Origin of the sequence: Chryseobacterium sp. StRB126 (assembly GCF_000829375.1) — a bacterium.
Taxonomy (GTDB): Bacteria; Bacteroidota; Bacteroidia; order Flavobacteriales; family Weeksellaceae; genus Chryseobacterium.
In genome coordinates this window covers 4,956,008-5,013,678 of record NZ_AP014624.1, presented here as the reverse complement: position 1 = coordinate 5,013,678, position 57,671 = coordinate 4,956,008, and the positions used below count along the sequence as shown (strand labels likewise).

General features: G+C 35.6%; 61 protein-coding genes, 1 pseudogene and 1 riboswitch (2 of these 63 running past the window's edge). Of the genes and pseudogenes, 24 read left to right on the top strand and 38 right to left on the bottom strand.

Annotated elements, in window-relative coordinates; translation table 11 throughout:
- The 14 genes from CHSO_RS22695 to CHSO_RS22630 all read left to right on the top strand — a co-directional run.
- Positions 1-77, top strand: partial view of a hypothetical protein gene (locus CHSO_RS22695; protein ID WP_144429018.1) — the 3' portion only. 412 nt of this gene lie to the left of the window's left edge; 77 of the gene's 489 nt are visible here — the last part of the coding sequence; its start codon lies beyond the left edge, outside the window; its stop codon occupies positions 75-77.
- Positions 78-114: 37 nt separating this feature from the next.
- Positions 115-2,265, top strand: coding sequence for a TonB-dependent receptor (locus CHSO_RS22690; protein ID WP_045501101.1), 2,151 nt, complete (start codon positions 115-117; stop codon positions 2,263-2,265).
- A gap of 212 nt (positions 2,266-2,477) precedes the next feature.
- A complete protein-coding gene (locus tag CHSO_RS22685) occupies positions 2,478-3,125 on the top strand; it encodes a Crp/Fnr family transcriptional regulator (protein WP_045501100.1) in 648 nt (215 codons plus the stop codon).
- A gap of 127 nt (positions 3,126-3,252) precedes the next feature.
- Entirely contained in the window at positions 3,253-4,095 is an 843-nt protein-coding gene (locus CHSO_RS22680) for a DUF5777 family beta-barrel protein (RefSeq protein ID WP_045501099.1), read from the top strand.
- 1 nt (position 4,096) lies between these two features.
- Positions 4,097-4,444, top strand: coding sequence for a hypothetical protein (locus tag CHSO_RS22675; protein WP_045501098.1), 348 nt, complete (start codon positions 4,097-4,099; stop codon positions 4,442-4,444).
- A gap of 10 nt (positions 4,445-4,454) precedes the next feature.
- Positions 4,455-4,997, top strand: a complete 543-nt coding sequence (locus CHSO_RS22670; RefSeq protein ID WP_045501096.1) for a YceI family protein — start codon at positions 4,455-4,457, stop codon at positions 4,995-4,997.
- Positions 4,994-5,518, top strand: a complete 525-nt coding sequence (locus tag CHSO_RS22665) for an ankyrin repeat domain-containing protein (RefSeq protein ID WP_045501094.1) — start codon at positions 4,994-4,996, stop codon at positions 5,516-5,518. Before CHSO_RS22670 ends, CHSO_RS22665 begins: the two co-directional genes overlap by 4 nt.
- Before the next feature lies 1 nt (position 5,519).
- On the top strand, positions 5,520-6,284 hold the full coding sequence (locus tag CHSO_RS22660; RefSeq protein ID WP_045501092.1) for a T9SS type A sorting domain-containing protein: 765 nt from the start codon (positions 5,520-5,522) through the stop codon (positions 6,282-6,284).
- Positions 6,285-6,425: 141 nt separating this feature from the next.
- Complete coding sequence (locus CHSO_RS22655; RefSeq protein WP_045503221.1) at positions 6,426-7,028, top strand: GrpB family protein; 603 nt, start codon at positions 6,426-6,428, stop codon at positions 7,026-7,028.
- A gap of 11 nt (positions 7,029-7,039) precedes the next feature.
- The gene (locus CHSO_RS22650; RefSeq protein ID WP_045501091.1) at positions 7,040-7,435 is read left to right on the top strand and encodes a cytidine deaminase family protein; all 396 of its coding nucleotides are present in this window, start codon (positions 7,040-7,042) and stop codon (positions 7,433-7,435) included.
- Positions 7,436-7,466: 31 nt separating this feature from the next.
- Positions 7,467-8,303 (top strand): GNAT family N-acetyltransferase, encoded by an 837-nt coding sequence (locus CHSO_RS22645; protein WP_045501089.1) that lies wholly within the window; start codon positions 7,467-7,469, stop codon positions 8,301-8,303.
- A gap of 98 nt (positions 8,304-8,401) precedes the next feature.
- Positions 8,402-9,685, top strand: coding sequence for an ectonucleotide pyrophosphatase/phosphodiesterase (locus CHSO_RS22640; protein ID WP_045501087.1), 1,284 nt, complete (start codon positions 8,402-8,404; stop codon positions 9,683-9,685).
- Between the two features lie 320 nt (positions 9,686-10,005).
- Positions 10,006-10,287, top strand: a complete 282-nt coding sequence (locus CHSO_RS22635; protein ID WP_144429017.1) for a hypothetical protein — start codon at positions 10,006-10,008, stop codon at positions 10,285-10,287.
- Between the two features lie 7 nt (positions 10,288-10,294).
- Complete coding sequence (locus CHSO_RS22630; protein WP_052480696.1) at positions 10,295-14,032, top strand: sialidase family protein; 3,738 nt, start codon at positions 10,295-10,297, stop codon at positions 14,030-14,032.
- A gap of 143 nt (positions 14,033-14,175) precedes the next feature.
- Here CHSO_RS22630 and CHSO_RS22625 read toward each other — a convergent pair whose 3' ends face one another.
- Positions 14,176-15,054: an NAD(P)H-binding protein gene (locus CHSO_RS22625; protein WP_045501083.1), complete on the bottom strand. Its 879-nt coding sequence runs from the start codon at positions 15,052-15,054 to the stop codon at positions 14,176-14,178.
- 169 nt (positions 15,055-15,223) lie between these two features.
- Between CHSO_RS22625 and CHSO_RS22620 the strand changes: the two genes are divergently transcribed.
- Positions 15,224-15,652, top strand: a complete 429-nt coding sequence (locus CHSO_RS22620; protein WP_084221050.1) for a winged helix-turn-helix transcriptional regulator — start codon at positions 15,224-15,226, stop codon at positions 15,650-15,652.
- Between the two features lie 53 nt (positions 15,653-15,705).
- On the opposite strand, the gene CHSO_RS22615 is transcribed toward CHSO_RS22620, so the two are convergent.
- Both CHSO_RS22615 and CHSO_RS22610 read right to left on the bottom strand, forming a co-directional pair.
- Positions 15,706-16,758 (bottom strand): NAD(P)-dependent alcohol dehydrogenase, encoded by a 1,053-nt coding sequence (locus CHSO_RS22615; RefSeq protein ID WP_084221049.1) that lies wholly within the window; start codon positions 16,756-16,758, stop codon positions 15,706-15,708.
- Between the two features lie 36 nt (positions 16,759-16,794).
- Positions 16,795-17,199 carry a cupin domain-containing protein gene (locus CHSO_RS22610; RefSeq protein WP_045501080.1) on the bottom strand — a complete coding sequence of 135 codons (405 nt, stop codon included), beginning with the start codon at positions 17,197-17,199 and terminating at the stop codon, positions 16,795-16,797.
- A gap of 131 nt (positions 17,200-17,330) precedes the next feature.
- On the opposite strand from CHSO_RS22610, the gene CHSO_RS22605 reads away from it, so the two are divergent.
- The 3 genes from CHSO_RS22605 to CHSO_RS26080 all read left to right on the top strand — a co-directional run bounded on the left by CHSO_RS22605 (position 17,331) and on the right by CHSO_RS26080 (position 20,045).
- A complete protein-coding gene (locus CHSO_RS22605) occupies positions 17,331-18,233 on the top strand; it encodes a helix-turn-helix domain-containing protein (RefSeq protein WP_045501077.1) in 903 nt (300 codons plus the stop codon).
- A gap of 152 nt (positions 18,234-18,385) precedes the next feature.
- Entirely contained in the window at positions 18,386-19,729 is a 1,344-nt protein-coding gene (locus CHSO_RS22600) for a carboxylesterase family protein (protein ID WP_045501075.1), read from the top strand.
- Between the two features lie 148 nt (positions 19,730-19,877).
- The gene (locus tag CHSO_RS26080) at positions 19,878-20,045 is read left to right on the top strand and encodes a hypothetical protein (RefSeq protein ID WP_171817681.1); all 168 of its coding nucleotides are present in this window, start codon (positions 19,878-19,880) and stop codon (positions 20,043-20,045) included.
- Positions 20,046-20,193: 148 nt separating this feature from the next.
- Here the strand turns inward: CHSO_RS26080 and CHSO_RS22595 are convergent, their stop codons facing one another.
- The 6 genes from CHSO_RS22595 to lpxK form a co-directional block, all read right to left on the bottom strand.
- The gene (locus tag CHSO_RS22595; RefSeq protein WP_045501070.1) at positions 20,194-21,666 is read right to left on the bottom strand and encodes an alpha-amylase; all 1,473 of its coding nucleotides are present in this window, start codon (positions 21,664-21,666) and stop codon (positions 20,194-20,196) included.
- Positions 21,667-21,726: 60 nt separating this feature from the next.
- On the bottom strand, positions 21,727-22,809 hold the full coding sequence (dinB, locus tag CHSO_RS22590) for a DNA polymerase IV (RefSeq protein ID WP_045501068.1): 1,083 nt from the start codon (positions 22,807-22,809) through the stop codon (positions 21,727-21,729).
- 173 nt (positions 22,810-22,982) lie between these two features.
- Complete coding sequence (locus CHSO_RS22585) at positions 22,983-23,438, bottom strand: GNAT family N-acetyltransferase (protein ID WP_045501066.1); 456 nt, start codon at positions 23,436-23,438, stop codon at positions 22,983-22,985.
- A 78-nt stretch (positions 23,439-23,516) separates the two neighbouring features.
- Entirely contained in the window at positions 23,517-24,032 is a 516-nt protein-coding gene (locus tag CHSO_RS22580) for a TlpA family protein disulfide reductase (protein WP_045501064.1), read from the bottom strand.
- 92 nt (positions 24,033-24,124) lie between these two features.
- Positions 24,125-24,940, bottom strand: coding sequence for a purine-nucleoside phosphorylase (locus CHSO_RS22575; RefSeq protein WP_045501063.1), 816 nt, complete (start codon positions 24,938-24,940; stop codon positions 24,125-24,127).
- A complete protein-coding gene (gene lpxK, locus CHSO_RS22570) occupies positions 24,921-25,949 on the bottom strand; it encodes a tetraacyldisaccharide 4'-kinase (RefSeq protein WP_045501062.1) in 1,029 nt (342 codons plus the stop codon). Before lpxK ends, CHSO_RS22575 begins: the two co-directional genes overlap by 20 nt.
- A gap of 108 nt (positions 25,950-26,057) precedes the next feature.
- Here lpxK and truA point away from each other — a divergent pair.
- The 3 genes and pseudogenes from truA to CHSO_RS22555 all read left to right on the top strand — a co-directional run bounded on the left by truA (position 26,058) and on the right by CHSO_RS22555 (position 29,110).
- Positions 26,058-26,790 (top strand): annotated as a pseudogene (gene truA, locus CHSO_RS22565) (tRNA pseudouridine(38-40) synthase TruA).
- Between the two features lie 23 nt (positions 26,791-26,813).
- Positions 26,814-27,167: a hypothetical protein gene (locus CHSO_RS22560; RefSeq protein WP_045501060.1), complete on the top strand. Its 354-nt coding sequence runs from the start codon at positions 26,814-26,816 to the stop codon at positions 27,165-27,167.
- 182 nt (positions 27,168-27,349) lie between these two features.
- Positions 27,350-29,110, top strand: coding sequence for an ABC transporter ATP-binding protein (locus CHSO_RS22555; RefSeq protein WP_045501058.1), 1,761 nt, complete (start codon positions 27,350-27,352; stop codon positions 29,108-29,110).
- 61 nt (positions 29,111-29,171) lie between these two features.
- Here the strand turns inward: CHSO_RS22555 and CHSO_RS22550 are convergent, their stop codons facing one another.
- The 5 genes from CHSO_RS22550 to CHSO_RS22530 are packed head-to-tail and all read right to left on the bottom strand — an operon-like array spanning position 29,172 to position 33,528.
- Positions 29,172-30,953: a M43 family zinc metalloprotease gene (locus CHSO_RS22550; RefSeq protein WP_045501056.1), complete on the bottom strand. Its 1,782-nt coding sequence runs from the start codon at positions 30,951-30,953 to the stop codon at positions 29,172-29,174.
- Between the two features lie 59 nt (positions 30,954-31,012).
- On the bottom strand, positions 31,013-31,627 hold the full coding sequence (locus CHSO_RS22545) for a class I SAM-dependent methyltransferase (protein ID WP_045501054.1): 615 nt from the start codon (positions 31,625-31,627) through the stop codon (positions 31,013-31,015).
- A complete protein-coding gene (locus CHSO_RS22540) occupies positions 31,627-32,217 on the bottom strand; it encodes a hypothetical protein (RefSeq protein WP_045501052.1) in 591 nt (196 codons plus the stop codon). Before CHSO_RS22540 ends, CHSO_RS22545 begins: the two co-directional genes overlap by 1 nt.
- Positions 32,207-32,677: an RNA polymerase sigma factor gene (locus tag CHSO_RS22535; RefSeq protein ID WP_045501050.1), complete on the bottom strand. Its 471-nt coding sequence runs from the start codon at positions 32,675-32,677 to the stop codon at positions 32,207-32,209. The genes CHSO_RS22540 and CHSO_RS22535 overlap by 11 nt, the downstream gene beginning before the upstream one ends.
- Complete coding sequence (locus CHSO_RS22530; protein ID WP_045501048.1) at positions 32,677-33,528, bottom strand: alpha/beta fold hydrolase; 852 nt, start codon at positions 33,526-33,528, stop codon at positions 32,677-32,679. The genes CHSO_RS22535 and CHSO_RS22530 overlap by 1 nt, the downstream gene beginning before the upstream one ends.
- A gap of 439 nt (positions 33,529-33,967) precedes the next feature.
- On the opposite strand from CHSO_RS22530, the gene CHSO_RS22525 reads away from it, so the two are divergent.
- The gene (locus tag CHSO_RS22525) at positions 33,968-34,183 is read left to right on the top strand and encodes a hypothetical protein (RefSeq protein ID WP_045501046.1); all 216 of its coding nucleotides are present in this window, start codon (positions 33,968-33,970) and stop codon (positions 34,181-34,183) included.
- Between the two features lie 58 nt (positions 34,184-34,241).
- Here the strand turns inward: CHSO_RS22525 and CHSO_RS22520 are convergent, their stop codons facing one another.
- Together CHSO_RS22520 and CHSO_RS22515 are read right to left on the bottom strand one after the other, a co-directional pair.
- The gene (locus CHSO_RS22520; RefSeq protein ID WP_045501043.1) at positions 34,242-35,534 is read right to left on the bottom strand and encodes an MFS transporter; all 1,293 of its coding nucleotides are present in this window, start codon (positions 35,532-35,534) and stop codon (positions 34,242-34,244) included.
- A 21-nt stretch (positions 35,535-35,555) separates the two neighbouring features.
- A complete protein-coding gene (locus tag CHSO_RS22515) occupies positions 35,556-35,921 on the bottom strand; it encodes a hypothetical protein (protein WP_045501041.1) in 366 nt (121 codons plus the stop codon).
- A 113-nt stretch (positions 35,922-36,034) separates the two neighbouring features.
- Here CHSO_RS22515 and CHSO_RS22510 point away from each other — a divergent pair, with 113 nt between their 5' ends.
- The gene (locus CHSO_RS22510; RefSeq protein WP_045492434.1) at positions 36,035-36,952 is read left to right on the top strand and encodes an IS982 family transposase; all 918 of its coding nucleotides are present in this window, start codon (positions 36,035-36,037) and stop codon (positions 36,950-36,952) included.
- A gap of 12 nt (positions 36,953-36,964) precedes the next feature.
- Here CHSO_RS22510 and CHSO_RS22505 read toward each other — a convergent pair whose 3' ends face one another.
- The 4 genes from CHSO_RS22505 to CHSO_RS22490 form a co-directional block, all read right to left on the bottom strand.
- The gene (locus CHSO_RS22505; protein ID WP_144429016.1) at positions 36,965-38,005 is read right to left on the bottom strand and encodes a porin; all 1,041 of its coding nucleotides are present in this window, start codon (positions 38,003-38,005) and stop codon (positions 36,965-36,967) included.
- Between the two features lie 90 nt (positions 38,006-38,095).
- Entirely contained in the window at positions 38,096-39,376 is a 1,281-nt protein-coding gene (locus CHSO_RS22500) for a sensor histidine kinase (RefSeq protein WP_045501039.1), read from the bottom strand.
- The gene (locus CHSO_RS22495; RefSeq protein ID WP_045501037.1) at positions 39,373-40,050 is read right to left on the bottom strand and encodes a response regulator transcription factor; all 678 of its coding nucleotides are present in this window, start codon (positions 40,048-40,050) and stop codon (positions 39,373-39,375) included. Before CHSO_RS22495 ends, CHSO_RS22500 begins: the two co-directional genes overlap by 4 nt.
- 101 nt (positions 40,051-40,151) lie before the next feature.
- Positions 40,152-40,904 (bottom strand): DUF3575 domain-containing protein, encoded by a 753-nt coding sequence (locus CHSO_RS22490; protein WP_045501035.1) that lies wholly within the window; start codon positions 40,902-40,904, stop codon positions 40,152-40,154.
- 183 nt (positions 40,905-41,087) lie between these two features.
- Between CHSO_RS22490 and CHSO_RS22485 the strand changes: the two genes are divergently transcribed.
- Positions 41,088-43,172, top strand: a complete 2,085-nt coding sequence (locus CHSO_RS22485; protein WP_045501033.1) for an outer membrane beta-barrel protein — start codon at positions 41,088-41,090, stop codon at positions 43,170-43,172.
- A gap of 65 nt (positions 43,173-43,237) precedes the next feature.
- Here CHSO_RS22485 and CHSO_RS22480 read toward each other — a convergent pair whose 3' ends face one another.
- The 18 genes from CHSO_RS22480 to CHSO_RS22400 all read right to left on the bottom strand — a co-directional run.
- Complete coding sequence (locus tag CHSO_RS22480) at positions 43,238-44,236, bottom strand: T9SS type A sorting domain-containing protein (protein WP_045501031.1); 999 nt, start codon at positions 44,234-44,236, stop codon at positions 43,238-43,240.
- Positions 44,237-44,370: 134 nt separating this feature from the next.
- Positions 44,371-45,018 (bottom strand): 3,4-dihydroxy-2-butanone-4-phosphate synthase, encoded by a 648-nt coding sequence (gene ribB / locus CHSO_RS22475; protein ID WP_045501029.1) that lies wholly within the window; start codon positions 45,016-45,018, stop codon positions 44,371-44,373.
- Between the two features lie 92 nt (positions 45,019-45,110).
- Positions 45,111-45,236, bottom strand: a riboswitch (FMN riboswitch).
- Between the two features lie 202 nt (positions 45,237-45,438).
- Complete coding sequence (locus tag CHSO_RS22465; RefSeq protein ID WP_045501025.1) at positions 45,439-45,927, bottom strand: GDYXXLXY domain-containing protein; 489 nt, start codon at positions 45,925-45,927, stop codon at positions 45,439-45,441.
- Complete coding sequence (locus CHSO_RS22460) at positions 45,914-46,993, bottom strand: DUF4401 domain-containing protein (protein WP_045501023.1); 1,080 nt, start codon at positions 46,991-46,993, stop codon at positions 45,914-45,916. Before CHSO_RS22460 ends, CHSO_RS22465 begins: the two co-directional genes overlap by 14 nt.
- Positions 46,983-47,951 (bottom strand): DUF2157 domain-containing protein, encoded by a 969-nt coding sequence (locus tag CHSO_RS22455; RefSeq protein ID WP_045501021.1) that lies wholly within the window; start codon positions 47,949-47,951, stop codon positions 46,983-46,985. The genes CHSO_RS22460 and CHSO_RS22455 overlap by 11 nt, the downstream gene beginning before the upstream one ends.
- A 75-nt stretch (positions 47,952-48,026) precedes the next feature.
- The gene (locus CHSO_RS22450; RefSeq protein WP_052480694.1) at positions 48,027-48,665 is read right to left on the bottom strand and encodes a DUF4272 domain-containing protein; all 639 of its coding nucleotides are present in this window, start codon (positions 48,663-48,665) and stop codon (positions 48,027-48,029) included.
- A 62-nt stretch (positions 48,666-48,727) separates the two neighbouring features.
- Entirely contained in the window at positions 48,728-49,078 is a 351-nt protein-coding gene (locus tag CHSO_RS22445; protein ID WP_045501019.1) for a DUF2200 domain-containing protein, read from the bottom strand.
- Between the two features lie 16 nt (positions 49,079-49,094).
- Positions 49,095-49,874: an alpha/beta fold hydrolase gene (locus tag CHSO_RS22440; RefSeq protein ID WP_045501017.1), complete on the bottom strand. Its 780-nt coding sequence runs from the start codon at positions 49,872-49,874 to the stop codon at positions 49,095-49,097.
- Between the two features lie 111 nt (positions 49,875-49,985).
- Positions 49,986-50,741, bottom strand: coding sequence for a CHM family subclass B1 metallo-beta-lactamase (gene blaCHM / locus CHSO_RS22435; protein WP_316932459.1), 756 nt, complete (start codon positions 50,739-50,741; stop codon positions 49,986-49,988).
- Positions 50,742-50,992: 251 nt separating this feature from the next.
- On the bottom strand, positions 50,993-51,832 hold the full coding sequence (locus CHSO_RS22430) for a hypothetical protein (RefSeq protein WP_045501013.1): 840 nt from the start codon (positions 51,830-51,832) through the stop codon (positions 50,993-50,995).
- A 603-nt stretch (positions 51,833-52,435) separates the two neighbouring features.
- Positions 52,436-53,452: a DUF2268 domain-containing putative Zn-dependent protease gene (locus tag CHSO_RS22425; protein WP_232509116.1), complete on the bottom strand. Its 1,017-nt coding sequence runs from the start codon at positions 53,450-53,452 to the stop codon at positions 52,436-52,438.
- Positions 53,453-53,672: 220 nt separating this feature from the next.
- Positions 53,673-54,176 carry a DinB family protein gene (locus CHSO_RS22420; protein ID WP_045501011.1) on the bottom strand — a complete coding sequence of 168 codons (504 nt, stop codon included), beginning with the start codon at positions 54,174-54,176 and terminating at the stop codon, positions 53,673-53,675.
- Between the two features lie 32 nt (positions 54,177-54,208).
- Positions 54,209-54,592, bottom strand: a complete 384-nt coding sequence (locus CHSO_RS22415) for a 5-carboxymethyl-2-hydroxymuconate Delta-isomerase (RefSeq protein WP_045503204.1) — start codon at positions 54,590-54,592, stop codon at positions 54,209-54,211.
- Positions 54,593-54,746: 154 nt separating this feature from the next.
- A complete protein-coding gene (locus CHSO_RS22410; protein ID WP_144429015.1) occupies positions 54,747-55,310 on the bottom strand; it encodes a hypothetical protein in 564 nt (187 codons plus the stop codon).
- Positions 55,311-55,329: 19 nt separating this feature from the next.
- Positions 55,330-55,497 carry a hypothetical protein gene (locus tag CHSO_RS26075; protein WP_171817680.1) on the bottom strand — a complete coding sequence of 56 codons (168 nt, stop codon included), beginning with the start codon at positions 55,495-55,497 and terminating at the stop codon, positions 55,330-55,332.
- Positions 55,498-55,507: 10 nt separating this feature from the next.
- Positions 55,508-55,666 carry a hypothetical protein gene (locus tag CHSO_RS26070; protein WP_171817679.1) on the bottom strand — a complete coding sequence of 53 codons (159 nt, stop codon included), beginning with the start codon at positions 55,664-55,666 and terminating at the stop codon, positions 55,508-55,510.
- Positions 55,667-55,830: 164 nt separating this feature from the next.
- Positions 55,831-57,441 (bottom strand): serine hydrolase, encoded by a 1,611-nt coding sequence (locus tag CHSO_RS22405; protein WP_045501007.1) that lies wholly within the window; start codon positions 57,439-57,441, stop codon positions 55,831-55,833.
- Positions 57,442-57,507: 66 nt separating this feature from the next.
- Positions 57,508-57,671, bottom strand: partial view of a serine hydrolase gene (locus CHSO_RS22400; RefSeq protein ID WP_052480693.1) — the end only. Its footprint extends 1,222 nt past the window's final position; 164 of the gene's 1,386 nt are visible here — the last part of the coding sequence; the start codon falls outside the window, past its right edge; it ends in the stop codon at positions 57,508-57,510.

The following is a 57,671-nucleotide window of genomic DNA, read 5'->3' as shown; positions in this document are numbered from 1 at the left end:
ACAATCACTATCATCTATTAGAAAGTACTCATTATTTATCCATTAGTATTCCGCCTCCGGAGAATCACTTTGTTTAAAGTGAATATAATATTAATGATAACTAATTTTTAAATAATGAAAAAATATATATGCATAGCAGCAATGTTAGGTTGCGCTATCGCTCATGCTCAACAGGTGCAGGAAGGATCAATTGATGAAGTTAACATCCTTGGTAGAAAGAAAATAAAACAGGAACGTGCAGAATTCAAAAGACACGGACAATCTGTAGAAACGCTTTCCGAAGAAGATCTTAACAGGAATAATCCTGCAGCTATTGATCAAACATTGTCAACAATGCCCGGACTTCAGGTAGATAAACGAACCAATTTTGGTGGACAAAGACTAGTGCTTCGTGGATATGGAAACGATCAGAAGTTCAATAACTGGGGTGTGAAAGCCTACTGGAATAATATGCCGTTAACCAACGCTGAAGGGGTGACTGTTCTGGATGATGTTGACTTCGCCTATGTAACCAATGTAGAAGTTATCAAAGGTCCGGCAGCAACCATGTATGGTGGCGGAGTTGGAGGAGCAGTCCGTTTTTATACCCGTCCTGATTTTACAAAAGGAGCATCCATTTCTGAAAATGCTATGTTCGGAGCATTTAAAACATTCCAGTCCAGAACACAATTGAATGTTGCTGATGAGAATTACTCTGTAAGTGCAGCATACGGACACCTTGAAACGGATGGATACAGACCAAATGGTGGCGGACTGAAAAATTTCTTTAACGTGAATGGTACTGTTAAGCTTGGAAAAAAAGATCAGTTAAGTTTCTTTGCAAGCCAGGCTTATTCCTATGAACATACTTCAGGACAGATTTCATATGATGATTATTATGCAGGAATTGATAACGGGAATCCTGCCTATATCCGAAAAAACTCAGGAACGAAAATAAAATCAACAAGAGTAGGATTGAGTAATATGGTAAGTCTTACTTCTAATTTAAGAAACTATACCACCTTGTTTTATTATAATGCAAATACGGAAAGTGTTTCAGCGGGAGCCTATGGAGTTACAAGCTCTCCGAATGTAGGATTGCGTTCCACTTTTACATTAAAGAATGAGTTTAAGGATTTTGAAAACCGTTTAGATTTTGGAGCGGAAATACAAAATTCAGTATCTACGACTTCAAGCTATCGATTTACCGGTTCTGAAACTGAACCTTTACAGACAACAGGGATGAGTGGGGCTTCCTATTTTAAATATAATAACAATCAATCCACCTACTTTGTGATTGATTATCTTACTTATAAACCCTGGGGACTTACTTTATTGGCAGGGATAAGTGCTAATAGAACAAATTATGATAGAACAGATCTTTATGCATTGCCAGGTTTGATCGCCGGTCGTAAAGACCAGTCATTCAACAAGAAATATGACATGGCGTACACCCCTCACTTTGCTTTGCAGAAAGAATGGAAACATCAGATCTTTAATTTAAGCTATAGTGAAGGGTATAATTCTCCTACCGCAGCCTCTTCATTTATTACTGCTACAAACATGACGAATGATGATTTAAAACCTGAGCGCGCAAGAATGTTTGATTTCAGTGTACATGGGCTTTTACTCAATACAAAGTTAGATTATCGTATTTCTGCATTTAGAATCGACTATTCTGATAAACTTACACAACTGGTTATCCCTAATAGTCCCATTCCGGGGCAAACCTACTGGGCTAATACCGGAAGTCAGAAAAATACGGGACTTGAGTTTAGTATCGGATATCAGTACAGATCAGAGAATTCATTTATCGAAAGAGTAGTTCCGTTTGTAAACCTTTCTTATTACGATGCTAAATATAAATCTTTCACTACTATAGTAGGTGGGAAAGAAGATTCATACAACCACCAAAATGTAGTGGGAGTTCCGAGAAATAAATATGCATTAGGGTTAGATATCTATACCAAGCAGGGTTTTTATCTATTAAATACATATAACTATCTGGGACAGGTATATACTAACTTTAATAACAAAAATCTTGTAAAAGGATTTGGATTACTAAATGCAAAATTAGGATATAAAAAGACCTTTGGGAAGTTTGATGTAGATCTTTATGTGATGGGTAATAATCTTACCAACCAGATTAATTATACGTTCTTATTCCTTGGAAATAACATCAATGATTCAGATAAAGGAAGTAATTATTCAGTTCCTACAGATCTTAATCCGGGGCCTAATAAATCTTATTTCTTTTATGGAGCTAATCTGAAATACAGATTCTGATCTGAAATATAGACTTTTACAAAACTGTTTCATTTTTATGAAACAGTTTTTTTATTACAAATTGTTAATACAGTGAATTATTTTATGGTAAATATTTACATAAAGAAGTTTTTGAGTAGTATTTATGTATTAATAATTAAAGTTTTTTGTTTTTTATCAAATATTTGATCCTGTTTTATATATTTGTTTCAGAATATTGAAGGAAGAAGGATATGAATAATCAATTTATTATTCAGAAATTCGGGTTCTTAGGAAACGATTTTCTGGATGAGTTTCAGAAGCATGCTGTTTTAGCAGATATAAAATCAAAGACTGAAATAGTGAGGGAAGGGCAGAAAAATAAGTATGTCCCTTTTTTGACGAAAGGATCCATAAAAGTTTTCACACTTAACGATGGAAGAGAGCTTATCTATTATTATATTAGAGAAAATGATAGCTGCCTGATGACCTTTTCATCTATTTTTACAGATTATATAAGCAGGGTATATGCTGTTGCAGAGGAAGATTCCGAAGCATTGTTGGTTCCTGTTTCCATTATGCATGAATGGCTGGTGAGATTTCCTGAGATTAATAAATTGTTTTATCGTGAATACGACAGGCGATTTTCAGAAGTAATGAGTATGGTAAACGACGCTGTTTTTCACCGCCTGGACAAAAGAGTTCTTAATTATATCAAACAGCAAATTTCCGTCACTGGGTACAATCCCATAAAGATTACTCACAGGGAAATCGCCAATAATCTTGGAACCTCCAGAGAAGTGGTAAGCAGAGTTTTAAAGAAAATTGAAAGTGATGGAGATATTCTGCAAACAAAAGAAGGAATAAAAGTCGCTGTAAATGACAATGTTAGATTAGTCTAATTTATATTGTTTTAAATCTTTTAAATTTATGATTGATAAAAACTATTTTCTTGGTGACTTTTATCACATATTTTTGAATTGATAACACGATAGATTTGTTATATCATAATTTAATAGAAATTGTAATATGACGAAAGCTCTCTTATTTTTGTCGGTACTTTCATCAGTTTTTGCCTTTGCACAGGAAGATCTGCTGAAAGATATTGATACTGTACAAACCAATACAGATACTTCACAACCTGCATTCAAAGCCTTGCAGATTGTGACCGGACAATCCACTAAACTTGCCGCCAAAAAAGAATGGTATATGGTTGTTGCCCATCGGTTTGGCGATGTAAGCGCCGGTTTTAAAGATTTTTTCGGACTGGATAATGCTTCTACCAAACTGGGGGTGATCTACGGGGTTACAGATGCCATATCTTTAAGCCTGTCCCGGGAAACCAATATGAAAACTTTTGAAGGTGGCATTAAATATAGATTGGTAAAACAAAATGAGAACTTTCCCGTAGATGTTGTTGGCTATCATGTAATGGGTGCCAATACAGCCTTAGATAAAGATACATATCCGCATCTTAGATTCAGTGACAGACTGTCTTATCTTACACAGGCTCTTATTTCCAGAAGATTTAGCGATAAATTTTCATTACAGTTTACCCCTTCATATGTACATAAGAATCTTTATGAACCTACTGTAGAAGATAAAAACCAATTTCTTGCCGGCCTTGGCGGCCGCTATAAAATCTCAAAAAGAATTTCTGTAAATGCAGAATATTTTGTGAATTTCGACAATCACAGTTTTTATAAAAACCCCTTGTCATTAGGAGTGGATATAGAAACCGGGGGACATGTTTTTCAGCTTTTATTTACAAATTCCCAGATCAATTCAGATATCGGGTATCTTACGAATGCATCCGGAAATTGGGGAAAAGGACACATTTTCTTTGGGTTTAACCTTTACAGAGTTTTTTAATATGAGAAAAGGAATATACATACTGGCCATATCATTCGCAGCGATCCTTATTGCCTGTGAAAGCAGAACCTATGAGGAAATTTCAGATAACACCCCTATTATCTTACCTGTAAAATATACAGCAGATATAAAGCCGATTATGGACAATAACTGTATTGGTTGCCACTCTGCAGGAAGTTTTAAACCTTTAGCCACTTATGATCAGGTTAAGAATAATATAGACGGGATTTTAGACCGTATTCAGAGAGCAAATGGAGACCCACAGAAAATGCCTAAAGGCGGTTCGTTATCCGCCACTCAGATTAACACTTTCATTAAGTGGAAAGCTGATGGCTTAACCGAAAACTAAAATATTTGATATGAAAAAACTAACATTATTAAGCGTATTCCTGCTTTTTGGCGGTTACGCTTCAGCCCAGAAATACAGTTCCAAAACCGGTAAACTAACATTTGAAGCATCCGTACCCCTTTTTGAAGATATTTATGCCCAGGATGATGCCAATCTGGTTATTCTTAATGCTGATACCGGAGAAATGGCATCTGTTTCTGTTGTTAAAAATTTCCATTTTAAAACCAAATTAATGGAAGAGCATTTCAATGAAAGCTATGCTGAGTCCGCAAAATTTCCTAAAACTACATTTAAAGGAAAAATTGTAGGCTTCGACAAATCAAAACTTACTGCCAGCCCACAGAAATATACAGTTCAGGGTACCTTAAACTTTCATGGAGTAGATAAAGCGATAACCTCTGCAGCTTCAGTGTATGCAAAGGATGGAAAGATTTATATGCAGGGAAGCTTTGTGGCAAAACCGGCAGATTACAAAGTAACAATACCTAAAGTGGTTACTAAGAAAATTGCTGAAAATGTAAATGTTGAATATAATTATATACTGATAAAATGAGAAACCTGATTATAGCACTGAGTGTATTTCTGGGATCTTTTTTATTGGCCCAGGAGAAATCGAAATCAATATTTGATATTGCCAGAAGTGGAACGGTTTCCGAAGTAAAAGAACTGATGAAGCAGAATCCTGATATCATCAATCAATCCAATGAAAATGGTTTTTCTCCTCTTATTCTAGCTTGTTACAGAGGGAATGTAGAAGTAGCTGAATTTTTAATAGATCATGTAAAAGATGTAAACTATAAAAGCAGAGAAGGAACAGCATTGGCAGGCCTTTCCGTGAAATACAATAAAAAGTTGGTTGAAGATTTACTAAAGAAAAATGCAGATCCCAATATTGCAGATGATACAGGTTCTACACCGTTATTTTGGGCAGTAAAATTCGGGAATAAAGAACTCATTGAACTTCTGCTTAAATATAAAGCTGACAAATCAATAAAAGACTCAATGGGGATGACCCCCTTTGAATATGCCTTACAAACTCACAAGGAAGAAATTATTAACCTCTTAAAAAAATGATATGAAAAAAACTTTACTTACATTAGGATTGCTTATTGCAAATTTTGCATGGGCACAGTTTTCCTCGGGTACAGTAACCCTTGGCGGGACCGGAATGACAGTGAAATTGGAAACTTCACCTACTTTGGTAACTTTGACACTCACAGGAAGCAGTACTTCTTATCTTGCAATAGGAGCAGGAGATGTAGGAATGGCAGCCGGCGCTGATGGATTCATTTATAATACTAATTCTACTACTAATTCAAATCTTGATTACAGTTTTAATGGAATAGGACAGTTTCCAACCGTAGATGCTATTCAGGATTGGACAATTACTTCAAATACTGTAGTAGGGTCTACTCGTACTGTAATAGCTACAAGAAGTTTAGCGGGAAGTGCTGGAGATTATTCAATATCCAATTCAGCAGGGCCGCTGGATATTTTTTTTGCAAAAGGAAATAGCTTAGCAATTTCTCAGCACAGTTCTACAAATAGAGGGTATGCTACATTAACAATGGCAGCAAGTAGTCTGTCTACAAGTGAAATTGCAGCAGCAGAAAATAAGAAAATTGGTCTTTATCCTAATCCGGCTAAGACTATTGTGAATTTCAAAAATGTTGACAAGATCCATTCTCTTGAAATCTATGATGCAACAGGGAGAAAAGTGAAATCTGTAAAACCGGATGGAGAAAATATCAATGTTGAAGATCTTAAGCAGGGAACGTATTATTTTGAAATCAAATTAAAAGATGGGAACTTATCCTACGAAAAGTTAATCAAAGAATAAAAAAACATATCCAGATATTTTTAATAATACCTCTGATTTTTCAGGGGTATTGTTCTTTTATGTATTAATCATAGGTTTTAATAGCCTTTATTCAAGGGCGTTGCCTTATTTTTTTTATATTTGTGTAGTAAGCGGATGCCCATGAAAGTTACTTTTGAAAAATACAATCCATCCTGGAGCAACCAGTTTGAATCCATTAAAAATGAACTGGAGAAAAGTATAGGCTTTTTAGATCCCCAAATACAACATATTGGAAGCACTTCTGTAGAAGGATTATCAGCAAAACCTATTATAGATATTATGATTGGGGTAAAAGATGAATCCGAACTCAATAAATTTCCCCTATTATTACAAGGAAAGGATTATGTGTACTATGAAAAGTACAATAAAGATATGCCGTATCGCCGTTTTTTCATTAAGTTGACAGATAAGCCTCAGAACTTGGGATTTCCGGAAATTATTCATTCAGAAGATGAAATTCCAGAAGAACTTCACAATCATCATCTTCGGATAGCCCATATCCATACCTTCCCTGTTTCATCAGAACATTGGCTCCGTCACATTGCATTCCGGGACTATCTTCGCACTCATCCTGAAGTAAAGGAGGAGTATCAACGATTAAAAGAAAAACTCAGTATAATGGAATGGTTGGATGGCAATGATTATAACGATAGAAAAGATCTATTTATCAAAAGAGAAGAACAGAATGCTGTTCAATGGTATTTAAATAATCAGACAACTTAATACTTTGTCCAATGAGAAAAGATTTAAAGGAAATAGCCAGCCAATTTGCAAAATCCCAAATACTGAATGACTTTATAGAATATGGAGGAGTTGCTGCAGCTATTGAAACTGCTGCTGGAAATGTATATACAGGAATCAGTATAGACACAGCATGTTCTATGGGATTTTGTGCTGAACATAGTGCTGTCGCAGAAATGCTTAAGAATGGAGAATGGTATATCAAAGCTGTAGTGGCAGTGGGAAATGATGGAAATGCAGTTCCACCCTGTGGGCGTTGCAGAGAATTGATGAGTCAGCTGGCTAAAGAAAATCTCAATGCAGTAATAGAAGTGAAAAACGGAGTATTTGTAACCTTGAAAGAATTAATGCCTTACGACTGGAAAGAAGATCTTGACAGAGAATGGTAATTGTAGAATGATAATTTAAAAATAAAGATTCATGGAGTTTAAAACCTTAGCCAATGTTGAATTAGATGACCTTTTAGCAGTATTTAATCTTTCCTTTTCCGATTATATTGTTCCTTTTCATCTTACGAGAGAAATACTTGCAGCGAAAATTGTTGCTGAAAAATTAGATATGAATATTTCAGTAGGTGCTTTTGAAGAAGGAAAATTAGTGAGTTTTATCCTTCAGTCTGAAAAGTTGGAGAATGGCCAGAAAATTATTTACAATGGCGGAACTGGGGTAGTGCCCGAAAGCAGGGGAAAAGGTTTGGTAAGAAAAATGTATGATTTTATCATTCCTGCTTTAAAGGAAAGAGGTGCTACTATACTGTTGCTTGAAGTTATTGAGGGAAATACCGCAGCAATCAGGGCTTATGAAAATTTAGGCTTTAGCATTGTAAGAAAATTGCTTTGTTTTAGAGGGAATATCGATTCCGAAGTGAAAAAATCTACGATCACAATAAATGAAATGAAGGACTTTCAATGGGATAATCTCTGTTCTTTCTGGGATATTGAACCTTCATGGCAGGGGTCTGTTCATGTATTGAATCCTATGCCGGAAAATTATCAGACATTGGGAGCTTATTCAGATGAAAATTTAGTAGGATATATCATTTACAATCCTGGAGCAAGAAGGGTACTTCAGATTGCAGTACACAAAGATTATAGAAAGCAGGGAATTGGGTCGGGACTTTTTACAGCTATAGCCGATGGGCGGCCCATGGCTATCAATAATGTGGATGATACCTCTAAAGAAACAGAGAGATTCCTGGGTGAAAAAATAGGCCTTCAAAACTGGTTATCACAGTTCGAAATGACACGCAGTATTTAACCTGTTTTCCAAAAATAAAAGGTTTTTAATATACTTTTAACCTCTTAAACTTTTCAGGGAGCAGTAGAGAATGTAACTTTGCCGAAAATTTTTAAATAATGAAGCGAGGAATACATTTTTTACTGCTGTTTTTTTCCTTAACGGTTTTTGCTCAGCAAGGAATAATAGACACAGCTCAGGTAGTGGTGCCAGGCCGTCTGAATAGTATTGAAGCCCAGTCGAAACCTTATGTTATCATGATTTCTACCGATGGTTTTCGATATGATTATGCTAAAAAATACAATGCCGAAAACTTGCTGAAACTTTCTGGTAACGGAGTCAGAGCAGAAGCAATGATTCCAAGCTATCCGAGTATTACTTTTCCCAATCACTGGAGTCTTATCACTGGACTCTATCCTTCTCATCATGGTTTAATTGATAACTTTTTCTATGATTATAAGAGAAAGGAAACCTACGCGATGAGCAATAAAAAAAATGCAGAAGACGGAAGCTGGTACGGCGGAATTCCTCTTTGGGGATTAGCCGAGAAGCAGGGGATGGTATCTGCATCCTTAATGTGGGTTGGATCTGCCAGTGATGCAGGCGGAATGAGACCTACTTATTACTATCCTTATCATGAAAAATTTACACCATCCGAAAAAGTAGAAAAAGTAGTGAACTGGCTGAAGCTGCCGGAAGACCAAAGACCCCATTTTATAACATTATACTTCCCGGAAGTAGACGGAAGCGGACATCACTTTGGCCCGGATACCCAGGAAACAGAAACAGCTGTTCATCTGATTGATCAGGCCATTGGAGATCTTGTTCAGAAAGTGAATGATTTAGGATTAAAAAATGTCAATTTTGTTTTTGTTTCAGACCACGGAATGATTAAGGTTGATGGTGGAGCTCCTTTGGAAATTCCAGCGCTTCTTTTTGATAAAAATAGATTCGATTTTTATAATTCTCAGACCCTTTTAAGAGTGTATGTTAAAAATCCGGATGAGGTAAAAACTGTTTATAAAGAATTAAAGGCTCATCAAACAGAGGACTACGAAGTGTATTTAGATAAAAAATTACCAAGATACCTGCATTTTGCTGCAAGAGATGATAAATACAACAGAATAGGCCAGATTCTTCTCCTTCCGAAAGCTCCGAAAATATTTCTGGAAAAAGGAAAGAAATCCTCTGTTGGGAAACATGGATACAATCCAAGAACAGTTCCTGAAATGAAGGCGACTTTCTATGCATGGGGACCGGAATTTAAAAATAATATGGAGATCGGAGAATTTACCAATATCAATATTTATCCTTTGGTGGCTGAGGTTTTAGGGTTAAAGATTGACCAGCCAATTGATGGGAAACTAAAAGTTTTAAGTAAGATTTTAAAAGAAAAAAAATAAGTTTATAAAAAAAATCGCAATATCACAATGTATTGCGATTTTTTTTTATAAACTTTCAGATAAGTTTCGGCGCACCTTTGGTGCGCCGAAACTGTTTCTAATATAATAATTTCAAGATGTAAGCAGATAAATATTAATTAAACTAAATATAGATTATAGTATCGTTAGTTGCTATATCGTTTTTTTATAATTTACATATGAAATTTTCATATCTTTAAAAGTGAATTATTTCGAATTTTATGAAAATTTTTGCTAGTCTAGCAGTAATGTTTTTGATTTGCTGCAAATCCTCCGTTAAAACAGGTTATTTAAATAATGACATGGAAAATGAGTATTCTATAAATCTGAGTCCCAATCAGCAGTTTAGCTTGTTTTATAAATTCGAAGATAATCCTTTGGATCCGGGCAGATGGCTTAGCTATTATGTAACAGAGACCAAAACTAATATTCTCAAAAAAGAAAAAACAAAAATCCTCGCAGATTCCATTTATTGGAGATCGGATAATGTTCTTGTCATCATACCTTATCGTAAAATGATAGAAACCAATCTGGAAGTAGATAAAAAAGAGAATGATAATCAGATTTTAATACATATAAAATAACAACTACATGAAAAAAAACTACATTAGAAATGGGGCAATTGTAATAAGTGCTGTTTTTTTATTGAATGCCTGTCAGCATTTCAATACACAAGCAGACACCAGCCGCCCAGCGTCATCAAATGCTGATGGAATGCTAAAAAAGAAAGAATCAACGGAGCAGGATAAAATTAAAGTTTCAGACGATAAAAAAGCCTATGCTCAGGTACAGAAGGAACAAAGTCTGAAAAAGATGCTTGCTTCTAATGATCCAAAGTTTAACAAAGTTTTTGAAAACTTTGGTGATGGTGCTGAAGAAACTCAGCTTAGAAAGGAGTTGCTGATGAGTATGGCGAAAACTGGGGAAATGGTAATGGGGCACCGTGCGGATAAAAAATTAAGAGAACAGCAAGCAGGGGCCAAAGAGAAAAAAGGAATTGAAGAGATGGCAGAATATAGACGTCAGATAACAATGCCTATTGGTACCAACAAAATGCTCTATGAAGATGGAAATTTACTGAAAGAATATAATAAAGCACTTAACAGTGCTACTCTTAAGCAAGCTAAGCAGAAATCTTCCGTTGCTGCTAAAAATGGAGCTTATTCTATTAACAACGTTGTGTTTACAGAAAGAGGTCCTAATAATATTCCGGGGAGAGACAGAAGTATCGTAGTCTCACCTCAGAACCCTGATAAATGGTACGTAGGATCAGTAGGTGGTGGAGTCTGGATTACTGACAACGCCGGAACAACCTGGAAAAATACTACAGATTTTGCCGTTCCTAATCTGGCTACTTCTACGATTGCCATTTCTCCCCAAAACCCGAATGTTGTTTATGCAGGAACGGGAGAGCCATTTGGTAATTTAGATAAGATTACAGGAACGGGTCTTATAAAATCTACGGATGCAGGAGAGCATTGGACAAGATTACAGAATACTGCTGCTTTTGGTGATGTAGGAAGATTATTGGTAAACCCAGCCAATTCAAATAACCTATTGGCAGCTACTTCAAAAGGAATTTATGTAACCCAGGATGGTGGAACCACCTGGAATCAGACCTTTACAGGATCAACCGTAGCAGGGACTGCTTATGTTTCTACTCAGGATCTTGTTGCAACCAACGATTTCAGTGCCATATATGCTTCTGTTAATACCTTAGGGGTTCTTAAATCTACAGATGGAGGGGCAACCTGGACAAAAGTATTTGATGCACTGGCTCTTAATAAAGCAATAAAAAGAATTGAGATTGCTGTATCTCCGGTTAATCCAAGTAAAATTTATCTGAGCTGCCAGGAAGGCGCAACTACAGGGATATATATGTCTGCTAATGCAGGGACCAGCTTTCAGGCTTTAACTTATAAAACCGGAAACAGTAAGGAAATCCTTGGAGATCAGGGGTGGTATGATAATGCCGTTACGGCTCATCCGTTTAATGAAAATATTATTTATATAGGGGGTGTTTCGGTAGCAAAGGTTACAGTAGATACTACAGATAATTCATACAATGTACTTTCCATTGCAAGTGGTTATAATACAGCATATCTTAACACAGCGGTACATCCTGACCAGCATGGTATTGTTTGTCAGGTTAATCCTGCAAATCCTGCCCAGTTCAGATTATTGCTTACTAATGATGGAGGAGTATATTCTACACAATATAAAACAAACCCGGGGGAAACTCAGGGAGATTGGAGTAATCCTGTTACGGGGCTTAATACTACACAGTTCTACGGTGCAGACAAAAAGAATGGGGCAGATGCTTATGTCACAGGAGCCCAGGATAACGGATCATCAGCTACCATTACAGCTCCGTCATCAAGCACTTCAAACTACTTATCTTTATTGGGTGGAGACGGCTTTGAGGCTCTTTGGAACTATAATAAGCCTAATGAAATGATATTTGGTTCACAGTACAACAACTTTGTAAGAACAGAGCAGGGAGTAAGTACTACAGGCCGTTTTACAGCCAGAAATGCAGATTATGGATCGGCATCATCTCCATTCTATTCAAAATTAGCCAACGCTAATAATAACCCGGATGTTGTATTTACGGTGTCCTCTAAAGGGGTTTGGAAATCTCCGGATTTCGGGAGAACATGGGGGTTGACAACCTTTACAGCAGCCAACAACGGAACATGGAATGGAAATGCTTCATTTGCCACTGTTAAAGTGTCCGTAGCAAATCCTGATGTAGTTTGGGCTGGTTCTGCTGCTTCAGGAGGAACAGGAACAACGTATAAGATCAACGTTTCAAAAGACAATGGATCTACCTTTACTAAAACAACAGGTAATCTGCCAACAACAGGGAGCTACTATATCAGTGGAATTTCAGCATCCAATACAACGGAATCCAGAGCATATGTACTGTTCTCTGTAGCAGATCAGCCAAAGGTGGTTAAAACCAATGATTTTGGTGCAACATGGACAGATATTTCCGGATATAGCACAGGGTCTGTATCCACAGGTTTCCCGAATGTTCCGGTACATAGTTTAATTGAAATGCCATTTGATGACAAAATTCTTTGGGCTGGAACAGATATTGGAATATTTGAAACGGTAGATAGCGGTGTAACATGGTCTCTCGTAACTACTATGCCTCCGGTTTCTATCTGGAACATGAAAATTGTAAATGACCAGGTGGTTCTTGCCACCCATGGTAGGGGAGTATGGACGGCTACTATTCCTGAGTTAGCAACCTATGTGATGCCTGAATACGTAGCACGTCCAATTATAAAAAGTGCAAACCAGGTAGCTATTCATGATACAAAAGCCAAAGCCGTCTTTAATTATACAAATCCACAAATTACAAGTCTGAAGGTATATGTGGATAATACTTATGTATCAACAATTTCCAGTACTCAGCCCAATACCGATTATACATTTACTACTACATCCACTTTATCTGAAGGGGTTCACTCTATTTCAGTTACCGGAGTATATGCTAACGGAACTAAGGAAACAATCAAGGATACAAAATCTTTGGATATTATCAACTTTAACAGTGGAGCATCTGCTATTAATGTTCCTGCCTTTACTACCAATGATGTATATATTGGAGCTGGTAAATTTGTAGTAGATAATGTATCTAATAAATTTACTTATAATGTGTTAAATAATGTTGGGCATCCATATGCAAATTCCACGAATTACCAGACTTATATAAAAACTCCGGTAATTGTAGGACCTGCATCTGCAATGACAATGAGACATATGGCTCTTACAGAAGCACAATATGATTTTGCTTATGTAGAAGGATCTAAAGATCTTATTAATTGGACTACCATGGGGGTTTATGATGAAGCATCATTCAGTAACTGGACCAATGGTGGAGCTGCTCTTCCGGCAGCTAGTGTGAATGAAACTTTATTCCAGAACAGTTCTTTAAATTTAGGAGCATTTGCTCCTGGGGATGAAATTGCTGTGAGACTTCGTTTGGTAAGTGACCCGGAGGTTGCTTCTTATGGATGGCTTATTAAATCTATAGTTCCTACTTCTTCTCTTGGAGTAAAAGATATTGTGAAATCAGAAGAAGGAATTAGATTGGTGCCTAACCCGGCAGATAATGTTACAGGGATTATGCTTCCTGCCAGTAATAAAGGTGATGTGGATGTTTATGTGTACGATGCTTCAGGCAGACAGGTAATGTCTCTGAAGAAACAGAAAGGGCCAAAAATTGATATGGACGTAAAAGGTCTTACAAAAGGTCTTTATCTGGTGCTTGTAAAAACAGGTACAGAGAATAAAGCGCTGAAATTAATTAAAAACTAATTATTATCCTTAAGTTTTAAAACAGGTAGATTTTTAAAAATTTGCTTGTATTAAATAAAAAGACTCTCCTGATTAGAGAGTCTTTTGTTTTCTAATAATTTTATGAATCATAAAATTCCAGCTTATCTTTTCTAATTTCCAGCTTAAAACTGAGATGCAAATTCTTTAGCGAAATCTTCCAATTTAATATTTCCAGTAACAGGAGAATGATGTTCAATAAAATCTTTTTGTACGGTTCCTATCTTCATTCCCAGCCCCATTTCAACGTATAGTTCGGCCATGTCTTGTGGTAAACCGGCTTGCAGCATTCCATTTAAAGAATCTTCATCTGAGAATTCTACCCATGGAAGTGCTGGCTTTTCAATAGCAGTACCCAATACTCTGGCAAAATCAGAAGCTTTGCGGGAGTCGCTTACAATATATCGGATGTTTTTACCTGTTTCATTTTTTACCAATTCTTCCGCTGCTGCTTTAGCAATATCTATTGGATGCACTACAGGAATTTCCGTGTTTTCAGGATAATTACCACCAATAATTCCTGCATTTTTAATCAATGGAATATCATTGAAAAAATTAGTGTAAAAATAGCCTGCTCTTAGGAAAGTAAACGAGGTGTTTTCAAGTTCCTGATAAAGCTTTTCGATATGATGAAGCCCTTTAATAGGTCCATTTTCTACTGGAGATCCGGCTCCAACACTGCTTAGCATTACCGCTCTTTTTACTCCGGAATTCTTTAATGCTTCTGCATAATTTTTTCCGGCATTGATGGTATTCTGAACAATATTCTCAGCACTGATGGCAGGAGGTGTCATCACAAATACGGCATCTGCTCCATTAAATGTTTGGGTTAAGAAATCAACATCTGTGATAGACCCGATAGCAGGTTTTGCTCCTAAAGATTCAATGTCCTGTTTTCTTTCTTCATTGCTGCTGATAACGGTAATATCATGTCCTTGTTCTGCCAATTGCTTTGTTAAAGGTTTGGCAACGTTTCCTAATGATCCTGTGATTATAATTTTCATATGTAAATTTTTATTGTTGTTTAATGTTCTTTGTAACCGCTTAGTAATAAATGCTTTGTGTAAATTGATCAAACAATTGCGATTTCATGATAAATATTTTTTTATTTTCTGATACAAAGTTATATTTGTACTTACTTTTATACAAGTACTTACCCTAAAGTATGTAACTATGGCAGCAATCAAAGAAAGTTCAACCATTCAGGAGAATAAGAAGATCGTACAGGATTGTCCTGTAATGTATGTCATGGAAAGAATTGGCGGATTCTGGAAACCCATCATCCTGTTTAATCTTTCCACAGGAGAAAAAAGATACAGTGAATTGAAAAAAGCAATTCCTGCGGTAACGGAAAAAATGCTGATCCAACATCTTAAACAGTTGGAATCAGATGGTCTCATCATCAGAACCGCAAAACCTGTAGTGCCACCTCATGTTACCTATAAGCTGAGTGAAGCCGGCAATGAACTGGCCCCTGTTATTGATGCAATGGCAGCATGGGCTTTTCAAGACATGGAAAGGAATGATAACAAATGTGCTGATGGAAACAGATATAGGATAGATAAAAATCAGAATGGTTTTAGCCAAAATCTTAAACAATAAAAAAGAGGTTCTTCCAGCTGAAGAACCTCTTTTTATTATATCCTATAGAAAAATTATAATGACTGCATATCAATCACGAAACGGTATCTCACATCGCTTTTCAGCATTCTCTCATACGCTTCATTGATATCCTGCATCTTAATCATCTCAATTTCTGAAACAATATTATGTTCCCCACAGAAATCTAATAATTCCTGAGTTTCAGCAATACCACCGATCACTGATCCTGCCACTGATTTTCTTCCCAAAATCATCGGAACAGTATTCAAAATAGGCTCCAGACCACCTAGATATCCTACAAGAACATGCGTTCCGCTGATATTTAAAGTAGTTACATAAGGATTCACATCGTGCACATAAGGAACCGTGTCAATAATCACATCAAATTTTCCTTTTACAGACTTCATCTGTTCTTCATCTGTAGAAATAATAACATGATCGGCCCCTAATTGTTTAGCATCTTCAGTTTTTCCGGGAGTTCTTGAAAATAAAGTCACTTCAGCACCTAGGCCTTTTGCAAGCTTAATTGCCATGTGCCCTAAACCACCTAGACCTACAACGGCTACTTTTGAATTCGGGCCTACATTCCAGTGTCTCAAAGGTGACCATGTTGTAATTCCAGCACAAAGAAGAGGTGCTACAGCAGCTAGGTCAAGGTTTTTCGGAACTTTTAAAACATGATGAGAGTCTACCACTACCTTTTGGGAATACCCTCCAAAAGTATGACCTCCTGTATGCTTGTCTTTTCCATTATATGTCCCGGTAAATCCGTTTTCACAATATTGTTCAAGATCATGTTGGCAGCTGTTGCAGTGTCCGCAAGAATCTACGATACATCCTACACCTGCAAGATCACCTACTTTAAATTTGGAGACCTCACTTCCTACCTTTGTAATTCTTCCTACAATTTCATGTCCGGGAACAGCAGGGTAGATGGTTCCGCCCCAGTCGTTTCTTGCCGTATGAAGATCAGAATGACATACTCCGCAATATAGAATTTCAATTTCTACATCTTTGGATGTTACCTCTCTTCTTTCAATATTCATTTCTTTCAGGTCTGCTGTGATAGACTCAGCCCCATAAGCTTTTACTGTAAATGTGCTCATTTGATTATTTATTTTATTTAAATTAATAAGTTGGTGTTATAAATTGTTATACTCTTCATCCGTTACAGGTTCCAGCCACTCCACAATTCCGTTTTGTATATTGGGGTTAATGGCAATATGTACGAATTCACTGTCAGGAGCTGCACCATGCCAATGGATGACATTCGGAAGGATATTAACAATATCTCCGGGATGTAAGACCTGTGCAGGCTTTCCTTTTTCCTGATAATAACCAGTTCCTGAAGTTACGATTAAAATTTGTCCGCCTCCGTGGGAATGCCAGTTATTTCTGCATCCGGGTTCAAAGATTACATTTCCGATCTGACAGTTCAGCTGATCTTCATTAGGTTTGAGGATCTGAATCCAGGCTGTTCCTCCTGAAAAATAATCTGAAGGAGCCTTTTCGCCCCTTGGAAAAATATTGGTATTAAAAGTTTCCATAACGGTACAAAATTCGAAACTTTCCGGTAAACTGAACTTATACAGATTACCGAATTACTTACCAATTTTACATACACGATATCTGTTATGCCGGAAATTGGTAATTTTGAATGGTAAATAAAATATACTTCATGGAAAATCAGGAGGTTGAAATCTATAACAGCGTTTCGGAATATAATAAAATGGCCAATCATGAAACATTGCATCCGTTGGTCAATGTAATTGATTTTTCCAAATCAGATCCCATCTGCCAATACAGAAGAAAATTTGGTTTTTATACCGTTTTTCTGAAAGATGTGATGTGTGGAGACATGCAGTATGGAAAACACAGTTATGATTATCAGGAAGGGACATTGGTTTTCATTGCACCCGGGCAGACGTATGGGATTTACAATCAGGGAAAATCTGTTCAGCCGGCAGGTTTTGCATTGATTTTCCACCCCGATCTTTTAAAAGCAACCAATCTTGGGAAAAATATAAAAGATTATAATTTCTTTTCCTATGATGTACATGAAGCATTGCACCTTTCAGAAAAGGAGAGAGAAATTATTCTGGATTGTTTTAAAAATATAAAGCACGAGCTTGAGCAATCCATTGACAAGCACAGTAAGTCGTTAATTGTAAATAATATTGAACTGTTTCTGAATTACTGTATGCGTTTTTATGACCGACAGTTTATCACCAGGGATCATATCAACCAAGGTGTGATTGGGAAATTTGAGAATCTTGTTGATGCGTATTTAAAATCGGATAATCCTAAAAATATTGGTTTTCCTATGGTGAATTACTTTGCAGAAAAACTGAATCTCTCAGCGAATTATTTCGGAGACCTTATCAAAAAAGAATTAGGGATTTCCCCTCAGGAATTTATTCACAATAAACTCATCGATATCGCTAAAGAGCAGATCTTAGATCAAGGAAAATCAATTAGTGAGATTTCCTATGATCTGGGCTTTAAATATCCACAGCACTTTACAAGATTATTCAAAACCAAAGTAGGAGTTTCTCCAAGTGAATACAAAACTTTGAATTGAGTTTTAAACACAAATGTTTTTCAGAAGAAACCCCAATTTATTGGTGGAAATTAGTGTATTGATTAGGGGTATTAGTGTTTAATTAGCGATATAAATTTTCTATTTTCAAAAAACAGAATTATCTTTAGTGTAAAGTTTTTACAGTTTAAAAAATGAGCTCACAACCTATAGAAACAGTGGTTCTCAATACCAAATTTGGAAAAATTACAGCATTCAAAGAAAATGGAGTCATCAGGGCAAAGAGTATTCGGTATGCCCGCTCAAAAAGATTTCAAAAGCCTGTTCCGGTAGAGCATTTTACTTTTGATATTAGATTTCAGAATAAAACCCCGGTTTGTCCTCAGAAACTGAGCCCACTTGTGGAAAAAATGATTGGAGCAACCCCTGTTGAAGAATTTGAGCCGGATGAATCTACCCAATATCTTTCTATAACCCGGCCTGAAAATATTAATGAAAAAGAGAGACTTCCGGTGGTTGTCTGGATTCATGGAGGTTCTCATGAAATTGGATGTGGTGATCTTCCGACTGCTGATCCTGCAGAATGGGTAAAAGAACAGCAGATCATTGTTGTTACAGTTTCCTATCGCCTGGGACTCTTTGGTTTTTTAGGTGGTGATGAAAAAAGGCCTCCCAATTTAGGATTATTGGATATGATTGAAGCTTTGAAATGGATTAAAACCAATATTGCAGACTTTGGAGGTGATCCGGAAAATGTGACCTTGCTTGGTCAGTCTTCAGGTGGTGACGCAATTGCCCATCTGATGATATCTGAAGAGGTAGACAAACTATTTCAGCGGGTCATTATTCAAAGTGCTCCTCTGGGATTACGTCATAAAAGACAGAAAATGTCAGCTGAATTTCTGATGAAAACAGAAGAGATTAAAGATGAGGTTGATGTTTATAAAATGATGAATGATTATGGAAAATTCGTTCCTTCTGTGATTAAATATGGACTGAAGGCAGCCATGCCTTTTAGTACTCAGTATGGATTTCCGCCTTTATGCAAGGAAGAAGAATCTGTTGAAAAATGGAGAGAAAATGCAAAAAAATATGATGTACTGATTGGTTTAAACAATGATGAAACAGCATTCTATCTCAAAACTTCAGAAGCTTTAAATAAATACTTTGGAAAAGGATGGGGACTGAAAATTATGGATAAAACGGTTGAAAAAACTACAGAATTCATCTATGGAATCCCAGCCAGACAATTTGCAGAAAATCATGCAAAAGGAGGCGGAAATGCCTATTTATTCAGAATACATTCCAACCTAAAGGAGAATGCTATTGGAGCTCCTCATTGTATTGATCTTCCTTTAATTTTCGGAAACGAATCTGCCTGGAAATCCTCGGAAATGCTGAAGAATATTCCTTGGGAACGCATTCATGAACATGGAACAATGCTCAGAGCGTTATGGGCAGAATTTGCCAGAACCGGAAAGATTTCAAATCAATCGGAACGACCGGAAATTCTAAAAATAGAAAAAATAGAATCGTAAATAAATGAGAGAAAAAGCTTCTTAATTTTAATAATATTGTGTTTTTTTTATAATTTAATTATCTTATTTAGTTGTTTTGTAGTTGATTATAAATCACGATGATTTTTTTTTATTATATTTATAAAACCAAATTCTAAAATATTAAACTATGAAATCAACAAAACATCAAAACGCAAGAAAAATTAACAGAGAGGAACTTAAACACTTAAAAGGAGGAATCATCATCAGAGATAGAGTATGCTGTTTTTATAACGAAGACAATTACTGCTGTGAGTGGGCTCAGGATTTATGGAGCTGCCGTGGCATTAAATGCTAATATTCTATATCATACAAAACTGAAGCGGCTGTCTCAAAAGTCATAAAACATTCTGAGAGAAATGAAGAATCTCTAAAAATTTAAAGATTAATATTCTTTATCATGTTCAGAATTATACTTTTGAGACAGTCGCTTTTATATACTATTTTTATTCAGGAATCCAGACGCTTACATTTCCGGCGGGAACAGGAAAATCTCCCCAGCCATTTTCATCAATAGTTATTTTATTTTTGAATCTTTTTAATAGATCTTTAAATTTCTTTCCTGCATAACGTTTTCCAACTTCCATAGGTTTATGATAAGAATCCTTATTGCTGAGTACTACAGCACATCCTGAGTGCATATCATCTCCGCCACGTACCCACCCCAGGCAGTTGGAGTCCTCAAAATAGTCATATTGCTCACCATAGGCATGATCTTTTCTTGCCTTTAAAAGTTCTTCAATACCATCTACTTTCGGCATAAATATTTCCTGATCATTTCCTTCCCTATCTTTATCAATATAATGAGTTCCATATAAATCCGGATAAAAAATACACGGATAACCACCTTTTCGCAATAAAATTAAAGCATAGGCAATGGGTTTGAACCAAGGTTCTACCGGAGCTTCAAGAGCCTGAAGTGGTTGGGTATCATGATTGGCAACAAGACTTACGGCATGGAGCGGATCAGCCTGTGTAAGAGTCTCGTCAAAAATTTTTCTGAGGTCATAGGAACCACCTTCTTTAGAGGCATTATGAAAGTTGTTTTGCAGCGAGCTGTCAAAAAGACTCATACAACCTTCTGTTACTTCAATATATTTTTGAAGCAGATGAAGATATCCGGGAGCCCAATACTCTCCCACGGCAAAAATATTTTTCTCAGAATTGGAGCGGAGTAAGGTAAGCCATTCCTTATAAAAATCAAATGAAATATGTTTTAGGGCATCAAGACGAACTCCATCAAAATCGGTTTCATTAAAATACCATTTAGCCCAAGTGTTAAGTTCTTCCCGTACAAAAGGATTTCTGTGCTCAATATCATTATACATCAGATAATCGTAGTTACCTTTTTCATCATGGATCATTTCCTCCCAATCGTCACCATATTCGGACTGTATTTTATAAATATGAGATTCCATACCTTCTGCATAATCTACACCACTGAAACAGGTAAAGTTCCATTCAAAATCAGAATACTTTTTTCCTCTTCCGGGAAACGTAAATTTAGTGTAGGATTCTATTTCCAAAACATCGGAAATCACTTTTTCCCTGTTATTTTCATCTACCTTTACTACTTTGAATTTTTCCAGTTCATCGCCTCCCGCCTTGTGACCTAACACAATATCTACAATAACTCCTATGTTTTGTTTTTTTAAAGCATTGATGGTTTTTAGATACTCTTTTTTAGTGCCATATTTAGTTGGGATGGTTCCTTTCTGGTCAAATTCACCAAGGTCATAGAGATCATAAGTATCATACCCTACCGAATATCCGCCATTGCTTCCTTTATAGGCAGGAGGAAACCATACAGAAGTTATTCCCAGTTTAGCCAAATATTTCGCCTGTTTTTCGGCTTCTTTCCATAGTTTTCCATCACCTTCAGAATACCAGTGGAAAAATTGAATCATTGTTGGGTTCATATAATTTGCTGATTTGGTGACTACAAGTTAGCGAAAAAATATAACCTGTTAATTTTCGAATTATTTAAACGGGATTTTTAGTTGAACAGAAACAAGTTTTTTTTCTTCTGTATTTAACTGGGAAAGAGACAAGCCAAGCAAACGAACCGCTTTATCAAAAGGACGAAGCTCCCAAAGTTTTTTTCCGGTACTGAAATATTCTTCCGGAGACGTAAAATACTCCTCTCTGGTTATACTTCTTGTAAAAAGCGAGAAATCTTTATACTTAATTTTTAAGGTTAACGTTCTTCCGAGAATATTGTTTTTCTGTAAACGTTGATGAAGTTCCTCACTCAGACTTTCCAGTTTTTCATTGATTTGCTGTTCATCAAAAAGATCTTCAAAAAAAGTTCTTTCTACCGCTACACTTTTCTGAATCCGATGAGGTTTTACTTCAGAAGTATGAATGCCACGAACTACATTGTAATAATGCATCCCGGATTTCCCGAAGATTCTTACCAGATCTTCCAAGGATCTTTTCTTTAAATCTTTGCCCTTATAGATGCCTAAACTAAACATTTTGTTGGCTGTAACCTTTCCAACTCCATAAAATTTTTCCACAGGTAATTCTTCAAGAAAACTTTCCATTTTATCGGGATGGATGGTCTTCTGGCCATTGGGTTTATTGATGTCGGAAGCTACTTTGGCCAAAAATTTATTCACAGAAATTCCCGCAGAGGCGGTTAGACCTGTTTGTTCAAATATTTTCTGGCGAATCTCTTTTGCAATCTGATTGGCAGATTCTATTCCTTTTTTATTTTCGGTGACATCAAGATAGGCTTCATCCAGAGATAATGGCTCTACAAGGTCGGTATACTCATAAAAGATCTCGCGGATCATTTTTGAAATCTCCTTATATCGGGCAAAACGAGGCGGAACAAAAATCAGATCCGGACATTTCTCTTTGGCTGTTTTACTGGGCATGGCAGAGCGAACTCCGTATTTCCGGGCTTCATAACTTGCTGCAGCTACCACACCTCGGTGCTGTCCCCCTACGGCAATTGCTTTTCCTTTCAATGCAGGATTGTCATGCTGCTCCACAGATGCATAAAATGCATCCATATCCACGTGAATAATTTTACGAAGCGGCAAAGAAAAATCCATATTACAAAGATATGGATTCCTGTATTTATTTATAGAAGGGAAGCCAGAGGCTGGAAGAGGGAAGTTAATAAGGTCGATATGGAAAAGTATGACCAATTGATTGAAAAGTGATTAAATGGCAGAATAGTAATAAATAACATGTCAATCACTCCCATCTTCCAGTCTCCATCTTGTTACCCTTTCAGTCTCATGGTAAGAAGATGAGGTTCAAAACCTGCTTTTTCATAAGCTTTTACAGCAGATTCATTTTCAGCGTAAACATCCAGTCTCACTTCTGAAATATTTCTGGATTTTGCCCAGCTGATCAGTTTATCTGTAATTATTTTATTGATACCTTTTCCCCTGTACTCAGGTTTCACATACATGAACCCCAGATAAGCGTATTTTTCAAATTTATAATAATAATTTTCTGTCTTTTTGATAAGGGCATATCCTGAGCTGATGATTTCGTTATTTTCTTCAGCAATAATTAAGATTGCGTCCGGAGATTGTATAAATTCATTCAGATCGTAATAATGAATTTCGCCATCAATTAATGTGCTGTTAAAAGGTCTTTCTGCAGAAACAATTCCCTGCTCAAATGTTAAAAGGATTTCTAAATCCTGTTCTGTTGCTTCTCTTATGATCATGGTATAAAAAATAAGTGAAGTTTAAACATTCTACTTTTATAGAGTATTTAAACTTCAAGGTTTTTGAGATGTTGAAAATTATTTTAAAAGATTATCTATGGTCTGCTGAATCTCAGGATCTTCCGGAGAAATAGCATAATATTTTGCGATAGCCGATTTTTGATCGATAATCATATATCTTGGAATCCAGTTCAGATCCACATAATTATTGAAATCATTTTTCCAGCCTGATGCAAACCAATAGTTGTCCTTTTCCTTCATATTGAATCTTACAAGGCTCTTATCGAATCCTTCTTTAGATCTTTCCAGAGATAGGAAAACAAAATCAACATTAGGGTTGTTTTTTTCTAAGAGTTCAGCTTTTGGTAATGCCTGAAGACAGTCTCTGCACCATCCGGCCCAAAAGTCGATGACTAAAACTTTTCCTTTATGCTGATCCAGAATTTCCTGGATGGTAATTGTTTTTCCTTCCTCATCTTCCAGCTTTTGCTTTAGAGCTTCTTTGGAAAATCCGGTTTTAAGAGCAGTAGGAATTTTTTGTGAATAGCTCAAGCCAAACATACCTACCATAAAAATTAATAACAGCTTTTTCATTCTACAATTTCATTTACACAAAACTAAGCAATGTGTTGCAATCTGATATTGATTTTTTATGAATTAGGAAAAATTTATATTATTGAAGATTTCTATTGATAGTCTCTAATCAAGCCTTTCACTACTGCGATAACATTCGGCATAGCTTTATTGGCTGCATTCAAAACTTCTTCGTGAGAAACAGCGAAAGCAATATCCGGTCCACCAAGATCAGTAATCACGGAAATACAAAATACCTCCATGCCCATGTGTCTGGCAACAATTACTTCAGGAACGGTACTCATTCCTACCATATCACCGCCAATGGCTTTAATCATTCCATATTCGGCAGGCGTTTCAAAAGTAGGACCCTGCAGGGCAACGTAGATTCCCTGATGGATTTTAATATTATTTTCTGCAGCAGCCTGTTCTGCTACAGTAATCATTTTTTTATTGTAAGGTTCGCTCATGTCCACAAAACGTGGGCCTAGTTCATCGATATTTTTTCCACGAAGCGGATGTTCAGGCATCATATTGATATGATCTTTTAAAATAACGATATCTGCAATGCTATAATCAGGGTTTACTCCGCCACAAGCGTTAGAAAGAGCAAGGTTTTTAATTCCCAGCAAATAAAAAACTCTGATAGGAAAAGTTACAGTTTCCATAGAATGTCCTTCATAATAATGAAAACGGCCACTCATCATCAGTACTTTTTTCCCTTCCAGAATTCCGTAGATCAGTTTTCCGGTATGTCCGGCAACAGTAGTCTGTGGAAAATTAGGGATGTCTTTGTACTCTAAAACATGGATTGGTTCTACTTCATTTTGCAGTTTTCCAAGTCCGGATCCTAAAACAACAGCAAAATCAGGAGTGTCCTGAATGATATTTCTAATGAAATCAGCTGTCTCATGAATTTTTTCTAACATAATCTAAGATGATTTGATTGAATTCTTCCTTCTTATCAATAACAACATTGATAGGCCAGTAGTAAACAATTTCTCTAAGATAATCAAAAGTTTTCAGACGGACGTAATCTTTCTCTGTGGTTAATATCAGCTTATATTCTCCTAATTTCTTATACTCCGCAAGGATTTTTTTAATATCATCATCCGTAAAATTATGATGATCTCTAAATTTCAGATGGGTAACCCTTTTTGAAAATTTCCCCAGATGTTCCAGAAGCGGTTTAGGATTCGCAATTCCGGTAATTAATAAAATATCGTAATAGTTCAGGTTGTTATCCGGAAGCATTTTATCTTTTCCGTATACATTCTCGTCATAACCAATGGATGAAAAGAATACTTTTTGGTTATAAGAAGGCCTGATCCTTGAAATATAATACCTTTTGGTTTCTTCCGTCAGTTCATCAGGGCATTTACTTACCATGATGATATCTGCTCTTTTGGCTCCGGCTCGGGATTCTCTAAGGTCTCCGGCAGGAAGAAGATAGTCTTTAAAAAACGGATCGTTAAAATCAGTCATCAAAATATTGAATCCTGCTTTAATGGCACGGTGCTGCATCGCATCATCCAATATCAGCGCTCCAAGATCCATATCTTCGATCACTTTTTTGGCTCCGGGAACACGTTCTTCTGAAACAGCAATCACAAAACGGTTTTTGAAGCGTTCAAAAAGCTGCATGGCTTCATCTCCTACAATTTTGTAGTTGCTCTCATAATTCGTTACTTCATAGCCTTTGGTGAGCCTTCCGTAGCCTCGTGACAGGACTCCGGTTCTGTAATGTTTGGATAAGAACTGAGCAAGATACATCACCATGGGTGATTTTCCGCTTCCGCCCACAGAAAGATTTCCGACATTGATTATCGGTGTCTTGAATTTTGTCGATTTAAAAATCCCCAGATCATACATTGTGTTTCGGATACCCGTTACCATATGATAAGCAAGGGAAAAAGGATAAAGGTACCATCTTTTCATACGAATGCAAAAATAGGAATTTTCATAAGCATAGGAGTAATATTATCAAAGACTTTTCAACAAATATTTCGTTAAATTAAAGTATTTTTGTGGAGTTATACCCATACATTGAGATACTTTATAGAATTTTCTTACAACGGAAAGAATTATTTCGGCTATCAGATACAGCCGGATGCTATTTCCGTGCAGGAAGAATTGGAAAAAGCACTTTCCACCATTTTAAGAGAAGAGATTAAAACAACAGGGGCCGGAAGAACAGATACCGGTGTTCATGCTAAAAAAAATATTTGCACACTTTGATACAGATCAGGAGCTGAGTGATGAACTTCCACGCAGGCTGAACAGTTTTCTTCCGCCAGATATTTCCATTAAAAGAATTTTTAAGGTGAAAGATGATTTTCATGCCCGTTTTGATGCAACGTACCGAACGTATGAATATTATATTTCGCTTTCGAAAAATCCGTTTACTCAGGAATCTGCGTGGCAGCACTGGAAAAGACCTATGGATATCGATACAATGAATGAAGCCTGTAAAATTCTTTTTGAATATGAGGATTTTACCAGTTTTGCCAAATTAAAAACCGACAATAAAACCAATATCTGCAAAATGTATAAAGCAGAATGGGAACAGAACGGAACAGAACTGAAATTCACAGTTTCAGCCAACCGTTTTCTAAGAAATATGGTTCGTGCTATTGTAGGCACAATGGTAGAAATTGGTACCGGAAAACTGAAACCTGAAGATCTGCGAAGGGTTATTGAGGATAAAAACCGGAACGCTGCCGGAACTTCTGCTCCTGCCCACGGATTATATCTTGTGGATGTAGGCTATGAATTTTAAATAAAAACTAAAAAACTATAGTCATGTTATCAATTTTTATTCTCATTGGAGCTTACCGGTATTATGCACGGTTAGCTGAAAAATTCGGAAAAGTAAAATGGCAGCTTGGCCTTTTGGCTATAGGAGTTTATCTCGGGACTCAGATCATTTTAGGAATGTCTTACGGAGTTTATATCGCTTCCACAGACCCTGATGCTGCAAATAATATGAATTATACAGGATTTTCCGCAGCGAATCTTGTCGGGTGGTTAATTTCTCTTTTGGCTGTCTGGGGAGTTTATCTGCTTCTTGAACAAAAATATAAAAAAGAGAATCTGCAAAAGCCATCCATGGAAATCCAGAAGATAGGGGAAGCTTCAGAAGCTTCACAGAAATAAAAATAAGTTTTTTAAATGTTTGAATAATCTCAGTACAAACAAAGTTATCTACAAAAGATATTCATTCTGTAAATGATAGATATCTTATATTTTCTATGGTGATTTACAAAAGTTGTACAGGCTGGCAACTTATAAAATCTTATTTTTGCATAGAATTTTAATTCTTTTCTTCTATTCGTATAATGAAAAAACAAGATACCTGGGGAATTGTTAAAAGGCTGTTCTTTATCGGAATGAAGTTTCGTTCTTGGTTCATCCTTACCTTAATCATCTCCGTCATACTTTCAATAGTTTCTACCTATAGACCATATCTTACGATGGAAGTGGTAGATAATGATATCACAAAGCTGCAGGATAAAGCCGTGATGATGAAGCATATCTATATCCTTGTGGGATTGGTATTTGCGGAAACAATTCTGAACTTTTTCCTGGTTTATTTCTCTAATTTTATTTCACAGAATGTAATTCGTGATATCCGTGAAAGACTATATTCCAAACTGATTTATTTTAAAACATCATTTTTTGATAAAACACCAATTGGTCAATTGGTAACCCGTGCCGTAGGGGATGTGGAAACAATTGCTACCGTTTATACAGATGGTTTCCTGATGGTTTTCGGAGATATTCTGAGAATTGTATTTGTTTTGATCATGATGTTCAATACGAATGTTCACCTAAGTTATATTACATTGGCAATTCTGCCTTTAATGGTTGTCATTACAAGATTTTTTCAAAAGAGATTAAAGAAAGCTTTTGGAGACGAAAGGAATTGGACCTCTACACAAAATTCATTTGTACAGGAAAGACTGGCGGGAATGTCAATTATTCAGGTATTCAACAGACAGGAATCTGAATTTAAAAAATTTGATGATATTAATATTACCCTGAAAAGTGCATTACTGAGAACTGTTTTCATCTTCTCATTATTCTTTCCGGTAGTAGAACTTATTTCTTCACTATTTATAGGGTTTATCCTGTTTTATGGTGGATATATTACGATCAGTGCCGGGGTGGTGATCGCTTTTATTCAATATATTTCAATGCTGATCCGCCCTTTAAGGCAGATTGCAGACCGTTTCAACAATATTCAGAGAGGAATTGTAGGAGCGGAAAGAGTATTGGGATTAATGGATGAAGAAAATTCGATGACCAATACAGGAACCGTGAAAAAAGACCACTTTGCCGGTAAAATTGAATTTCAGAAAGTACATTTTGCCTATGATGAAAAACAGGAAGTACTAAAAGGGATCGATTTTAAAGTGAATCCGGGAGAAACTGTTGCCATTGTAGGAGCAACGGGTGCCGGGAAATCTACAATTATCAGCTTGATTACAAGGCTTTATGATATCAATTCAGGAAATATTCTTATCGATGATGTGGATTTGAAAGACTATGAATTATATAATTTGAGAAGCCACATCGGAGTAGTATTGCAGGATGTATTCCTTTTCCATGGAAGTATTTTTGAAAACCTTGCTTTCGGTGATGATAGCATTACCCTTGAAAAAATAAAGGCTGGAGCTAAAGAGATTGAAGTAGATCAGTTTATAGAGCAGCTTCCAGGTGGATATGATTATGTAGTAAGTGAAAGAGGTTCATCCATTTCATTAGGACAAAGACAATTACTATCGTTCTTAAGAGCATATTTATCTGATCCAAAAATTCTGATTCTGGATGAAGCAACTTCTTCCATCGATCATGAAAGTGAAAAACTGATCCAGAGAGCGACAGAAAAAATTACTAAAAACAGAACGTCTATTATTATTGCCCACAGGCTTTCCACGATTGAAAAAGCAGATAAGATTATTGTAATGGAGCATGGTAAAATTGTAGAAGAAGGGAAGCATCTTGAGCTTTTGGATAGGAATGGTTATTACGCTACTTTATATAAAGCCCAGCTGCGTCATGAAGTAGAACTGGAAGAAGAAAAAGAATCAAAATAAAAGATTATTTAAAACCATAAAAAAAGAGAGCTTTACGCTCTCTTTTTTGTTATTGAAGTGATTAGAATTGTAATTTTTTTGTCATTACTTTTCCATCCTTTAGAACTGCATTCACCGTGATGATGGTGTTCTTTTGATTGATTGGTACTCTGAATTCTGAACTGTTGATATCAGCTTTGTCAACCAATAGTTTTCCTGATGCATCATAGATATGTAATGAAGAAATTTTGGAATCACTTTTTACATACACTGAACTTTCATCCTTGGTGATGAATGAATTATTCTTTGAAGCCACATCGTTTACAGCTAATGATGCCTGTGGTACTATGGTTACAGAATAATCTTCTACCTGTCCATATTTTGGTGTGTAACATGATGTAATGACGATACCTGCATCACCAATAACTCTCATTCTTAAAGGGGTATTCAATACAGCATTGGAAGGTGGGGTTACAGAAGCGGTAGCCAATGAACCACTCGCTACTCCTGTTTGGTTCAAAATTAGCTCTGTAGTTTCATCAAACTGACCATCATTGTTGTAGTCAATATATGCTTTTATAGTGTGGTTGTTGCTTGTTCCCGGAGCAACAGTGATTGTGGTTGCCGTATTGTTAGGAATTGTTGTTTTACTGGTCCCCAGGCAGTAGCTTCCGGTAAAGTTTTCATAGAAATTATTGATGGCCTGTTTGTAATTGTTGGAGGAGTTATTAATACTTCCAAACTTTACTGAAGTGATTCCTATATTATAATTTCCAGGAGTGCTTATTGTTGTTGGAGTACATGCGCTGGTAAGGGATACATTATTATTAGGGGTTGTACTGGCAGCAACCGGAGAGTTGATTAAGGATTGTCTGAACTTAAGAAGTTGTGCTGTTGCACGATCTGTTTGTCCCTGTGTAAACAAATCTCTAAAGCAAAAAGTATAAGACATTACATTTCTTTCTCCACCAGCGTATACCAGGCTGGTGCAAGGATTGATTTGTCCGGTTTGACAGTTTCTTGGAACAGAAGAATGATAAAGACTTTTCATAGGTTCGGTGTCGCATACCAAATCACCATTCAAAGTACAGTCGGTATTTACAGGGCAGTCTCCGGTAGTAGCATTATAACCTTCGTGAGTATGTCTTAAACCTAAAGCATGACCAAATTCGTGAGCCAAAGTTTGTGCATTCACTGCTGAAGCACTGGTTGCCATAAAAGAATAATCATTGCTTCCCCCTGGATAATAAGCATATCCATTCAATGCTCCTGCGCTTGAAGTCAGCTTTTTAACAACGTAGATGTTGTAATACTTGTTCGTGTCCCATTGCCCCATAGCAGTAATTTCTGTTGCAAGGACAGCATTGGTGGTATTGTCGTCATTTACTCCGCCACTTACATATTTTGGAAGTGCTGAAGCATCAATTCTATTGATTCCATTAGTTGGATTACAATTAGGATCTATCTTCGCAAAAACGAATTTTACAGGTAATGCAGAGCTTGTAGCCGCCATTCCACTGGATGAGTTTCCTGCAAAAACACCATTGGTATAATTTACCCAGGCAATAATATCTGCATCAGACTTGTTATTAACATTTCCTATTGGGCTTCCATCTCCTACCACATGTACAACGATAGGAATTTCATATACCTGATTCTGACCATTCTTTGCGGCCAGTTTTCCAGTTTTTATCATTTTAGATAATTCCAGATTGAAGGCGTCATCCTGGATCTTTTCGTTCGGGAACTTTGCGTAATGTTTTTTCATTAGTTCATCAGTTCCGCACTCTAGAAATTCTACATTCTGTGAATAAAAGTTCGAAGATAAAGTTGCTGTAATAAGCAGAAATAATAGTTTTTTCAAAGTTATTTATTTAAAGTGTTGTTTTTATTCACCAAAAATAAATAAAAAAACGATAAAGATCAGCGCTTTTTAAAACTGCAGAAAATAAAGTTTTGAATAGTCTCGAAAGGGGTTGTGTGATCTTCAGTAATACATTGTATTTTTTCGAAACCTTCTGTAAATTTTTCAGAAAGAGATTCCTCATCATATTGCTGAATATCCAGACCGCTGCATTTGGCAGGTCCGTTTTTGGAAAAAGTTCCCAAGACCAGATAGCCGGTAATGTTTTTCTTTGCAATATCAATATATTTTGAGACCTGTTCCGGAGTAGTCAGGAAGTGGAAAGCTGCTCTGTCATGCCAGATGTAATAAGTTTCTGTAGGTTGAAAAGCGGTAATGTCTGTAGCAATCCATTTTATTTTATCAGCTTTGTCACCCAATCTTTGTTTTGCTTTTTCCAAAGCTTTGACAGAGATATCCAGTACTGTGATATTTTCATAGCCTTCTTCAAGCAGAAAATCAACCAGATTACTGTCTCCACCGCCAATGTCTATGATTTTAGCCTCTTTTCCCAATCCGAAGGAATTAATAAAATCAAGTGAGGTCTGAGGCTTTTTCTGAGTCCAGCTTACCTGATCCGGATTTTTAGTCTCATACACATTTTCCCAATGGTTTTTATTGTCGGAAGAATTCATTAGTCTTTTAGCTGATTATTTATTTCTTCAAATTTATTAATTAATCCGTCAATTTTTCCCTCTTGCTTCTTTATTGTTTTAGGTCTGATATAAAACCAGTTGAAGCCTATCCATATTAAGGTTACAGCGTACGCTAAAATTCCTGAAACAGATGACATTTTTGAGGTGTATTCATACATATAAAGGCATATTCCTGAAAACAGCATGATGAAATACAGGTTAAGCATGGTGGTCTGCATAAATTTTTGTTGATTCTTTACCTGATATAAATTTTGAAGGTATTCATGATTGGATTGAGTGTTGTCAATTTTATAAAAGACTGTAAACATTCTGTTATAAGCCAACAGAAAAATAACCATAGCCAGAATCACAAGCACGATTCCAATTTTTGTACTGATAAGTTGAGGCTGATAATGATACCATATAAAAGCGATACACAAGCAGGTTGCAATCAGTAGGGTATTGGTAAGGATCAGTTTGCGAAGATTTTCATTTTTAAACTTTTTCAGTCTGTTAAGAAGTTCTTCTATATTGGGCTTTGGAGACGTCTGCTGTTTCCAGATATTTTTAAAATCGATATTAGTATCCATTGTTTCTAAACTTTTGTGTTAATTTTTCTTTGATTCTGTGAATTTTTACCCGGATGTTAGCTTCCGAAAGTCCTGTGATCTGAGCTATTTCAGCCTGTTTTACTTCTTCCAGTTCCAGAGAGATGATAATTCTGTCTGTTTCGGGAAGTTCTGAAATAAATTGATACAGCAATTGTATCTGAGGTTCCATAGATTCCTGCTTTTTTTCTTCCAGGTTGACGGGGAGATCTGTTTTGGAAAATCTTTTTTCCTTTTCAATCTGCCGGAGACAATTGTTGGAAGCAATTCTGAAAATCCATGTTCCGATGCTGGATTCATTCCTGAATTTCGGGAGCTGCTGCCAGACAATGATAAATGTTTCCTGAGCAAGATCCTGAGCAGCATCAGTATCATTTACATATCCCATGCAGAGGCGGAATATCTTTTGCCAGTAGAGTTCATAAATATCCTCAAACACCATTATTTCGAAGATAAAAAGTTATTAAGCTGATTGAAATACCATTCTTTATCATCATACATAATGAAATGGAGCCCTTTTGTAGAATATTGAAAATTAGCATTTTTAAGATGAGTATACTGTGCTTCAATCGAAGGTTTCATAAATACAAAATAAGATTCCAGAAGAATAAGAGAGGGGCATTGTATGTTCTTGATGGTTTCTCTAAGATCGGTATTAGAGAAATCGCAGTACATTTTAGCGAATGTTTTTCTGTCAGATTTCATACTCCAGTCAATCACTGTATTCTGCATAGAAGTATCTGCCAGAAGGCGTGGAATAGATTGGGTCTGCATTTGACGGAATTGTTCATCGGTCATTGCTGTAAATTTATTAACGGTTGAAGAACAGTCGTTGTTTTCCTTAGACGTAAAATTAGGGTTAGAGATTGCTGCCAGACAAGGTAAAGCATCTACAATCACAATTTTCCCCACCAGCTCAGGATAGTCTGCTGCAATAGCCAAAGCAAGACCACCACCCATGCTGTGTCCAATGATAACGGGTTTTTCAATTTTATGAGTCTTTATATAAGCAGCAATTCCTTTTTCCCAATCTTTGAAGCTGGCATCAGCATCAGGTTTTGCTCCTGCAAATCCTGCCATGGTTAATGTATAGCAGGTGAAATCTTTTTCAAACTTTGCAGTCGTTTCGTTCCACACCTCTCCTGAAGAAGCAAATCCTGGAATCAGAATTAAAGACTGTTTTCCCTTGCCGGATTTTTTTACTTCAAACGGGTATTTTTTTTCCTGACCAAATATATTACATACTGCTGCAAAAAATAACATGATGATAAGAAGGAATGTGAATTTTTTCATGATTTCTAAAGTTTTAAGGTTTATTTGTCTTTTAGAGACGAACCTTTTTAAAATGTTACACTATTATTTTTATTTTTTTTTGAAAAAATATTTTTTCTGCTTTGAAGACCTTTACTGTAAAGGAAAGAGGGCGCTTAATTTTTTTTTATCAATAATTTTTATGTGGCTAAAGTTTTTATAATCGATATGATAAAAATCACAAATACCACGATATGGAGGGCTGTTTATTCAGTTTTCCTCTCTTATTGGTGATTAATTAGGGTTATGGAATGGATTAAGTTTTGGCTTTTTTAATGAATAAAATAAAAAAATAATAACTTAATGGTGTTTATATTTGAAAAAATTATTAATTTTATTGAAAGTTTAAGTCGCTACCCCGGGAAGTGATGGGGTGAGTAGGCAAAAAATGGAATTTTTAACGAAAAACTAAAAAATATAAATGAGCAGTAGTATAGAAGATGAATTTAAAGGCTTTAAAGATGAGTTAAAAAAACTTAATATTGAAGTGCAGAAAGTAGTAAAAGTAGGAAACGGAAGCATGGATTTTCATGAGGTTTTCTACAAATCACCGCGATATGAAGAGGTGAAGACTGTGTATGTTCAGCGCCATAATCTGGACAGTATCATAGAAAAATTTAAACAGGCTTATCATTAAAATATAACGGGCGCCACAGAGAATCTGTGGCGCCCGTTTCTTTATAGAGTTTATAAGATTAATCTTTATCCAGTGTTGAAGAATTCTTGGTATCCTTCATTCCAATATATACCACAAGAGAAAATAAGATACAGCCTGTAATGTACCAGTAGAAATATTCTTCAGATCCAATCTTTTTAAACCAAAGTGCAATATATTCTGCTGTTCCTCCAAAAACAGCTACTGTAATAGCATAAGGCAGCCCCACACCTAGAGCCCTTATTTCAGAAGGAAAAAGTTCTGCTTTTACCACTGCATTAATGGAGGTATATCCACTCACAATGATCAATGCAGCCATGATCAGAAAAAAGGCAGTCCACATGGAAGTGGTTGTACTTAGTGCGGTGAGAAGCGGAACGGTACATATTGTTCCAAATACACCGAAGCCTAGAAGGAGCGGACGTCTTCCTATTTTGTCAGACAGACCTCCGAATACAGGCTGAAGGCAGGCGAAAATAAATAAGGAAACGAAAGAAATAAGGGTAGACTGTTCCTTGGTAAGATGAACTGTATTCACCAGGAATTTTTGCATATAGGTTGTATATGTATAGAATGCCAACGTTCCTCCCAACGTAAGACCTATCACAGTAAGCAAAGCCTTAGGATGTTTGAGAAGCTCTTTAATAGTTCCCTTTTTCTTTTCATTAACTTCTTTTTTGTTTTCAAAAGCTTCTGTTTCATGAAGATTAGCACGAAGATATAATGCTATAATAGAAAGCATAGCGCCAATGACAAAGGGAATTCTCCATCCCCAGTTTTCCAGTTGAGTTTCTGTTAACAAAAATTTCTGTAAAATCAGCTGAATCCCAAGTGCAATCAGCTGCCCACCAATCAGGGTTACATATTGGAAGCTTGAGTAAAAGCCTCTTCTGTCTTCCGTAGCCATTTCGCTGAGATACGTTGCTGAAACCCCATACTCTCCTCCTACACTGAGCCCCTGTAATAATCTTGCAATTAAAAGCAGGATGGGAGCCAGAATTCCTATGGTTTCATAAGTTGGAGTAAGGGCAATAAGAAGAGATCCAAATGACATCAACAAGACCGAAAGGGTCATTGCTTTCTTTCTTCCGATTTTGTCGGCGATACTTCCAAATAACCATCCTCCGATAGGACGCATGAGGAAACCAACAGCAAAAATCCCTGCAGTATTCATCAATTGGGCATTAAGGTCGGAGTCCGGGAAAAAAGAATTTGAAAAGTAAATTGCAAAAGCAGCGTAGGCATACCAGTCATACCATTCTACGAGATTTCCTATAGATCCTCCCACGATGGCTTTGATTCTTTGAGCAGTAGTAATTGGAGTAGTATTCATATAAGTAAGATATTAAATTTTTTAAAGTACAATTTGAAGAGACAGTAGAAATTCACCTTTTCTGTCAAAAATAGTTTTGGAGGCAATATCATATAATGGTCTGCTGCTATACTGAGCAACAATTCTTGCATTTTGACCATATAAATAAAAATTAGCACCCACATCATAATAGCTTCCGTTTTGGTTGAGAGCTTCCATATTTTTAAGAGCATAGTTGAAAAATGGCTGAATTTTTAAAACGTTGCTGAATTTTGGAATAACAAAGCCTGCCTGGGAAAACCAGATATTTCCTGTTCCCATCAAAACCCTGTTATTTCCGGCACCTTCCAATGCTCTTTGGCCAATGAATGCAGGATCCTGAGTACCGGGATTGAGAAGTCCGCTCATCCTTAAGTAATTAACCTGAGTTCGGGATAATAATTGAGATAAACTTTGTAAAAAATAGCAATAATTCGTATATTTAAGTTTCTGACATTCAAATATTTAAACGATTTATTGCTATGAATTTGAAAGACCAAATTACAAATATTTTTGTACAAATTGATGATTTTTGTAAAGAGTTTGATGCGCAAATTAAAAAATTAAAGCTAGAAGCATTAGGAGACAGCAAGAAAAGAAGAAACAGAACTTCAAAAATGTTTGATTCTGAAATTATCACAATCATGATAGGCTTTCATTTGGGAGCTCACAAAACATTTAAACATTACTATCAGGAAGTAGTTTGTGGATATTGGAAAGATTTATTTCCAAATAGGCTTTCCTACAACAGGTTTATCGAGCTCCAACAAAGATGTTTTGTTGTTTTTGTCTTGTTTTTGAAAGAAAAATGTCTTGGAAAATGCACAGGAATCAGCTTTATGGACAGTACAACTTTGAAAGTCTGTAGAAACCAAAGGATACATAATCATAAAGTTTTCAAAGGTTTCGCAGAACGCGGAAAGTCCTCAATGGGCTGGTTTTACGGCTTCAAACTACATTTGGTATGCAATGAAAAAGGAGAACTTTTATCCTTTTATTTGACAAAAGGAAATGTGGATGACCGAAATCCGAAACATATTAAGAAAATGACCAAGCAATTGTTTGGGAAGTTGTTTGCCGATAAAGGGTATCTCTCAAAAGCCTTGTGGGAGATGCTTTTTGCAGATGGTATTCAACTCTTTACCAAACTTAGAAAGAATATGAAAAATCACATAATGACAATGGAAGACAAGATTTTGCTTAGAAAAAGAGCTATCATTGAAACCATAAATGACGAACTAAAGAATCACTGTCAGGTTGAACACACCAGACACCGAAGTGTGAACAATTTTATAATGAATATCTTGGGAGGGCTAACAGCATATTGTTTCTTTCCAAAAAAACCGTCACTTAACTTAAAAAAAGTAAATGACGGTCAACTATTTTTAAATTTTGCTTAAACCGAACTCAGGTTAATTAGGTCCGTAATTGTAATTGTAAAATACCGAATAGAAGGTAAGCCCCATTTCTTTAGTTTTATTTCCTAAGGGTATTTCTGAATAGATATCAGCTCCAAAGGTGTTGGATGGATGGGATGCAAAAACATTTTCTGATGGCTGGCTTTGTGTAGCATCTTTGCTGGTGTAGAAACCGGCACCGATATTCAGAACTTTTTTGGCTGCAAGATTGTTTCCGGATAAAAAAGAGGTGACAGTAGTTTCTTTATTAAAAAACTGGTAAAATGCGTATCCCGAATAAGACAATTTTCCACTTTGGTTATTGTCTACTGCAGGCCCTCCAACTACCGGTTTTAGATTGGTAGCAAAAGGTTTGTTGACGCTGAACCTGTAGTTAAGTCTGTCAAATTCTCCATGGACAAACACTCCCAGTTGTCTTGAAAACTGATCGGCAATTTCAATAGAAGGAAAATTGAAAATAGGAAGATCCCCTGCAAGCATTTTGGTTGTACTGGCATTGGTAAGACGGCTGACCCCATTCCAGGAATGCAGACCTGCTCCCAAATAAAGGTTATTCTTATTGGGTTTTCCTGTCTGAAAATTATTTCTTGGAATAATAGCCAGTTCATTATAAGCATCATGGAAAAAGAACGGTGCCTTTTTTCCGGCTCCGTTGTTTCCAGTACCAGTTCCACCACCTGAGATGAAATTCTGATTGTTAATACCCATTTGTAAGAAAACAGAATAAAAAGGAGTCACCTGACTTTGAATCGTTAATCTCATTCTCCTGATTCCGGCATCGTATGTTTGTTCCTGGGGAACTCCATTCACACTGGTTCCTGGATTATTTTCGATACTCCGGAGCCAGATCTGGCTGGAAATACCAAACTTTATCCATTGATCGCCTTTGGAGTTGAGCTTGATTTTAAGCTCTCCGATATCCAAAGGATTTTTCTCAGAAGAGTTTTCTTCAGGATTTTTTTTGATACTGATTGTATCCTGGCTATAACAGTATTGCATGACCATTACACTAAAAATAAAGAGCAGTTTTTTCATAAGTGCTTTTGTTTGCACCTAAACAATATATAAATTCTGAAGAAATTCTGAAGTTTTTACAGAATTTGAATTTTTATTGTTATCTTTTTGTTAATCAGTGGTTTGTTTTGAGAAATCGATACGTGTGATATGGAGGTTGTTCTCAAAATGATAAGATATTTCTGCATTATAAATCTCTAAAATCTTCTTCACCAGCGCCAAACCGATCCCAATGGAGTTTTGATTAGGGTTTCCACGCTTGAATCTTTTAAATAATTCCTCCGTAGAAACGGTAGGGGGATTTCCGGTATTTGAAATCTGTAAATAAGTCTCTGTAAGGACTACAGAGATTTTTCCGTGATCGATATTATGTCGTTTGGAATTATTGATGAGGTTATTGATAACAATACTAGCTAAATTGGTATCAAAATTAAGAAATACCTCTTCTTGAATTTCCTGTATCAGGGTTAGGTTCTGAATTTCAAACAGATCTTCAAAGTACTGCAATCGGGCTTTCAGTAGTTCTGAAAAATTGATAAGTTGTGAATCTGTTTTTTCAAAATGGTCCAGTTTGGCTAAAAGAATCAGAGATTGATTGATAGATGAAAGCCTGTCCAGCTCATCATTCATTGAAGAAAGGGTGATGAGTTGGTTTTCCGAGAGTTCACTGTCTATAAGGAGTTCTATTTTTCCCTTAATAGAAGCTAAAGGAGTTTGAAGTTCATGAGAAGTATTTTCTGATAATTCCTCCAATAGATGATAGTCTTTTTTAGAGCTTTCAGACATTTTTATGAGAAACGTATTCAATGATTTAAATTCTTCTGTCTGGGTTTCCATCAGGTTCATAGGACGGCTGTCTTTCAGTCTGAATTTTTTGATTTCATCCATTGCGCGATAAAACGGTTCAAGTATTTTTTTGGAAACCAGAACGCTGACAATAATAGTGAGAATAATAAGGAAAACCATAATCCATGCAACAACCATGATAAGACTGATCAGAAAATCGTTTTCAATAATGGTAATGTACCGTACACTTTTTATAGCATATTTTTTTTGATGAATGACAGGATAGGTAACTACAGTAATCTTGTTGATATATGATTGGATGCTTTTATTCCAGATATATTTTTCTTCAATTATTTTTTCTTTAGTGACCTGGGACGTAAACGGAAGAATTTTGACCTGGGTTTGCCGATGGTGTGCAGTAAGATAATCATAGTTAGGATTCTGTTCCAGTTTATTGGCCACATAAGCATTCAGATCCTCGAGCTTGAGAATAGCAGATCGCATGGTTGCTCTTTCAAAAGCAAAATAAAGAATAGCAAATCCAGTGATAAGGACGAAGAATACCAAAATGGTGAATGCTCTGGCAAAGCGGAAACTTAAATTCATTGATCAATCCATTTATAACCCAATCCATAAACTGTATGAAGATAATCATGTCCGCCTGCATCAAGAATTTTTTTGCGTAAATTTTTTAAATGTTGGTAAACGAAATCTATATTATCAATGCTATAGGTGTAATCTCCCCATAAATGGCTTGCAATAGCTTGCTTGGAGAGCATTCTGTTTTGATTGTTGATAAAATAGATGAGAAGATGCAGTTCTTTTTTTGTAAGATTAACTGACTGATCATTGATTTTACATTCTTTAGCTTCCAGGTCTATTGTAATTTCATTGAAAGTAAGAAGGTGATTCATTTCAGGAGTTCTTCTTCTGAGAACTGCTTTAATCCTTGAATGAAGTTCCGGCAGAGAAAAAGGTTTGGTAATATAATCATCTGCTCCATCATCTAATCCCGTCAGTTTTGTATCCAGTGAGTTTTTTGCGGAAACAATAATGACACTTGTCTGCGAACTGTCATTTTTAATATGTTTTAAAATATCCAGTCCGTTACCGTCAGGCAGCATAAGATCTAGAAGAATACAGTCGTATTCAAAAAGTTCAATTTTTTCTAAAGCTTCTTTTGTAGTAGAAGCTACTTCACAGACATAATCCTCTTTTTTGAGATAATCTATCGTATTCGCTGCAAGTTCTTTATGATCTTCTATGATAAGGATTTTCATATCGGTACTGATCCAAAATAAACAATTGTTTGTTATAAAGATAAAAAAAACTGTTCATAAAAGAATAATTTGTTGTGATTTTGAGCTTTTATTACATTTTTTTAAAACCTGTACCCCAAAGAAAGTCCGCTTCTGAAACCGGCCCATGGTCCGTCCACTTTTATTTTGGCTCCGTTGGCATTGGTCTCTACAGTATATTTTACAAACGGAATATCTAAATTTTCTATTTCTTTTTTTAATTGTGCCTGCATATCCGGAGTTAGAACATAATCTGAGGTCATTGTAAAATCGCCTTTTCCGCTTCCGTAATGAGCCCCTGCAATCCAGAAATCAAGGACCAGGTTTTGACTTCTGGTAAGGAAAAACTGTACCCCTACCATAAGTCCGCCGCTATTCCCTTTGGTGTTTCCCTGACCTTTAAGAGGAATCTGATACGTGTTTCCATCAGGGCCATTATAGTCATAGTAGAAATCAAAAGTATTGGAAGAAACATCAGAATACCGGTAATAAGGAGCAAAATAAAATCCTTTTCCGTAGCCTTTTCCAATATAAAACCTTGGTTCAATGGTGAAATTGGCAGCTTTTACCTTTAGATTTTCAAATCTTTTTTCATCCTTATCTTTCAGGAATGCGTTAATGAAAGGGACCTTTCCTTCCGGCATAGTTCCGAAACCAATATTCAGCGAAAACCATTGGTTAAAAGCGCGTTCATAAGACAGATTGATATTTCTGAATGCGTAAGCAGTAACATTCGTCTTGATGATGTTCATCTTCTCAGTAGGAATGTTCTGGTTCTCCTGTGCTTCCAATGCTGAAAACAGAAGAAATGGGAAGAATAGGATTACTTTTTTCATAATCTTATATTTTAGGATAAAAAAGTAGCAGCAAAAAACGGGCTGAATTTAACATAATAATTTAAGCTAATAGAAAAAAATACCAAAATCCTTAATAGTGGCAATACTTTTTTATTTTAAAATTAAAATCAATGTAATGCATTCCACCAATAGATTGTCCTAAAAGTATAATCCATTTCTGATATGAAAAAAACGATATACACGATTTGTTTTCTTTGTGGAACTCTGACTTTTTCGCAGGAAACTAAAAATGATACAGCGAGTACCTCCGGAACGAAAGAACTTCAGGAAGTCATTGTAAAAGCACAGCGCAAAAAGCAGTTTGCTGATAAGGCAGTGTATACTTTTGATAAAGAAGCGCTGGAAAGAGCCCGGTATGCAAAAGATTTACTGAGTACACTCCCGGAACTGCAGCTGGATCCGGTTTCCAATACCATTACAAGTACCAAAGGAGGCTCTACTTTATTTCTGATTAACGGAGTAGAGGCTACAGATATGCAGATCCGAAGTGTTGCACCCAGTGAAGTGTTGAAAGTAGAGTATTATGATATTCCACCGGCGAGATGGGCTACCAGAGCCGATATTGTAGTGAATATTCTGACAAGATCTACTGAAACAGGATATGTTTTTGGAGCGGAAGGATCTTCAGCATTGAATACGGGTTTTGTAAATGCATCTGCTTACGCTAATTATACAAAAGGTAAGAATGATATAGGACTGGAATATTCTATTAATTTAAGAGATTACACAGACAGAAGGGTCAACAGTATTTACGATTATCAGCTGGATGGTCAGCATTACAGGTCTAATGAGGATAGAAAAGATCATTTCGGATATACTTTTCAGACTGTAGCATTGCGTTATACCCGGTTGGTTCCTGATGATTATGCTTTTCAGGTAAAACTGAATATGAATATTTTTAACCGTTTTTCAAAAGGAACAGGGCAAAGTATTTTCACGGTAGACAATGCTGCTGAAGAACATTCTATGTTTAAAAATAACGGTTCAGAGTATGTAACACCTAAACTGGATATTTATTATTCTAAAAAAATAGGAACTAAGGATGAACTGAGTATTAACGCTGTAGGTTCTGATTATACTACCCATTCTTCAGAAATGGCTAAAGAGTGGGTGACAAGAACCGGTCTATCTGTATATGATAATGACATGGTTTTAAAAGCAAAACAGACCAGTTTGGTAGGAGAGTTGGCACATACCCATGATTTTGCAGCCGGGAAACTTTCATCAGGATATCGTATTTCAAACTCGTCAATATCCAATGATCTGAATAATCTTTCAGGATATTCTCAATATAAAGTTACGTATCTGGAGCAATATCTTTACAGTGAATTTGCAGGAAAAATAGATAAATTCAGCTATCGGATTGGAATAGGGTTGACGAATATTCATAATAAAAGTGCAGAAAATACTTTTGATGAATGGTCATTTACTCCGAAATTAGTATTGGCTTATCAACTTAAAAATAATCAAAGTCTCCGTTTTACAAGCAGCTATAAACCTATAAGCCCTGTGAGCAGTGCTCTCAGTAGTAATGTTGTGCAGCTGGCGCCCAATATTGTACAGAAAGGAAATCCTTTTCTTAAGTCTCAACAGAAATGGACCAATAATTTAACCTATTCATTAAACAACAAGTATTTTGATTTTAATTTAAATGTATCCTATTCTTACACAGATCGGGTCATCAATCAGTATTATATTTTAGACGATACTTTTGGAGGGTATGCGCTGACTTATGAAAACGGGCAGTATTCTCAGCAGGTGGGAGCTTTTATTTCAGGTTCTTATAAGCCCTTCGGTAATAATCTGCTGGTGATAAAGGCTAATTTAGCTCCTACTTTCGAAATGGTAAAGACCAGTACCGGTGCAGTGATTAAAAATGATTATTTTGGAAATTATTTTGTGTTGTCTTCAGAATATAAAAACTTTTCAGCACAATATCAGTTTAATATTCCAACGTATAGCTTAAGCGGCGCTTTTCTGAATACCAATGAAAACCAGAATAATATTTTTATTAGCTATAAACATAAAAACTTTACTTTTTCCACAGGAATGTACTGGATGGGAATGCCCTCTGAATATAAAACAAAAAGTTTATCTGAAAGCTTAGTGGATTATCGACTTCATACACAGATCATGAACAATAAATCCATGTTTGTTCTGGGAATAAGCTATGACTTTTCTAAAGGAAAGAAAACTGAGATCCAGAAAAAGCTGAATAATGATACTGCCCCGGCTGCTACTTTTTAATGTTTAGCGTTCTCTGAGGATCGAAAAAAATCTCGTTCATCAACTTTGAACGAGATTTTTTTATGTTACTTCTTGATGAACTTTAGATTCTTTTTAGTTTCAGAATTTTTTCCACTGATTTCAATAAAATAAGAAGCTGGCGGAAGATCTGAGATTTGTATATTTCCTGAATTTACATCAGCTGTTTTAATGAGTTTTCCATCCAGAGCGTAGATATTCGCTTTTGAATACCCTTCTGTATTTCCTTTGAATCTAATGAAGTCCTGAGCTGGATTAGGATATACACCGAAGCTTTCTTTTTTGACGGTATTACTTACTGCCAGTGTTGCCATATTCAAAGCCATTGCAGTTGAAGTCGTCTGATTAATCCCTAATATAGGGACCGAAATATTTAAGCTGGTAGAACTGAGCAACGGATATCTGTGACTGGCATCGTAATAAGAATATGCCGTATTGGTAACAGTACCCAAAGGATTAGTAAATGTTAGGTCGGTAGGTAAATGTAAACTGAAATTTTGTATAAATTTTACTCTAAGGACATTATTATAAGTCTGGCCACTAAGAATTAATGTACCATAAGCATCTGCCTGAACAGATGTGGTTCCTACACATATTCCATTGATTACGGAAGAAGTAAATGTTCCCTTGGCAGCATCAGTCTGTGCAGGCCCGAAGGCAGTAGGGTAGTTGATATAAGTTCCATTATCCATACTTAAGTTCAGTGTAACCTGAGGATTTACAATTCCTGTGATCTCTAGTTTTGTTGACGAGGCTTTATAGAGTATAGCGGTTGCTCCTTCAACCATTTTAATATTGGAGCCGGGAAAAGTATTTATTTCACTGGCTGAAGGCGTTAAATAGCTAACAAGTGCAGGTGTTCCCAAAGTAAGACTTCCGTTTGAAAATGTTACATTGGCTCCGGTTGCAGAGTTATCCACAGCTCCGGTAATAAGTCTGTTATCCACAATATCATTGAGGATAGGATCATGGGAAGCTTTTGTAAGCGTGATCTGAGCTGAAAACATTGCAGAAGTTCCCAACAAAAAAAGGATAGATTTTTTCATGGTCAAATTTTTTATTAAAGTTAGTTAAAAAGATGAAATAATTTTTTATGTTAACTTATTTTTAATGAGATAATTAAATAAAAAACCGCCCAACAATGTCGGGCGGCTATTTTGTGCATTAAATGGATTGATGTCTAGTTGCTCATAACCATTTTTCGGTACGCGTAGATGTCTTCAATAGTTACTACGCTCATTCCTTTTTTCATAGCAAAATCTACGATTTCCGGAAGTCTTGCCATGGAACCATCTTCATTGGTCAGTTCGCAAAGTACAGCATCATCACCAAGATTAGCCATTTTTACAAGGTCTACACTTCCTTCTGTGTGCCCACGTCTTTCAAATACCCCATCTTTTTTAGCGATCAGAGGAAATACATGCCCAGGGCTTGCAATATGCTCGGCTAAGGCATCTGCGGCAACAGCAGTTCTGATGGTTGTTACACGGTCTTTTGCCGAAACTCCGGATTCTACTCCTTCTCTGGCTTCAATGGAAATGGTAAATGCAGTTTGATTTTTTGAATTGTTGTTTTCCACCATCGGACGCAGGTTAAGATGCTTACTTTTTTCTTCGGAAATGCATAAGCAAACGATACCGCTGCATTCGCGGATCAAAAGCGCCATGTCCTGTTCTGTAATAGTGGAAGCGGGAAAGATGATGTCACCTTCATTTTCACGGTTTTCATCGTCTACTAAAAGAATACCTTTTCCCTGTTGTAATGTTGAAAGTGCTTTTTCTACACGTTCTTTGGAGGTTGCTCCGAATTGTTCTAATAATTTTTCCATGTTATTTTACTTTTAAAAGTTAAAATAGTCTTCGGTACATGGAAATGAAATACGATACCATAAGGGCCTGCGAAGGACCTTACCGTACGTCTCATTTTCTTCTCCCATCCAGACTTTAACTGTCGGTTTTGGAATTTCACCAAATCAGTCCCTTCAAATGAAAGGAGTCGCGGACTGTAACCGCCGGTAGGGAATTTCACCCTGCCCCGAAGAAAACTTATACTAAGTTTTACTGTATGTATTAATTTAAATTTTTATTTCATTGAATACATTTAATGCACAAGTCGCTAATTTCGGGAGTTTTTTCGAGATAGAAAAGAATTTTTTGATAGGATTTATCAATGAAGGGTTGGTTTCTAAAATAAAAAACCACTCACAAGTAGGAGTGGTTTTTAGTCTATTTTTTGGTATGAATGGATTTTATTGAATCTGTTTTAATTGTTCATCATATAATCCAACTAATACACTGTTTCCATCTTTGTCTGTTTTGACCCCGCCATAAGCTGCTTTATCATATTTATCGGCATGTCCTTCCTGAAAAAAGAAAGATTCTGCTCCAATATTAATGTTCCATTGATTGGGTGAAGTGTACTTGATGAGGTGTTCACCAGTTTTCAGAGGGGTTGTGTCTTTTTGAAAACGTACCCATTGTGCTACACCTTTTGGGTCAAGTGTTACTACACAATATCCACGACTTGGGATCTTTTCAGCATTAATGTTATTGGAAATGTCATATCGCAAGCTCATATAATCGCCTTGCATCAGTGAACGGGGATCTACAGGGGCTAGCTTTAATAAAATGGGCTGTCCATTTTTTAATAGGTCTTCTTTTTCTACCACTGAATAATTGAAATAGACCAATAAGAGAACAAGATTGACAATGATAATAAGCCATTTATATTTTTTCATGTGCTGACAGTTTTTTGTGGGTAAAGAAATAGATTGCCAGAAAGATAATTCCTGAGGTAAACAGAAGTATGGATTTGGTTAATAAAGTGAAATTAAGATCATAATAAAACCTCCCGATAAAGATGAGTAAAGCAATGATTCCTAAAACAAATCCGGTTTTGTAGTTGACTGAAAAACTCAGCAGAATAATGAGAATTGCTCCCGGTATGGTTGGTGTTAATAAAGCAGGCAATAAAAATAAAGCAGTAAGAACATACAGAAATATCTTATAAGTTGTATCGGTAACCTGTAATGTTTTGAACAGATGAGAAACAACATAAAGAATGGCTATAACAATGACAACAGATGGTATTGAGCCATAATAGTAATGCTCTTCATTGCCAATGCGAAAAAAAGATTTGAACCCTAAAAAGGCAAGGGTAACTATGAAGGAAAAGACCATTCCTGTGCGAACCGGATCATACAGTTTAGATAACACTTTGTTTTTAGTTATTATTTTTGCTTCCCACAGGAACAGGAAAGTGATAATGAGCGCCTGAAGAATAATGATAGCATGTGTAAGCGTAAAAATCTGATTAATCTGGGCAAAAGCAAATATACTTCCATTGATAATTAATACGGAAATAAAGGAAAGAATATAGTTTTGTGCCAGAAATAAAGTACACAATGCAAGGATTATGAATACGGGATAGATGCTATCACCTTCCGTAGAGAGGGCAATACCAAGAAGTGAAAAACCGGTAATAAAAAAAGAGACGCTCAGAGTATCTATAATTGTTTTTCCAGCTATTCTGCTGATAAAAGAGGATCCTGCAATACAGACCATTCCTAATATTCCGATTCCTATTTGCGATTCGAAAACCTGAACCATAAAAATAAAGCCTAAAAAGGCAAGACAGGCCATAATTCCACCAAAAACAGATAATATTTTGATAGACAGTGATTGATGATTGGTACTTTTCTCTTCATAGGCAGCCATAATTGCTTCTTCATCAAAACGAATCTCCCTGTCACTTACTGAACGAAGATGATGCATCAGCTCTTTTATATTTTCTTTATTTCTCATTTTTCCATTTTTTTTGAAGGTTCATCAAATTTTTAATGATAAGGGTGATGCTCGCAATAACGAAAACAAATACTAATAAGAACATACCTTCATTTAATATATCTTCATCGTCTCCTATTCTAAACAATAAAGAACAGATAATAATGACAAGGCTTAAAGGGATAATGGCAAAATAAAAGCTGTTTTTTGTTTTAAAGCCATACCAGATACCTAAAGCGTAGGTAATAATGCTGAGCGGAATTAAAAAAGATAATAAAGTTTTGTGGCTGTCCACAAAATCAAGACAAAGCCCAAAGGTTGATATACTGACCACTGCCAGTGATAAAATGTTGGTAAACCAATTGGGAATGCTGAGCTTTTTATAATGAGAAAGTAGGATAGAACCTATCAAAATAACAGTATTAAGAATAAAAAGGAGGAGTATAATGATACTTTCATTCCAGTCTTTGGCTATCTGCTCTGAATATAAAATAAGAGTAGTATTGATTAAAACGACATAAAGAAGCCATAAAGGAGCGAAGTCTGATATGATAACCCAAAGTGTGATAAAAATTGTCCATGCTAAAAAGAAATCATATGCATCTGCACCGGTTTGATAAACCTGCCCGAATACGGCAAACAAAACTCCCACAAGGGCAGCCGCACCGGTGAGAATCATATTTCTGATGTTATTATTTATTTTAGGAAGTAAAGCTAAACCTGTGGTGGCAATGATTAAGGTCTCTGTTAACCCTATTTTTGCGAATTTTGGTAATTCTGCCCAATTATAGGCAAAGAAAAAAATAATTCCGGATACCGTAAACCCAATTCCCAGGCTGAAAAGGAGTAATTTAAGAAATTTTAGCCAGGCCTCCTGGCTGCTGTAAATATTGTTTTTAAGAAGAGTATTGATCTCCTTTTCGTTGAGATTGCTATACCTGCTAAGGATTTGAATATCTTCTTTTTGTATGTCTTTCATTGAAGGTGTGTTAAGTATTGAAAGGGTAGCTGTCCTTAATAAATTGCTGTTTATTATAATGAACTGTAGCGTTTCTTAAGTATCACAGGAAATATGATCCCATTCCTGATCCATATAATTAATCAGCCAGTTGAGAGCGTAATGTCTTTCATAGACAATCCCCGGATGTATCTGCGTTATTTCTCTGTTGTTGATTCGTGCATCTACACAGGCCCAATCGTATCTGTAGTATAAATCGTTTGCATCAAGGATTTCAGATTTGGAGCGGATCTCATGGTTAGCGTTAATAAAATCATGAGGATTTCTGTCTCCGCCTACAGGATATTTTTCAAAAGGAATATTGTTGAGGTCGCATAATTCATCAGGGAAAGGTAAGGTATCTACTATTTTTAAAGCCCACAATAAAACCCAAATACATTCACATTTCCATGTTTCCTGAAATTTTTTGTTTTCTGTAGGTTCAGATATAAAATCTTTTTCTTTAGGAGTAACGTATTCCCAAAGATTATACTCTATCATATAATCCGTTGCCGTTTCTGAATCTATCGTATTAAAAGCAACAAAATTGGTGATTGCAAGAATAGCAACCCGTGCTGCTATTTCTTTTGGGGTTCTCAAGGTAGTTTCCTCTTCAGATTCTATATGAGGCAGGTTAAAATTGATTGTAATACCTTCCTTTTTAAGAATGTCTTCCGTTCTTTCTTTTCTGGTCATTTGTATTGAATATGATTACTATTTTAAAATAATATTTAGTGATGAATTAGAATGAGTTAAAATTATTCTCTTAATATCTTTTCCATCTTTTTTCCTTTGCCCAGTTCATCAATCAGCTTATCAAGATACCGGATATTTCTCATCAGTTTATCTTCTATTTCCTCTATACGATATCCGCAGATAATACCTCTGATTAATGAAGCGTTAGGGTTCATTCTTGGAGCCTGTTCAAAAAAAGTTTTAAAGTCAGTTCTCTTTTCTAATTGTTCTTGAATTCCTTGTTCATCATAACCGGTTAGCCATTGAATAATTTCATGAACTTCAGATTTTGTCCGCCCTTTTTTCTCTGCTTTTTGAATATAATATGGATAAACACTGGCAAAAGCAGTGGTGAATATTTTTGTATTCTGCATCGCTTTTTATGAATGTTTAGATTAATTTTTTTAACACTCCGTCCAGAATGATATTGAATTCTTCCGGTTTTTCAAGCATAGGATAATGACCAACTCCTGTAATCGTTACATAGTTATAATCCTTTAAATACTTGCGGTTGCTTTCAAGATTTGTAGGCGAAGCATCCGAATTAATAGCTACTACCGGGATCTGAACTTGTTCTGCAATGCCTCTGAAATCTGTTTTGTATAAGGGTTGGAGGACATTGATGGCTTTTTCCGGTTCGTTTTGAAGAAACTCATATTGTAATCTTTCTTTCACGGCAACCGGTGTTTGCTCTGCAAAAAGATATTGAGGAAGAAAGTTTTCCACAGCATATTTAAAATCTTTTCTGTAATGAGTAAACATGATTTCTTCTGCCTGTTCTTCAGTGAAAGATTCATCCAGGTTTTTCAAAGTGTCTATCAAAACCAAAGCTTTTACTTTTGGAATCTTTAATGAGGCTTCAAGAACGTAAGCCCCACTCATTGAATGTCCCACAAGGATAATTTCCTGAGAATCTATAGTGTCAGTTACCGCTTTTATATCGTCAGCATACCGGGAACTGGTCCAGTCTTTTCTGGAAGAATCAGATTTTCCGTGTCCGGCAAGATCCAGCTGGATGACATGATAATTTGAGGTGAAATATTTTTGTTGATCGGCCCACCATTCAGTATTTCCGAGCCAGCCATGAATAAGAATGATTGCTATATTTCCGTTTCCGGATTCCTTATAATGGATTTTTTGGTCATCTGAAGAGACTGCATATTTTTCCATAGAATTATATTTTATGTTGAGGTGTAAATAATTTTAAGGAAACTAAGGTACGAAAAGCCTATAGAAAGTGAAGGTGTTTATTTTTACAGCGTTTGTTTTCTATCGGTGCTTTTATTGAATTTTGAATAAGTTGATCGTATAATCAAGTAAGCTTTGGTCTCCATATTCGCCATGGCCCGGAACAACAATTTTTACATTAGGAAATTCTTTTTTCACTTTTTCAACAGTACTAGACCAGGCTTTAACATTGGCATCTCCCAAATATCCTTTGCCGGCTTCTAGCTCTTTTAGCAGACAGCCTCCAAACAGAATATTTTCGCTCGGAAAATATCCTACGCTGTTGTCTTTTGTATGACCTTCCCCGAAGAATTTTGTAATTGTTTTTTCATTGCCTACTTTTAAAATCAAAGAATCTTTGAAACTGTTTTGGGGAACAACAAAATTATTTTCTTTGGCTAATTCAATCGTTTTCATGTACGAATACGAAGGGATATTATGGTTATGGAATGCCTGTAAACCACCTGCGCTGTCATCATGAAAATGAGTCGGGATAACCGCATTAATTTTTGAATGCAGTGTTTTATTAATCCATTGGATAAGTTCTTCTGAAACTTTATCATTTGTTGGAGTATCAAATACAATGGTTTCACTGCCATTTTTTACAATAAGCCCATTGCAGGGAACATTACCGAAGTCATTGGTTTGTTTAAAAGAAGTATGGATAAAAGAATGCTCTGAAATCTGAGTAATGATAAGGTTTTCAGATGTGTAAATTTCCTTGGCTTTAAAGTTTTTTTTATGCTGAGAATGACAGCTTAAGTGGATGAAAAAAAATAAGATGACGAATATACTTTTCATGACTCTCATTGCTTTTTTGTCTGCGGATGAAATTACAAAATATCTGTAAACGGATGAGTTAAAAGTATTTTTTTTATCCAATCCATGAATTGGTCAAAGATATTCATCTATATGTTTTCAAATATTATTCTTTATAATCTTTTGTAGATGGAATTAGTGGGTGATATAAAAATATTAATTTTATCTTGAATAGATCAAAAAAATCCCTGAAAGGTTTTCGCTTTTCAGGGGAACTTATGATGGATAAAAACTCTTTTAATTTATTTCTTTGTTTCTGATTTGATGTTGATAATCATCACTGCATAAGAATTTCCGGAGCGGTCTTTTATTTCGCATTTGAAGTAGATGAGATTCTTTAAGAACTTTTGTTGAAAAACTTCAACCAGAAATTCTGTTCCAATGGGCATTGCTTTGGAGGCATAGCCTTCCAGGCTGTCAATTTCATAAATGTCACGGTTTCCTAAAAAGTTAAAAATTTCTCTCAGTACACAATTGGCAACAAAAACAAAAGGAACAATTGGATAGTTTTCAAAATGACCTTTGCATTGATTTAGGCTAAAAGGATTGATGGATATGTTGAAATGATGGTAGTCTTCAGTTGTGTTGATTTTACCTTCAGGAAGTTTTTCATTATAATTTTCAATGGGGGTATCATTGAAAAAGTCTTTATAAAAAAGTTTGAATGAATCTTGGTTGATGATGTAGTAATCCAGTTCAAAAGAATACAGTATTTCTCCAGATTGCTTATCTTTTGCGCTAAGGCAGGATTTCCCTTTTCTTTTTGATTCCAGATAACTTCCACCGGTAATGGATAGAGTACCTGGAAGGGGGCTGTAAGATAATTTTCGGATTCTTAATTTCTCTCCAAGGAAATAGATCTTTTCTTTGGAAGAATCATTCAGTAGTTTGTACAGGCTGCAGCTTCCCAATGAAGCTAGTATTTTAAGCAGGTGGGTAAGATTCTCATTACCAAAGTCATGACCGGATATCTCAGTTTCAATCGCGTGGTCATTAAAAATACTGTTTCCCGGGATGTTGATGTAAGGAACAGCTTCCCCAATATATGGAATAATGTTTTTTTGAATGTCAGTTGTTGTCATTGAATGAGGGTATTAAATTGTTTTCATTGTTGTGTATCACTTTCTTCAGCAATGGATGCAGTGGAATGGCTAAGTATTAACAGCAACCTATATAGGAGATAGGGAATGGACTAAATGTATAGTGTACAGGGTGCTACGAAGTTTGTGTTTCTCATTTTAAGAGATAAAATAGGTTTTTATATTTCTGTTCATGGTGATTTATTTTGTTATTTAAAATTACGTAAAAAATAATTATAAACAATTATTATTAATTAATTGTAATGTTTGTTGTTTGAAAAAATGAATGATTTTATGCCTGATAATAAATCAGAATAGGTATATAAAAAAGTTATCCACATAAAATTATTCACAATTATTTTTGTGTGTTGATAACTTTATGTGGATAATTATATTATTTAATATACTGGTTTTTAGTGTTTTGTTGAGTGTTTTGTAAAGGTTTTTAAAAGTTATCCACATTTGGTAATTGCTGATTGAGGGATTGTGGAAAAGTTATCCACATGTTTTTCTATTACTCCTGTAAACAATAGTTTTTCATATTCTCTCGATGAAAATAATAGTGGTAAATGTGGAAAATTTTGTTTATTTTAAAATTGTAGATGCTTACAAGCGGTCTATATATTTTTCGTAACCACTTTTTTCCAAAAGATCACGAGCACTTAAATGATAAACATCCTTCCAGGAATCCGGGCCGTTTATTTCAACATATTTTTCAATAATTCTGAATCCCAGCCAATAATTCATAGATTTTGGAGCCTCCGGAAAAAGTTTCAGCTTATCATTTCTCAATAATGGATTATTCCCTGAGCTGTCATCAAAATAAGGTTTTAATTTTGTGAATATTTCCTTTTCATGGTTGAGATACCAGTTCCAATTCTCCTTTGACATATTTTCAACAGCTTCATGTTTTTCCATTTTCCGGTTAAAGAAGACATAAGTGAAATAGCAGGCAAACCCTTCATCTATTGCCTGGCTCAATGCAGATCGGCCATTGCTGTCAGTATTTCTGAAATGTTCATACACCAGATGATTCAATTCATGGGGAAGAGCCTTTTCAAGAGAGTAAAGAATATCTACCTCTTTATTGTTAAGTTCTAATGCAAATTGCTCAGCATTGCATCCACCAAATGAAATTCCGGTGATAGGAGTGAAGATTAAACTTATTTTAGCCTTAGGTTTATAGGGAACCAGCTTATTGAATTGGATAAGGATTTTCTGAAAATGTTTTTTAAGGTCAATACTTAAAATAATATTGGCTTTGTCTTCAAACTCTTGTTTATTTTTTTCATACAACGATTTATTCCAGGCGATCATGCCTTTAGGATTGTTGAAAAGATGAGCATTTTCATCCCCGAAAATTACCCCATAGCAGCTGTCCCATAATTTTTTATGAGGCAGATAAACATTTTTAACGATCCTTACAGAATCATATTGCTGATTTTTATGAGCAAGAAGCTGATGCTTGAACAGGTTTTTAATGACAATATTCTCAACCTTCACACTATCGGCAACTTTTTCTAATCTGTTATAATCAAATTTTTTATTAGTAATAGCGGATGGTGTTCTTGTAGAGCAAGAAAGCATAACACATACTGATAAAAACAGAATGCTATTTTTCATGGTTTATTTTTGAACTAAAATATTATAAAAAAAGAATAGAAGGAAAATGTATTACCTCAATCGTTGAATTTCCCTTCTGAACGGTATTTCTGAAAGATAAACCATGAAAAAATAGAGTTAGATTAACTTGCTGGATAATACTCATCAAGATTTTCAAGGATGTGATTGGGTATGAGCTCAAAAAGTTGTCCTATTTTATTATTTTTAAAATTCAAAAGACTTATTCTTTGTCTTTGTAAATATTCCAGAAGTTGAAATCTGTCATAGGAGCATCGGTGATTCCTACGTTACGGCCCATTGTTACAATTTGTCCTCTATGGTAGGTTCCATGAAGAATTACGTGTTGGATATATTCATACTTTGAAAAATCACATTGAAACCATTGGGATTCTATTTTTACATTTTTAGTGAGATCTTCTTCAGATAAACCTTCCACATAATCCACCAGCTTTTGAGAATTATTTTTTAAGTTTCTGAAAACTTCTTCTTTGCTGGTTTCAGCAGTGGTTTTGGCAAAATCGAAATCATTGTTTTCAGAAATATGGCTCCACCAATATTCCTGAGTCTGCCAGATGTGGTGCAGGGTTTTTAAAATAGTAGGAAAACTGGAAATAACTTCCTGATTAAGCTGTTCATCAGATTTTGTAGATAACCAGTCAATGTATTTATTGACTACCCAATTGTTGTACTGAACGGTTTTACTGATTAAAGTTTTTAAGCTCATAATATTAATATTTTGTGGTTTAAAATGGAAGATCAAAGTCCAAAATGACGGTTATGACTAGTGTTTTCAGGATTGATGAGGGCTTTGTTGCTATACGTAGCGGCTTCAAATTCGCTGATATTGACGGACAGAAATGAAACGTCAGGGAGTAATTCTGTAAGTCGGGTGCTTATTAGTTTTGAGAGGTTCGCTTTTTGTTCATTACTGCGACCCTGCATAATGTGCCCAAAGACATGCAGGAAATTTTTTTTACCCTCTCCCAATCGGTAATATTGATATGGCTGCAATCTTACTTTAATGTCATTCACCGCAAACAAACCTGTTGACTCAGCCATATTGTATACCGCGTCCATAATTTCATCAGGAGTTTTTTGTTGGAGGATATCCTGCGAGCATTCTATGATAAAATGAGGCATAAATGTTTGTGATATGATTTTTGTCATGTAAAAATAAGAAAAATATGAATTCCTATTTCAAATAAAAAACCATTCAAAATAGAATGGTTTTGTGGTATATATTTTATGTAATTACTTTTCTTATTAGGTTATTTTTAATCAATCATTTTGAATGTTATTCTAAGAAAATTGTTGATTGTCCTTGAATATCAGTTGGTTGTTCAAATATAAATGATTCATAAGTAGCCTGACCGGATTTTCCCTCTATATAATGTGTTGATCTCCCTATTTCTTCATTGTTAATATCTTTAATCTTCACCATTACATTTCCTTTGAAATCCTTATTAAATATTATATAAACCTGTAAAATATTATTTTCGTCTTGTTCAATTTTACCAATTTCAATTCCTTTTTCTTTGAGTGATGGCTGCGTAACTGTTTTATTTTTCAAAACTGTTCCAGCTCCATCATAAGCAGATTTTCCAAAAGCAGTAACTGTTTTTCCTGTAATTTCTCCTGTTTTAGAGGCTCCTTTTACGAGCAAATCATCTATTTTGTTGTAGGTTTTGGTAGCAGTCTGATATAGTGTAAAACATCCTAAAGAAATAAATGCTATTAGGCTGATAATAATAGGATATTTAAAGTTTTTTTTCTTCTTGATGACAAGCATGAAAAGAGCATAGAGCATAAATAAAAATGCAAGCCCTGTGAGAACGAATAAGATAATAATTTCTAACATAATTTGTTTTGTTTGGTTCTTAGTTTTTGTTTCTTTTTGGTCGTATCATAAATAATCCACCATGGCTAAAATAAGTTCCTCCATCTATCATTTTACTATTATGATAGTCCTGATGAATGAATAAAATACTATGCCCTTCGTGAGAAACCTTGGTGTAGGTGCCTTTCACAATTCTTGTTCTGCTCATAGTGTAGGAATTAGGAGTTATTATTTTTTTCAATGGTATGATTCCATACTTCCTGAAGGGTAGGGTTGATGATTTTTCTTTCAATCACCATTTTTGGCTTCACTACACGATTGATGCTAAGAGGGTTGCTCTCAGAAGTTTTTTCTGAATTAGAAATATTTTTTCTCATAATAAGTGTTTTTAATTCCCTTAATTTAGAAATATTATTTTATTTACATATTGATTTTTTCATAAATATTTAAAAATGTGATAGTTATACGATTTGTATAATAAATGAATAAGCCTGAATGATATTATTCAGGCTTATTCAATAGAATTATTAGAGCTGTTTTTTTACAAAGCAGATTTTCTAATGCTATACTGAGGTTGTATAGGATCAGACATATCCAATACAATATCATACTGGCCATCTTCTGCTATCGGAAAATCATAGGCATTAAGAGCAATGGTTTTTCCATCATTATTTAAACCAAGGTTATACCCCCAATCATTATCAACCCTGAATTTCAGGTTTCCTTTTTTCAAGTGAAAATTTTTGAGAACATAAAGGGCAGGATTTTTTTGATCTACAAGCAAAGGGGTATCTTTTCCGTCCCAGCCGCCTGGAGTGGCGTTTCCAATGATTCCCCAAAGATAGTGGGTTGCTTTTCTTGTTCCGGTTTTTACATTTCCATCGCGGAACTTAACTGTTAATGAATTCATTTTTCCTGTTTCGTCAGGTTTAAAGTTGAATGTAAAATTGTCATCCAATTGAAATAATGTATTGCTAACAGGGAGTAATGAACAGAAAGGATATCCTTTTTCCCTGAAAAGAACCTGTCCATCCACAACCGTTACATAGAAATCAGTATCTCCTGTAGAGTAAATTCCTTCCAGTTTTTTTAGTTCTTTTGGATTAATTTTGTCTGCCGTTGGAATAGTGTAAGGCTTATTGTACAGTATACTTTCAATTTTTGGAATAATGCTGTCTGTGTAAGATAATTCAGAATTTGACATCACGATAACGCAAATGTCATCTTCCAGAACTCTGTAATATCTGCTTCGGTACCCTGGGCCGCCACCATCATGGCCCACCCCTTTTTTACCATTAATCATTGATATTTGAGAACCTAGTCCATAATGATCCTTAAGATAAGGAGTAAACATTTTATCAAGGGTTTCTTTCTTCAGAATTTTATAGTTTTTAAGGGCTTCATTGAATTTGAAAAGGTCTTCAACAGTAGAATACATAGCTCCGGCAGCAAAAGGGTGATCGGTTTTAAAACGTAAAGCTTCGTTGGAGGTATTAGGCGATAAAAACTCATATCCAAAGGCTTTGTTGCTGTCAGTAACCATATTGAAATTAAAACCGGTATGATTCATTTGCAGCGGTTTTAGAATATAGCTTTCAATAGCTTTTTCATAATCTGTTCCGGTTACTTTTTTGATGATATATCCCAGAATATAATATCCTGAATTGGAATAATCCCATTGTTTACCCGGAGAAAAATTCAGTGGTTTTACAGCAATGAATTTCATGAATGTTTCTTCATCTACAGTGTTTTCTGAGGCTGTATCATTGGGAATTCCGGAGGTATGGGAAAGAAGATTGGCAATTGTGATGCTGTCTCCTTTGGGAAAGTTCGGGTAATATTTGGAAATTTTGTTGTTGATGGAAAGTTTTCCCTCCTCTTCAAGCTTCAGAATAACTGTTGCGGTGAACATTTTTGTAGTGGAAAAAATCCGGTAAAGGCTATTATTGGTGTTTTTTTCTTTTTTTGGGCCGTTTCTATAGCCATAACTGTTCTCAAAAATAATTTTTCCTTTTTCAGCAACAAGAACAGTACCGCTGAATTGATCTGCTTTGTCATAAGCTGCTAATAATTGTTCCAGCTGTTTTGCTTTTTGTGAAAAAAGCGGATTGGCTGCCAGGAGTATAATGAGGCAGGCTAAAATAGTTCTCATGTATTTTTTACTATAAAACAATTGAATGCAACATAGCATTACATTGGGTTGTAAGAAAATGAAGAATTATTTTTTTGTGGTTTGGTTTAATAGTTCAAAACACAGATAATCAACAGACTCATTGATTGAAGCAACATTGGAAAGAATAATGACCGCTGTTTGATTTTCCATATCAAGGGTCATTGAAGAAGAATATCCGCCGGTTCCTCCATTGTGAAACAGGATTTCCT

Coding starts and splice junctions, on each gene's coding strand:
- CHSO_RS22690 (WP_045501101.1), top strand. CDS start 115: ATGAAAAAATATATATGCATAGCAGCAATGTTAGGTTGCGCTATCGCT.
- CHSO_RS22685 (WP_045501100.1), top strand. CDS start 2,478: ATGAATAATCAATTTATTATTCAGAAATTCGGGTTCTTAGGAAACGAT.
- CHSO_RS22680 (WP_045501099.1), top strand. CDS start 3,253: ATGACGAAAGCTCTCTTATTTTTGTCGGTACTTTCATCAGTTTTTGCC.
- CHSO_RS22675 (WP_045501098.1), top strand. CDS start 4,097: ATGAGAAAAGGAATATACATACTGGCCATATCATTCGCAGCGATCCTT.
- CHSO_RS22670 (WP_045501096.1), top strand. CDS start 4,455: ATGAAAAAACTAACATTATTAAGCGTATTCCTGCTTTTTGGCGGTTAC.
- CHSO_RS22665 (WP_045501094.1), top strand. CDS start 4,994: ATGAGAAACCTGATTATAGCACTGAGTGTATTTCTGGGATCTTTTTTA.
- CHSO_RS22660 (WP_045501092.1), top strand. CDS start 5,520: ATGAAAAAAACTTTACTTACATTAGGATTGCTTATTGCAAATTTTGCA.
- CHSO_RS22655 (WP_045503221.1), top strand. CDS start 6,426: ATGAAAGTTACTTTTGAAAAATACAATCCATCCTGGAGCAACCAGTTT.
- CHSO_RS22650 (WP_045501091.1), top strand. CDS start 7,040: ATGAGAAAAGATTTAAAGGAAATAGCCAGCCAATTTGCAAAATCCCAA.
- CHSO_RS22645 (WP_045501089.1), top strand. CDS start 7,467: ATGGAGTTTAAAACCTTAGCCAATGTTGAATTAGATGACCTTTTAGCA.
- CHSO_RS22640 (WP_045501087.1), top strand. CDS start 8,402: ATGAAGCGAGGAATACATTTTTTACTGCTGTTTTTTTCCTTAACGGTT.
- CHSO_RS22635 (WP_144429017.1), top strand. CDS start 10,006: ATGGAAAATGAGTATTCTATAAATCTGAGTCCCAATCAGCAGTTTAGC.
- CHSO_RS22630 (WP_052480696.1), top strand. CDS start 10,295: ATGAAAAAAAACTACATTAGAAATGGGGCAATTGTAATAAGTGCTGTT.
- CHSO_RS22625 (WP_045501083.1), bottom strand. CDS start 15,054: ATGAAAATTATAATCACAGGATCATTAGGAAACGTTGCCAAACCTTTA.
- CHSO_RS22620 (WP_084221050.1), top strand. CDS start 15,224: ATGGCAGCAATCAAAGAAAGTTCAACCATTCAGGAGAATAAGAAGATC.
- CHSO_RS22615 (WP_084221049.1), bottom strand. CDS start 16,758: ATGAGCACATTTACAGTAAAAGCTTATGGGGCTGAGTCTATCACAGCA.
- CHSO_RS22610 (WP_045501080.1), bottom strand. CDS start 17,199: ATGGAAACTTTTAATACCAATATTTTTCCAAGGGGCGAAAAGGCTCCT.
- CHSO_RS22605 (WP_045501077.1), top strand. CDS start 17,331: ATGGAAAATCAGGAGGTTGAAATCTATAACAGCGTTTCGGAATATAAT.
- CHSO_RS22600 (WP_045501075.1), top strand. CDS start 18,386: ATGAGCTCACAACCTATAGAAACAGTGGTTCTCAATACCAAATTTGGA.
- CHSO_RS26080 (WP_171817681.1), top strand. CDS start 19,878: ATGAAATCAACAAAACATCAAAACGCAAGAAAAATTAACAGAGAGGAA.
- CHSO_RS22595 (WP_045501070.1), bottom strand. CDS start 21,666: ATGAACCCAACAATGATTCAATTTTTCCACTGGTATTCTGAAGGTGAT.
- dinB (WP_045501068.1), bottom strand. CDS start 22,809: ATGGATTTTTCTTTGCCGCTTCGTAAAATTATTCACGTGGATATGGAT.
- CHSO_RS22585 (WP_045501066.1), bottom strand. CDS start 23,438: ATGATCATAAGAGAAGCAACAGAACAGGATTTAGAAATCCTTTTAACA.
- CHSO_RS22580 (WP_045501064.1), bottom strand. CDS start 24,032: ATGAAAAAGCTGTTATTAATTTTTATGGTAGGTATGTTTGGCTTGAGC.
- CHSO_RS22575 (WP_045501063.1), bottom strand. CDS start 24,940: ATGTTAGAAAAAATTCATGAGACAGCTGATTTCATTAGAAATATCATT.
- lpxK (WP_045501062.1), bottom strand. CDS start 25,949: ATGAAAAGATGGTACCTTTATCCTTTTTCCCTTGCTTATCATATGGTA.
- CHSO_RS22560 (WP_045501060.1), top strand. CDS start 26,814: ATGTTATCAATTTTTATTCTCATTGGAGCTTACCGGTATTATGCACGG.
- CHSO_RS22555 (WP_045501058.1), top strand. CDS start 27,350: ATGAAAAAACAAGATACCTGGGGAATTGTTAAAAGGCTGTTCTTTATC.
- CHSO_RS22545 (WP_045501054.1), bottom strand. CDS start 31,627: ATGAATTCTTCCGACAATAAAAACCATTGGGAAAATGTGTATGAGACT.
- CHSO_RS22540 (WP_045501052.1), bottom strand. CDS start 32,217: ATGGATACTAATATCGATTTTAAAAATATCTGGAAACAGCAGACGTCT.
- CHSO_RS22535 (WP_045501050.1), bottom strand. CDS start 32,677: ATGGTGTTTGAGGATATTTATGAACTCTACTGGCAAAAGATATTCCGC.
- CHSO_RS22530 (WP_045501048.1), bottom strand. CDS start 33,528: ATGAAAAAATTCACATTCCTTCTTATCATCATGTTATTTTTTGCAGCA.
- CHSO_RS22525 (WP_045501046.1), top strand. CDS start 33,968: ATGAGCAGTAGTATAGAAGATGAATTTAAAGGCTTTAAAGATGAGTTA.
- CHSO_RS22520 (WP_045501043.1), bottom strand. CDS start 35,534: ATGAATACTACTCCAATTACTACTGCTCAAAGAATCAAAGCCATCGTG.
- CHSO_RS22515 (WP_045501041.1), bottom strand. CDS start 35,921: ATGAGCGGACTTCTCAATCCCGGTACTCAGGATCCTGCATTCATTGGC.
- CHSO_RS22510 (WP_045492434.1), top strand. CDS start 36,035: ATGAATTTGAAAGACCAAATTACAAATATTTTTGTACAAATTGATGAT.
- CHSO_RS22505 (WP_144429016.1), bottom strand. CDS start 38,005: ATGAAAAAACTGCTCTTTATTTTTAGTGTAATGGTCATGCAATACTGT.
- CHSO_RS22500 (WP_045501039.1), bottom strand. CDS start 39,376: ATGAATTTAAGTTTCCGCTTTGCCAGAGCATTCACCATTTTGGTATTC.
- CHSO_RS22495 (WP_045501037.1), bottom strand. CDS start 40,050: ATGAAAATCCTTATCATAGAAGATCATAAAGAACTTGCAGCGAATACG.
- CHSO_RS22490 (WP_045501035.1), bottom strand. CDS start 40,904: ATGAAAAAAGTAATCCTATTCTTCCCATTTCTTCTGTTTTCAGCATTG.
- CHSO_RS22485 (WP_045501033.1), top strand. CDS start 41,088: ATGAAAAAAACGATATACACGATTTGTTTTCTTTGTGGAACTCTGACT.
- CHSO_RS22480 (WP_045501031.1), bottom strand. CDS start 44,236: ATGAAAAAATCTATCCTTTTTTTGTTGGGAACTTCTGCAATGTTTTCA.
- ribB (WP_045501029.1), bottom strand. CDS start 45,018: ATGGAAAAATTATTAGAACAATTCGGAGCAACCTCCAAAGAACGTGTA.
- CHSO_RS22465 (WP_045501025.1), bottom strand. CDS start 45,927: ATGAAAAAATATAAATGGCTTATTATCATTGTCAATCTTGTTCTCTTA.
- CHSO_RS22460 (WP_045501023.1), bottom strand. CDS start 46,993: ATGAGAAATAAAGAAAATATAAAAGAGCTGATGCATCATCTTCGTTCA.
- CHSO_RS22455 (WP_045501021.1), bottom strand. CDS start 47,951: ATGAAAGACATACAAAAAGAAGATATTCAAATCCTTAGCAGGTATAGC.
- CHSO_RS22450 (WP_052480694.1), bottom strand. CDS start 48,665: ATGACCAGAAAAGAAAGAACGGAAGACATTCTTAAAAAGGAAGGTATT.
- CHSO_RS22445 (WP_045501019.1), bottom strand. CDS start 49,078: ATGCAGAATACAAAAATATTCACCACTGCTTTTGCCAGTGTTTATCCA.
- CHSO_RS22440 (WP_045501017.1), bottom strand. CDS start 49,874: ATGGAAAAATATGCAGTCTCTTCAGATGACCAAAAAATCCATTATAAG.
- blaCHM (WP_316932459.1), bottom strand. CDS start 50,741: ATGAGAGTCATGAAAAGTATATTCGTCATCTTATTTTTTTTCATCCAC.
- CHSO_RS22430 (WP_045501013.1), bottom strand. CDS start 51,832: ATGACAACAACTGACATTCAAAAAAACATTATTCCATATATTGGGGAA.
- CHSO_RS22425 (WP_232509116.1), bottom strand. CDS start 53,452: ATGAAAAATAGCATTCTGTTTTTATCAGTATGTGTTATGCTTTCTTGC.
- CHSO_RS22420 (WP_045501011.1), bottom strand. CDS start 54,176: ATGAGCTTAAAAACTTTAATCAGTAAAACCGTTCAGTACAACAATTGG.
- CHSO_RS22415 (WP_045503204.1), bottom strand. CDS start 54,592: ATGCCTCATTTTATCATAGAATGCTCGCAGGATATCCTCCAACAAAAA.
- CHSO_RS22410 (WP_144429015.1), bottom strand. CDS start 55,310: ATGTTAGAAATTATTATCTTATTCGTTCTCACAGGGCTTGCATTTTTA.
- CHSO_RS26075 (WP_171817680.1), bottom strand. CDS start 55,497: ATGAGCAGAACAAGAATTGTGAAAGGCACCTACACCAAGGTTTCTCAC.
- CHSO_RS26070 (WP_171817679.1), bottom strand. CDS start 55,666: ATGAGAAAAAATATTTCTAATTCAGAAAAAACTTCTGAGAGCAACCCT.
- CHSO_RS22405 (WP_045501007.1), bottom strand. CDS start 57,441: ATGAGAACTATTTTAGCCTGCCTCATTATACTCCTGGCAGCCAATCCG.